Here is a 57671-nt window from a genome sequence, read left to right as displayed (position 1 = left end):
ACGGGAAGCGCACCGGAGCGCCGGGCCGCACCGCCACCCGTGCGCATCGCAGCAGCGCTCCGGGCCGCGGCGGTGGGCTCCAAGTCCTGGGCGGGCGGTGGCCAGGGCGGTGCGGGCGGGGAACCCGCCGCGGGTCGGGCCGCAGGCTTGGGCAGCGGCACGGACGGCTGCGGGTTCTTCGGTATTGAGGCCGGGCTCAGGCCAGGGTGGAGATGCAGAGTGGGTGGCCTGCGGGGTCCAGTAGGACGCGCCAGCGGTCGGGGGACGGTTGGAAGGCGGGCTTGGTGGCGCCCAGGGCGAGGAGGTGGGTCTCGGCGGCATCCAGGTCGTCGACGCCCAGTTCTATGTGGGCCTGCTTTTCCTGGGCGGGGGCCGGCCAGGTGGGGCGGCGGTAGTCGGGCAGGCGGTGGAAGCCCAGTCCGGCTCCGGCCTCTTGGCCGAGCAGGACGAAGTGGTCGGTGGAGAAGACGGTGGGCAGGTGGAGGATCTCGCCGTAGAAGTGGGCCAGTTCGGCGGGGTCCGGGCAGTCGAAGGTGACGGCCGCGTAGCGGAACGTGAGGGCGGTGGCAGCGGAGGTGTCTGTCGTGGTCATGGAGGTGACGCTAGGGCGGGACCAGGACAGGTCCGGTCCTGGTCGTGTGGAACACTCCGGATCGTGATCAGCGCATCCGCCCGCCTGCTGCGATTGGTCTCCTTGCTGGCCGCCCGGCCGTCGTGGACCTGCGGTGAACTGGCCGGGCGGATGGACGTGACCGAACGTACGGTCCGGCGCGACATCGCCAAGCTCCGGGAACTCGGCTACGCCATCGAGTCCGACCCCGGCCCATGGGGCGGCTATCGCCTCCGGGCCGGAGCCCGGGTTCCCCCGCTGATCCTCGATGACGAGGAAGGACTCGCCGTGGCCGTCGGGCTGCGCGAGGCCGCGCTCAGCGGTGCTCTCGGCGGCGACCAGGCCGCGCTGTCGGCACTGCTGAAACTGCGGCAGGTCCTGCCGCAGCGGATCGCGGTCCGGCTGGGCGAGATGGACGACGCCTTCGTCCACACGCCCAGAGCCGATGAGCCGCAGATCTCGGCCGGCCTGCTGCTGGAGCTGGCGGCCGCATGCCGTCGGGGTGAGCGGGCCCGGCTGTCGTACCGCGACTGGGAAGGAAGAGCCACGGTCCGGGACGTCGACCCGTACCGCCTCGTGCGCACCGAACGCCGGTGGTACTTCGTCGCCCGGGACGTCGCACGAGCCCAGTGGCGGACCTTCCGGGCCGACAGGGTCGAGCGGCTGCGAACCACCGGGCACCCGGTGGAACTCCTGGACCCGCCCGACCCGGCGCTGCTCGTCTCCCGCTCCCTCGCGACCGGCCCCTACCCGCTCCAGGCGACGATCCGCCTCCCGCTGCCCATGGACCAAGCCCTGCGGCTGATCCCGTCGTCGGTCGGTTCCCACCGTCCCGAAGGCCCCGACGCCACGCTCGTCGACATCGGCGGTCCCGACGCGGAAGGGCTCGCCACGTACCTTCTCGGCCTGGCCACACCCCTGACGGTCGTGTCGCCGGACGCGGTACGGGAAGCCTTGCTGCACCGTGTCCAGGAGCTCTTCGCGAGCAACGCGAACGGACGGGACGGGCAGGGGTGTTCCCCCCTCGTCCAGATTTGCTCGCCGGGCGATGTCGAGGCGATGTCGAAAGGCGCCGGGTGGCTCCGACTCTCTGGCGAGCCGCCACCGGGGCGGAAGCCGACGCAAGGAGCACGGATATGAAGTACCTCCTGATCATGCAGGTCAACCAGGAGATCCTGGATGCCCTCTCGGAGGAGGAGCGCAAGCTCGTCATAGAGGGCCATGGCGAGTTCATGAAGACCGTCAAGGACTCGGGGGAATTCGTCCTCACCCAGGCGCTCGCCGACCCGGCGAACTCGACCGTCGTCACCGGCACCGGAGGCACGCCTGCCGTCACCGACGGGCCGTTCATCGAGGCCAAGGAGTTCATGGGCGGCTTCTACCTGGTCGACTGCGAGAGCAAGGAGCGCGCGGTCGAGATCGCCAAGCTCATCCCGGACACCCGGATCAAGGGCCTGTCGATCGAGATCCGGCCGGTGATGTTCTCGTCCGGGGCCGATCTGTGAGCCCTCGTCCGTGAGCGGTGCGATCGAGGACCTGCTGCGCGGCCTGGCGCCGCGGGTCCTCGGCACGCTTGTCCGCAGGTACGGGCAGTTCGAGGCCTGCGAGGACGCGGTCCAGGAGGCGCTGCTCGCGGCGTCGGTGCAGTGGCCGGAACAGGGGGTGCCGAGCAGGCCCGCGAGCTGGCTGGTCACGGTTGCCACCCGCAGGCTGACCGACCACTGGCGCAGCGAGGCGGCCCGCCGGGAGCGCGAACTGGCCGTCAGCAGGGAGCCCCCGCCGGGCGACGACCCGTCCCGGCATGTCGACGACACGGTGCGCCTGCTGTTCCTGTGCTGCCACCCGAAGTTGTCGGCGCCCTCGCAGGTGGCGCTGACGCTGCGGGCGGTCGGCGGCCTCACCACGGCCCAGATCGCGCACGCGTTCCTGGTGCCGGAGGCCACCATGGCGCAGCGGATCAGCCGGGCGAAGCAGACGATCAAGGGTGCTGGTTTCCCGGACGGTCCCGAGCGGCTGCCGGCGGTGCTGCAGGTGCTGTATCTGATCTTCAACGAGGGCTACACCGCGTCCTCCGGGCCCGAGTTGCAACGGGTCGAGCTGGCCGCGGAGGCCATCCGGCTCGCCCGCGAAGTGCGCCGGATGCTGCCGGAGGACGGCGAGGTCGCCGGGCTGCTCGCGCTGATGCTGCTCACCGATGCCCGGCGCGGGACGCGCAGCGCGGACGGCGTGCTGGTGCCGCTCGCCGAGCAGGACCGCAGTCTGTGGGATCGCGCGCGGATCGAGGAGGGCGTCGCGCTGGTCTCCGGCACCCTGCCCAAGGGGCCTGCCGGGCCGTACCTGTTGCAGGCCACGATCGCCGCGATCCACGACGAGGCGCCGTCCACCGAGGAGACGGACTGGGCCGAGGTGCTGATCCTCTACAAGCTCCTGGACCGGACCGCGCCGAACCCGATGGTCACCCTGAACCGCGCGATCGCGACCGCGATGGTGCACGGTCCGGCCGAGGGGCTGGCCCTGCTCGCCACGCTCGACGGCGACAAGCGGGTCGCCGGGCACTACCGGCTGGACGCGGTGCGCGGGCACCTGCTCGACCTGGCCGGTGAGCACGATCGGGCCCGCGAGCACTACCGGCGGGCCGCGCGGCTGACGTTGAGCCTGCCGGAGCGGGAGTACTTGCTGCGCAGGGCGTCGCGGTGAGCGTGGTGAGCGTCGGGGCCGGCTGTGGCCGTTCCCCGCAGGGGCGGGAGGGCCTGTCCCCGGCAAGAACGAGAAGGCCCGCTACGGCGTGCCGTTGCTCAACGGCTTTGGTGGGGTCGCCTTCCCGCCCCCGGCACGTCCTCGCGATGGCCGCCGCGGTCCGGCACAATGGCGCGCCCAACTCTCGTAGCACCTAAAGGCGTCTCAAGGCGTCTATGACGGTCGGTCGTGCGGCCACAGGCGTAGCTGGAGCATGGCGGCGAAGCGGGCGTCGGTGTCGGTGAGGTCCAGGTCGCCGACCTCGGCGAGGCGGCGCAGGCGGTAGCGGAAGGTGTTGGGGTGGACGTGGACGGCGGCGGAGGCGGCGGCCACGTCGCCGAATGCGTCGAGCCAGGCCCGTAGCGTGGCGACCAGACTGGTGTGGTGTGCCGCGTCGTACGCGAGGAGGCGGGCGACGGGGCCTGATGGCGGGTCGCCGCGTTCGGCGATGACGTCGGCGAGTTCGATCAGCAGGGATTCGACGAGTACGTCGGTGATGCGGGCCACCGAGCGGGTCCCTTCGCCCGCGCGCAGGACCCGTAGTGCCCGGTCGGCGCCGGCGCGTGCCATGGGCAGGGCGGTGCTGTCGCGTGCGAGCGGGCCGACGCCGATGCGCAGTTGCCGACGCTCGCCGACGCGTTCCAGGAATTCCCGCGCGACGCGGGCCGCCCGCTCCTCGGCGTCCGGGCGGCCCGCGGGGACCGGGACGATGCCGTAGACGACGTCACCGACGAGCGCGGCGGCCGAGCGGGGGTGGGCGGCGGTGAGGTGCATCGCGAACGCGTCGGCCAGGCGCTGGCGTTCGCTGACGTACCGGGCGTGCCGGGCGGCGCACCGGTCGCCGTCGGGGCGGTCGGCGACGGCGAGGGCGAGCACCACGCCCGGTTGTGCGGCCAGGCCCAGGCGGGCGACGGCTTCTCCCGCGCCGGGCCCGCCCTCCAGGGCCGTGCCCACGAGGTCGGCGCGCAGCCTGCGTTCGACGTCCGCGCCCGCGCGCAGCCGCAGCAGGTGCAGCGCGACGAGTTTGGCCGCGTCGCGCAGCGCTCTCTCGCGTTCGGCGCTGAGCGGTTCGCGTACCGCGGCCCAGATGGAGCCGAGGATCTCGTCCCCCGCGCGGACGGCGAGCGCCACGCGCGGCAGTCCGGTCTCGTCGCCCTCGCCCGCCACGACAGGTTCGACGTAGACGGGCCGCTCGCTGCGGTACATCGCCTGGAAGACGCCGCGTTGTTCCAGTACGCGGGTGAAGCGTTCGGGCACCTGGCGGCCCAGGATGGTCTCCACGCGCGAGGAGTCGGCCTCGTCCTGGCGCCCGGAGAAGGCGAGCACCCGCCAGCTGCGGTCCTCGATGGTGACGGGTGCGTCCAGCAGTGCCCCGATGGCGTTGGCCAGGGCGAACAGGTCCCCGGAGGAGATGCCGCCGAGCGTTTCCCGCCCCGTCTCCCCCACGTCGCCCTCGGCGGTGAGCGAGCGCAGCATCGCGGCGAGCTGCGCCCAGGAGGCGCCGCGGGTCAGGCTGAGCAGCGCGACGCCGGATCGCCGTACCGCCGCGGTGACCTCCTGGTCCGCGGCGACGGGCCCGCGCACGACGAGCCCCGCGGCGCCTTGCTCTGCGAGGGTGTCCAACAGCCGGACGATCTGCGCCGGTTCGTACACGGCGACTCCGAGGACGAGCGCCCGGCGCGGCGGTACGGATTCGTCGTGCGGGTCGTGGATGACGACGCCGCCGATGTCCTCGGCGCGGTCCAGGTCACCGCTGACGAGGTCGAGGAGGGTGGGGCCGAGGTCCTCCAGGACGCGCCGGAGGCCGGCTCGGGAGTGGGTGGTCACCGGGATGAGCGCGCTTCCTGTCGCGGGGGGCGAGAATCGGTCTCTTATACGCCGTATGGGAGATGATCCTACGCGGTGTCCGGCGCGCGGAACAGTGCGGAATGCGGAGTGCGGAGTACCGAATGCGGAGTGCCGAGCGTGGGGGTGGGGCCGTGCCCCGCGCCCGGCACACAGCGGTGCCCGGCAGCCCCGGCAGCCCCGTCACGGCCGCTTCATGAGCTCCGGCACAGGTCATGACCCCCGTCACGGCCGCTTCACACCGGGATCCACTGCGTGGAGACGGTCACCCCGCCGAGTGCGTCCGCGAGCGGGTCCACGCCGATGCCGGGGCCGGTCGGCACCGGGAGATGGCCGTCCTGGAGGGTGAACGGCTCGGTGATGTCGGTGCGGTAGTAGCGGTCGGAGGCGGAGGTGTCGCCGGGCACGGTGAAGCCGGGGAGTGCCGCGAGGGCGAGGTTGGCGGCTCGGCCGAGGCCGGTTTCCAGCATGCCGCCGCACCACACGGGCACCCCGTGGGCCGCGCACACATCGTGGATGCGGCGGGCTTCGAGATAGCCGCCGACCCGGCCGGGCTTGATGTTGACGATGCTGGTGGCACCGAGGGCGATCGCGTCGGCGGCCGCGCGGGCCGAGGTGATGGACTCGTCCAGGCAGATCGGCGTACGCACCTGGCGGGCGAGGGCCGCGTGGCCGAGCAGGTCCTCCTCGGGCAGCGGCTGCTCGATCAAGAGCAGGTCGTACGGGTCGAGCCGCGCCAGGTGGCGGGCGTCGGCGCGGGTGTAGGCGGTGTTGGCGTCGACCTGGAGCAGCACGTCGTCGCCGAAGCGTTCGCGTACGGCGCGTACCGGTGCGATGTCCCAGCCCGGCTCGATCTTCAGCTTGATGCGTACGTAGCCGGTGTCGAGGTACGCGGCGACCGCCTCCAGCAGCTCCGGGACCGACCCCATGATCCCGACCGAGACTCCGCAGGGCACCAGCTCCCGTACGGCACCCAGCTCGCGGGCGAGCGGCATCCCGCGCTCGCGCAACTCGGCGTCCAGGACGGCCATTTCGAGCGCGGCCTTCGCCATCGCGTGTCCCTTGAAGGGGCTGAGCGCGGGCGCGACGGTGGCCGCGTCGAGCCTGTCGCGGCGGGCGGCGAGGGCAGGGACGAGGAAGCGGGTGAGTACGTCGGCGCAGGCGTCGACGTACTCGGAGGAGTACAGCGGGTCGCTCATCGCGACGCACTCGCCCCAGCCCTCGGCGTCGGCGGTGACGGCGCGCAGGATCAGCGCCTCGCGGACGGTCTGGGTGCCGAACGAGGTCCTGAACGGTGCCACCAGCGGCATCCGTATGCGGCGGATCTCCACTCCGGTGAGTTTCATGCGCTCCTCCCCCATGCGCTGTGCTTCCTCTTCATATGGCGTGCTTCCTCTTCATGCGATGTGCTCCCTTTCGACGAGGTAGCGGCCCGCCCGGTCGAAGCCGGTGATCCGCGCGCCGTCGGCGAGCAGTCCGCCGAGCACGTCGCGCAGCGCGGAGCGCCAGGCGGCGGCGCAGGCGGGGTCGGTGGCGCGCAGCCGCTCCACGTCGCCGGGGACGGCGACCAGGACGGCCGGGCCGTCGAGCGTGCCGGGCAGCGGGTGGCCGCACGGGGAGACGGCGAGGCCGGTGACGGCGCCTGCCGCGCTGCGGGCCGGGGGCCGGCCCGCGCAGGCCACGACGACTTCGGGGGCGTCCAGGCGCCAGGTGACCAGAAGGCGGTCGGTGTCATCGGCGCCGTTGATGCCGTCGTTCATCCGGCCGTAGAAATTGGGCAGGTACTCGGTGGGTACGGCGGCCAGCTTGCCAAGGTTGAAGTAGGCGTTACGGCGCACGAGCGGGTCGAACGTCCAGGATATTCGGGTGAGTTGGTGCCGCAGCGCCCAGGCGCGCTGGTGCAGTTTCAGCGCGTAGCCGACGTTGCGGCCGCGCAGCCCTGGCGCCACTCCGGCGATGTGACTGTGCAGGGCTCCGTCGGCGGGCGAGGAGAAGAACCCGACGCAGGCGCCGACGAGTGCGTCACCGTCGAAGGCACCGCCCACGTAGCTGCCCGCTTTGCTGAGCGCGCGCAGCAGTTCGGTCGTCATCGGCGGGGCCGCTCCGTCGGGCCGCCAGATGGTCTCGTAGAGCCGCCGTACGTCCTCCAGTTGGGCGAGGCCGGTGAGTTGGCGCACGTGAATACGCGCGGCGCGGGCCGCGGAGTCGGCCGCGGCTGCGGCCTCGGCGGCCAGGCCCCCTGGGACGGCGGGGCGACTCGTGTCGCTGGACAGATCAATCACGGGCGTCGTCTTCTTTCCCGCGGGAGTGGGGGTGCGAGTGGGAGTGGGAGTGGGAGGGGAAGTGGGCGTGGGAGCATCGAGTGGCGGGATCGAGCACGTCCCGCAGCAGCGCCGTCAACAGGGCGGTACGCCGGGGCAGTTCGGCCACCTCGACGTGCTCGTGGTCGGCGTGGGCTCCCCCGCCGACCGCGCCGAGCCCGTCCAGGGTCGGCGTACCGACCCCCGCGGTGAAGTTGCCGTCGGAAGCGCCACCGACGGCGAGCGCGGTCAGCGGCCCGACGCCCAGCTCGTCGGCGAGGCGGGCCGCGCGGGCGAACAGGTCGCGCGAGGCGGCGGCGGGCAGCGGCGGCCGGTTGGGCCCTCCTGTGACGGCGACGCCGGCGCCGTCGAGCACCGGCCGCAGCGCTCGTATCGCGGCGTCCACGCGATCCTGCTCGGCGGCGTGACTCGCCCGCACATCCACGGCGAACTTCCCTTGTGCGGCAACGGTGTTGGTGGTGGTTCCCGCGGCCAGCAGGGTCGGGGTGACGGTGGTCCCGGCGATGTCGTCCCCGAGCGCGGCGACGGCGAGGATCTGGTGCGCCGCCTCGATGCTCGCGTTCACCCCGCGGTGCGGTTCGAGTCCGGCGTGGGCCGCGCGGCCGCGCACCGCGACCTCGTACAGCGAGACGCCCTTGCGTTCCGTCTTCAGCGCCCCGCCGTCCCCCGAGGCCTCCAGGACCAGCGCCGCCTCGCAGCCGCGGGCCTCGGCCTCGATGAGCACCCGGGAGGTGGGCGAGCCGAGTTCCTCGTCACCGGTGATCAGTACGGTCACGCCGTCGGCACCGCCGAGGGGGCCGAGCGCGGCGACCGCGTGGAAGGCCATGGCCACACCGGCTTTCATCAGGTCTCCTTCGTGGGCACCCCCGGCTTTTAACCGGGGGAGGAACGAAGCTCCCGCGGGAGCGGGGCAGGGAGAGCCGATCCGCCGCCAGGGCGGATCGGTGCCTGCCCGAAACGGTGGCGAGGCAGCCCGCACAGGGCAGGGGATCTGGACTGTCGGACCTCCCGGGTAGGTTGATTGTCGTGACGACGGAATCGAAGGCTCGCGGGGAGATCGGGCATGCCCGGTTCACCTACCGACTTCGCTTGTCGTCGACCGCCCGCGCCGCACTCGAAGCGGAGTGGGACCGGTGCCGCTGGGTGTGGAACGAGTGCGTGGCCAAGTCCAGGCAGATCGGAGCGTGGAACAAGGCCCGGCCCGAAGGCGTGGACAAGCAAACCTGCGGGCCGGTGCAGCTCGCTGCGATGCTGACCGGGGCACGCGCCCGCACCCAGTGGCTGCGTGAGGGCGCCTGCGTACCCCAGCAGCAGCTGATACGCGACTTCGGCAAGTCCCGGGCCAAGGCCCTCAAGGACATCAAAGTCAAGGTGCCGATGCGGCAGCGGGCCGGGATGCCGAAATACAAGAAGAAGCGCGAGGCGCTGCCGACTCTCGAATACACCCGGCGTGGATTCCGGATCAAGGACGGGCGTCTGCACCTGGCGGGCGGCATCCCGGTGACCGTGGTGTGGTCGCGAAACCTGCCCGCGCCACCGTCCAGCGTACGGGTGTACCGCGACAGCCTCGGACACTGGTACGCGTCCTTCGTCGTCCCCGCAGTGACCGAGACCCTGCCCGCCACGGGCCGTGCGATCGGAATCGACTGGGGCGTCAAGGAGACCGCCACCACCACATCCGACGCCCACGACCTTCCCCACCCCCAGCACGGGCGTACCGCGGCAACCAAACTGGCCCGCTACCAACGGATGATGGCCCGCCGCAAGCCCCAGCGAGGGCAGCCCGCATCGAAGGGCTACCAGGCCGCGAAGAAACAGACGGCGAAGTGGCACAAGAAGGTGGCCCGGCAACGGCAGGACACCGCCCGCAAGTGGGCCAAGAAGGTTGTCCGCGACCACGACGCCCTGGCGGTCGAGGACTTCCGCCCGAGGTTCCTTGCCCAGTCCACCATGGCCCGCAAGGCCGCTGATGCGGCCATCGCCGCCACCAAGGCGGCCCTGGTCGAGATGGGCCGCAAGCACGGGCGGGATGTGCATCTGGTACACCCCGCGCACACCACGATGGACTGTGCGCAGTGCGCAGCGAGAACCAAGCACGCACTACCTCTCTCAGAACGAACGTATGCCTGCACTGCGTGCGGAGCCGTCTCGCCCAGGGACAAGAACTCCGCGCATGTGATGCTGGTCCGGGCTGGTCTTCAACCCGGCTAGCGCTGATCGTGTAAGACCTGCTGGTCCGCCGGACCGCAGGCGACGTGAGCTAGGAATCCCCCACGATCACGAGGGGGAGGAGTCAAGTCGAAACAGCCGGGCCCGCGCAGCTGTCCGTTCTCGACGCCGAAGGGGTGGGTGGCCAGCGATCCGATGGGCCACACCGTGTCGTGGTGCCCGACGACCAGGACGCGGCGCGGCCCGTCGCCGAGCCGCCAGCGCAGATGAGTGCATCCGTCCAGCACGATGCGCTCAGGGGCGGCGCCCAGATGGGCGGCCCCCACCTCGGCCACCACGTCGGCGCTGTGCGCCACGGCTGCCAGGTCGGCGGACGGTGACTCACAGCGCACCAGTTGTTCGATGTCGGCGAGCATCTTGGGCAGCGCTGCCTCGAAGTCGCTGACGAGTGGAGACAGTTGAGGTCGCGGTTGCGGTACGGCCATGCCGGTCAGCCTTCGGAGGTCGGGGACGGTGGTGATGGTCAGGCCGCGGGGCGTCAGGCCGCCGAGCGCCCAAGCTCGTCGCGGAAGAGGCGGAGGACGTTTCCGCCCAGCACCTGGGCGACGGCGTCGTCGGTCCAGCCGCGCCGCAGCAGGCCCTCGGTCACCAGGGGAAGTCCGGCGGGGCCTTCAAGGCCGGGCAGGTACTGGTCCGTGCGGACGCCTTCGATGACGGTGTGCGTGCAGCAGGGCGGCGTGGTGTCGGCCAGGACTTCCTGGACGAAGTCCGGCCCGAGTCCCACGTGTTGGATGCCCGCGACGTCCGCGAGGTGCTCGATGTGGTCGACGAGGCGGTCGACGGTGTGGTCGTGCTCGTGCAGGAACGGCGCGAAGAAGTTCACGCACACCACACCGCCGTTCACGGCGACCGCCTTGACCTGGTCGTCGGTGAGGTTGCGGTGGTGGTCGCGCAGCGCCCGCGCCGAGGAGTGTGTGGCGATGACCGGCCGGGTGGCCAGCTCCAGTACGTGCTCGACTCCGGCGGCACCGAGGTGGCTGATGTCGAAGATCATGCCGATCCGCTCCATCTCGGCGACGGCGGCCACGCCCGCCCGGGTGAGGCGGCTCCCGGTCGCGTCCTCACCGCTGCCGTCGGCCAGCGCCGTACGCCCGAAGTGCGCGAGGGAGGCGATCCGTACGCCGAGTCGGTGGAGCGTTTCCAGCAGTTCTACGTCCTCGCCGATGCCGGGCGCGCTCTCCAGCGCGAGTACCAGCGCGATCCTGTCCTCTTCCAGAGCGGCGTCCACCTCGGCGCCGTCGCCGCAGAGCCGTACCGCGTCGGCGTTGCCGGCGGCGAGCCGGTGTGCGGCCTCGATCATGCGCAGGGTCTGCCGCAGCGCTCCCTCGGGCCGGTAGGCGTCGTCGATGAACACCGGCAGCACCTGTATGTCCACGCCGCCGTCGCGCAGTTGGGGCAGCCACTGTTCGCGGAAGAACGCCGACCACCGGTCCGTGGGCCGGGCCGTGACCGCGCAGAGCAGGTCGTTGTGCGTGTCGGCGACGGTGCTGCGGTGGTGCAGTTCGGCGGCGTCGCGGGGTGCCGTGGCCATGCTGGGCTCCTTTCGGCTGGGCGGATTCAGCGAGTGTGGCGCCCGCCGTGGAGCCGATGATTCGTCGCAGCGCACAAGAAGTACGCGCCAACTGGTGCCGACGGACAGAACGGCCAGGCCCAGGGCATGGTGAGCGCGGGCCACGGCGGCGGCCTCAAGCACCAGCGCTGGAGCTGATTCCGGCCACCGGGCGCTGGGGCCAGGACTGGGGTCGGTCCTCCATCTGCCGAGCGGCGGGTGGAGGACCGACCGCTCCTCACGCCCGGGCGCTGTGTGAAGCGAGCAGGTGCGTGACCGGGTCGGTGCTGCCCGAGGTGCTCAGCTCCTGTACGAGTGCGCAGTTTGCGGCGATTCGGGTGGCGACCCATTCGCGCAGCCATGCGGACAGCTTTGGGAGTGGCAGGTCGGAGGGGGCCAGTCCGGCGAGGACGCAGCCGGTGGCCGCCGCGCCGCCGACGTTGACGACCACGTCCGGCAGCACGGTGTGGCCCGCCTCGCGCAACAGCCGGCGGGCCGGCCCGGTGCAGCTCATGTTGCCGCCCTCGACCACCGTCTTCGCGCGGACCGCGGGGACCGCGTCCTCGTCGACCGCGGCCGCGGAGGCCGCCAGCACCAGGACGTCGGCCTCGACGTGCAGCCAGGCCCGCGCGGACGCGTGCACCGTGGCCGCCGCGGGCAGCCGGGACCGGTCGATGGTGCCGTCGCTGCTGGTGAGCGCGGTGAGTTCGGCGACGGGCAGCCCGTGCTGGTCCTCGATCGTGCCCCGTACGTCGGCGACTGCCACCACCCGGTGGCCGCGGTCGGACAGATGGCGGGCCACCGCGCGCCCGACGGTGCCGAAGCCCTGGATGACGATGCGCTGCGGGCCGAGGGCACCGGAGGCGCGCAGGGCGCCGAGGACTGCGACGGCCACCCCGTACCCGGTGATGTCGGCCATGTGGTCCCACAGTTCGGCCCAGCCGACGGTGAGGCGGGTGGCCCCTGGCCGGTGGGCGACGTCGTACCCGGCGGCGTCGAAGGCCAGTTGGCGGTCGGCGTATGTGGTGCCCTGGTCGCAGCCCAGATAGACCCCGCCGTGCAGGAGCGGGGCCGCGGCGCGGCCGAACTCTCGCATCACTGTGTGCCGGTGGAGGGCGGCTCCCGGCCGGGGCGCGATTCCGGCCTTGGCTCCGCCGATGGGTAGGCCGACCAGTGCCAGCTTGTGGGTCATGGACCGGGCGAGGTCGGCCAGTTCCCTCTCGGTCACCGTCGACGTCATTCTGGTGCCGCCCATGGCCAGCCCGTCGACCATGGAGTCGACGACGACCCAGCCTTGCGCCTCGGAGTGCGGCATGGTCAGTGTGGTGGAGAGCAGGGGCTGCGCCGCGCGGGTCCCGTCGTGCTGGGCGAGTGCCGGGTTCACCGTGCACCGGTTTCCGCGGTGTTCTGCGGCCGCAGGCTCAGGGGGCGCATATCGGTCCATATGCGATCGATGTGCGCCAGACACTCGTCCTTCGCGCCGCGGACGCCGATGTCGCGCCAGCCGGCGGGCGACTCGCGGTCGGCGGACCAGATCGAGTACTGCTCCTCGTCGTTGACGACGACCTTCCACTGCTCGGGTGCTTCGCTGGTCACGCCATTACCTCCGGGTGTCGTTGGGGTGGGATCCGCCAGGGCGGCGGGCGGGCGGAGCCGGTTCGCGGCAGCGGTCGAAGGCGTCCAGCCAGTCCGGCGGGCTGTCGGCGCGCAGCAGGCCCGTGCCGATGAGCACTCCGGTGAAGCCCGCCTGGATCAACTTGGCTGCCTCGCTTGGGTGTTGGATTCCTCCGGCGCTCACCGGGCAGCGGGTGCCGCTGCGCAGCACCGCGGGCAGCAGCGACGTGCTGCGCCCGATGTCGCCCGTGCCGCGTTCGCGGGTGGCGATGTTCTTGTTGTTCACCGCGACCACGCAGTCCTCGGCGCGCGGTAGGCGGCGGATCTCCTCCTCGGTGGCCACCTCGACGAACGGGGTCAGGCCGAGCCGCACGGTGTGGTCGATCAGGTTGCCCAGGGTGGTCCGGGGCAGCAGGGCCGCGGTGAGCAGGACGGCGGCTGCGCCCAACTCCCGCGCCTGGGTCAGTTGGCTGCGGCGGACGATGAAGTCCTTCTGAAGGACCGGGAGTTGACTCGCCTGTGCGACGTCGCGCAGCAGGTCCTGGGTGCCGCCGAACCACCGGCCGGTCACCACGGACAGGCACGGCGCTCCGGCCTGCTCGTAGGCGGCGGCGATACGAGCGGCCGGGCGGCCGCCGAACAGGTCCCGGCCCGCGGCGTTCTGCCGCTTGAGCTCCATGATCACTGGCCGGCGGGCATCCCGTAACGCCTCGATGAACGCCGCCGTCACGTCGCCGCCTCGGTGCCGTCCGCTGCCCGCCAGCCTCGCCGTACGGCCGCGACCCGATCGGCCCGCAGCCCTCCGCCGGGTCCTCTGGCCGCTGTGTCCACGTCGACGCCCAGGAACAGGGGGTGTGCCGGCACGGCCTGGTAGTCCCTTCGGTTGGCGGCCGAGATTCCGCCGGCGAGCAGAAAGGGCCGCGTCATACGGTCCGCGATGTCGAGGACGGCGTTGCCGTCGAGCTGTTGCGCGGTGCTGCCGACGCGGCCGTCCGCGGCCACCGCGTCCAGCAGGAAGAGATCCGTGCCCGCCCGCTCGTACGACGGGATCAGGGGCCGCTCGACACACCCGTCCGCGCCGAGGTGCAGCACCTTGACGACGGTGAGATCGGCGCCGCTCTTCAGCGCGCGGACCGTGCCCGGCGGCTGGTAGCCGTGCAGTTGGACCCACCGCAGCCCGGCGGTGGCCATTGTTTCGTGCAGTACGCCGACGTCGTCGAGGAAGGTGACGAGGACCGGCTTGAGCCGTGCCGTGCGCTGTGCGGCCGCAGCCAGTGCGGACAGTGCACGCAACGGCAGGTCCGCGTGGCCGCCCGGAATGCCGTGCCAGAGGCCGACGAGATCGGCTCCGGCCGTATCGAGCAGTGCCACGTCCCCGGCCGAGGTGGCTCCGCATATCTTGACCAGCATCAGGTGTCACAGCCCCAGCATCGCCGCGATGCGATTGCGCTGGATCTCCGAGGTGCCGGAGTAGATCGGTCCTGCCACCGCGTCGCGCAGGTCCTTTTCCAGGCCGTGGTCGGTGAGGTATCCGCTGCCGCCGAAGATGTGCACGGCCGCCAGTGCGGAGGCGAGGTTGCTTTCGCTGGCGAGCAGTTTGCTGATGGCGATGTCGGTGGTGACGTTCTCGCCGTCGCTCAGCCGGGCTGCCGTGTCGTAGAGCCATTTCCGGGCGGTGTCGAGGCCGATCTTCATCTCCACGATCTTGTGGGAGATGGACTGGTACGAGCCGATCGGATGGCCGAACTGGGTGCGTTCCTTGGCGTATGCGACGCAGCGGTCGAGCCGGTACCGCATCTGTCCGGTGGTGATGATGAAGGAGCAGAGAATCTCCCACTTCATCACGTGGTCCAGGATCAGGAATCCGGAGCCGATCCGGCCGAGGACGGCGGATGCGGGGATGCGGCAGTCGTCGAAGTGCAGTTCGCTGACGGGTGAGGTTCTGAGCCCCATCTTGGCGACGGGTGCTCCGATGACGAGCCCTGGGGTGTCCGGCTCGACGACGAAGGCGGTGATGCCGAGGGGCCCGCCGTCGGGGTGCGTGCGGGCGTAGACCACGAATACGTCGGCTACCGGGCCGTTGCTGACAAAAGCCTTGCTGCCCCGCAGGACGAAATCCTCGCCGTCGCGGGTCGCCGTCGTCCGCATGGCCAGCGCGTCGGAGCCGCTGTCGGCCTCGCTGATCGCGTGGGCTCCGATCGTCTCTCCCGAGCAGATCCCCGGCAGATAGCGCTCTTTGAGTGCCTGGGACCCGAACCGTTGCAGGGGAATGCCGGAGCTGACCATGTGGGTGGCGACCGAGAAGTTCAGTCCGCCGTCGCGGCATCCCGTGCCGAGTTCCTCCAGCACGTACATGGTGGTGAGCAGGTCCTGGCCGAGTCCGCCCCACTGCTCCTCGAACGGCAGCCCCAGAATTCCTGACTCCTGGACGGCCTTCCACTGCTCCCGCGGAAAGACACCTTCGGCGTCCCGCTCGATATGGCCCGCGCTGAGCGCCTCGCACCAACGGCCGATCCCCTGGCGCAAAGCCTTCTGGTCGGCGTTCCAGCTGTTCACGTGTCGCGGTCCCTGTCAGTACTGGGAGAAGTCGGCCGAGTCCAGGCTGTGCCGTTCGCCGCCGCGCAATGCGGGCGAGAACACACACACCAGCCGGAGGTCTTCTTCTGGGCTCGCGATCAGAAAGTGGGCGTCGTGCTCATCGAGTGCGTAGAGCGTGCCGGGTTCGATCGGGTGTGAGGTGCCGTCGGAATCCACCACCTCTCCCCTGCCGTTGATGCAGTAGCAGGCTTCCAGGTGGCGCCGGTATTCCAGTCGGGACTTGGTGCCGGCGCGTACGGTGGTGTCGGTCATCGAGTAGCCCATGCCGTCGGATTCGAGAAGAAATCTGCGGCTGAGCCCGTTGCCCCAGTCCACGGTCGTCACTTCGTCAAGGCGTCGGACAATCATGGGGTGAACCTCCTACCCAGTGGGTGAATACGGTGAAAGGGAGCGCACGAAGGCGTGGAACTCCTCGACCACGTCGGCCTGTTGGGCCAGGGCGTGCTCGATACGGGCGACTCCGGCGCTGCCGACGACCGCGGCGTCGGCTCCGAGGCTGTGCAGCATGGCGATGTCGGCCTGTGAGCGGACCCCGAATCCCACGGCGATCGGCACGGTGGCCGACTTGCGCAACGCGGCCAGCGCCGTGGCCAGTTGTCGGCGGTCGGCGGTGAGTGTGCCGCCGCTGCGGCCGTAGTGGGCGACGAGATACAGGTACGCGGAGGCGGCCTCGGCGGCGTCGGCCCGCACCTCGGCTGCCGAAGTGGCGTAGCAGGTGGCCACCATCGGCAGCCCGTCCTGCAGTGCCGCTCGGCGGAAGTCGGCGCGTAATCGCGGTGGCAGGCCGTGGACCAGTAGCCCGTCAGCGCCCGAATCGGCGACCCGGCCGACAAAGCCCTCCGCGGAAAGGGGTTTGACCGTGTGGCTCCAGTCGGCCAGCAGTGCGATGCGCAGATGATTCAGCTGAGGCCGGATCCCGCCGAGGAAGTCGAGCACCTCGTCGAGCCCGATGCCGTGGGTCAGTGCCCGTTGTGCCGAGCGGCGGATGATGGCTCCGTCGGTGACCGAGTCCGGAAAGGGCACCGCCAATTCCAGGCAGTCCACCCGGCAGTCGTCCAGCATCCGCAGGAGATCGGCCAGTACGGGCAAGGGCGGATCTCCGGCGTTGAGAAACACGGCCAGCCCTGGCTGGTCCGGGGGCCGCCGCGCGAAGAACTCACTCACCGCGCCCCACCGCCTTGCGCGCCGGCTGTGTACGCATGCGGTGGACGAGGTCGAGTGCCGCGCCACCGCGCATGGCGTCGTCGGCGGCGCCGATCGCCTCGGTCCACTCGGTGCTGAGTCCGCTTGCGACGGCCAGTGCGGCGGCGTTCAAGAGGACGGTACGCGTCGCCATACCCGCGCCTTTGCCCGACACCACATCGAGAAAGTGACCCACCACGCTCTCGTTGCCGGACGCCGGGGCCAGCTCGGCCATCGCGCCGGACTCGGGTACGAGCACGCCCGCGCGCAGCCGGATTCCGCCGGTGCCGTCATGGGTGTGGATGACGTTGTCGACACAGCTGACCAGTTCGTCGATTCCCAGGTCATTGGCGCACAGCCAGATCTTCCGCTCGGGGACGGTGGCGGCAAGGTGCCGCAGCCCCGGCAGCAGCAAAGGGTCCGAGACGCCGACGAGTTGGGACGCGACCGGCATCGCGGCCAGGAACGGTCCGACCGCGTTGAGGAATCCGCCGAGCCTGCGCAGTTCCAGCGGCAGGACGCTCTTCGCCAGCAGCATCACCTCGCGTGGGTACACAAAGTGCCCCGGGAAGGCGATACCGAAGCGTTCCAGTTCGGCATGGGTCTGCTCGTAGGAGGCGGTCAGTCCGATGCCGAGCTGTTCGAGCAGGTCGAGGGAACCGCAGGTGCTGGAGTACGCGCGCGAGCCGGTCTTGACGATGCGGATGCCCATCGCGGCGGCGACGAAGGCCGAAGCGGTGGAGATATTGAACGTTCTCGGGCCGCCTCCGGTGCCGACGATATTGGCGGTGTTCTCCAGCCGCGCGGCGACGGTCGGCCGGCGCTCGTCCAGCGTACGGAGAAAGCCGCTCAGCGTTTCCCGGTCGGGCATGCGGGTGGTCAGCGAGGACAGCAAGGCCACCGTCTCGCCGCGCTGGAGGCCGCCGTTGTGCAGCTGGTCCCAGAAGGACCGCCACATCTCCTGATCGACGGGGCGCTCCCGGGTGAGCAGCGCAATGAGCGCATCGTGCATGGCTAGCGGGACTCCGGCCGGCCCTGGTGGGCGTGCTCGATGAAGGCGCTGATGGCATCGACGGAGCGGAAGCTGTCCGGGTCGAGGTCGAATTCATCGGCGCGCAGGTCGAATCGGTCCTCCAGCCATGCCATGGTCTTGAGCAGACCGAGGCTGTCGATGACCCCGCCTTCCACAAGATCATAGTCGGAGTCCAGTTCGGTTACGCTGACATCCGGCAGGAACTCCTCGATGATGAACTGCTTCACAACCGCGGTGTGTTTCACGTCAGCGTTCCTTTGTTTGGCTGGGACAGAAGTAGGCGCGTTCGACGAGCGCGCGGTCGGTCTTTCCGGTGGACGTTCTCGGCAGTGCGTCGTCCACGATCCGCAGGGCCGAGGGGATCGCGGTGCGGGGAAGCCGTTGGGCGCAGTGGTGGCGCAGTGCCAGGCTGTTCAGCCGGCTGGCCGGGGCGCGCCGGACGACGCCGTGCAGCAGGCGGCCGGCCACCGGATCGGGAACCGCCACCGCCGCTGCCTCGATCACATCAGGGTGCGCCAGCAACACCTGCTCGACTTCGTGGATGTTGACCCGCACACCCCGGACCTTCACCTGGTGATCGTTGCGTCCTGTCAGGGTGATGCGGCCGTCTGCGTCGCGGCGTACGAGATCGCCGCTGCGGAAGAAGCGCAGCTTCTCGTCTCCCTGGAGGTGGGTCGCGAACCGGTCCGCGTCCTGTTCCCCGCCGAGGTAGCCGTCGGTCTGGAACGGCGTCGCGACATGGAGTTCGCCGGTTCCGGGGCCGGTCAGGATCTCGCCGTCGGCATCGACGATCACGGCGTGAACTCCGGGCAGCGGGCGACCGATCGGGACGGGACCGCACTTTGGCTCGGTGCCGTCGATCTCGTGGAGGAAGCTGTCGTTGGTCTCGGTGCAGCCGTAGATGTTGTAGAGCCGCGCGGTGCCGAACAGCCGTGGCAGTGCGGCGAGGCAGCGGGCGGGCATGCTGTCGCCGGTGAAGATGGCGTGCTCGACCGTCTCCAGCCGCTGGCCGCGCTCGGTGGCCGCGTCGATGAGCAGCCGGTAGAACATCGGTACCGCTTGGACGAGTCGGACCTGGTGGCGGACCATGAGATCGAGCAGGTGGCCGCCCTGGGTGGCCCGTGCCGGGTCGACCAGGACGACGCGGCCGCCGTGCTGGAGCGTGGTCCAGATGTCCAGCAGGCACAGATCGAAGTTGAGCGGAGCGTAGTTGAGCACCGTCGTTCCCCGGCGGATCCGGAACTGTGCGCCGGCCCAGGTGGTGAAGCGGTCCACCGCGCCGGTGCTCAGTGGCACGATCTTCGGCTGTCCGGTGGAGCCGGAGGTGGTCAGCATGAAGGACACATCGGCGGGTTCGGTACGGTGTGGCTCGCCTATCTGTAACGGGAGCGACCGATCGCGAGGCGGCACCGGAGCGCTCTGCGGCGACAGTACGTACCGGCAGCCGGCCTGATCGAAGAGTGCGCGCAGCGTTTCCCGGGGCAGCGTCGGCGACGGCAGCAGGAACCGCCGCCCTTCCATCAGGCAGGCGAGCACCAGGGCGATCGCCGACGGTGACTTGGCGGTCAGGATGCCGAGCGGTTCCTCCGCGCGCGGTGCGAGTTCGGTGATCCGGGTGCGCTCCCGCATCGCCAGCTCGTTCAGTTCGCGGTAGGTCGTCTCTTCTCCGTGCCAGAGCAGCGCCGGGTCGTCGGGGTGACTGGTTGCGTGCGCGACAATTGAACGCACTAAGTTCTGGTGCAGCATGATGGATTCTCCGCGTTCACGCAACGGGCTCTCTTAAATCATTCAGCCCGCCTGACGACTCTGCACTAAAGGGCAACACCCGAGGGTCAAAAGGGCACCCCGACCAGCCCCCGACAACAAACGAATTGCCGCGCGACTACGCCGGGAAATCACCGCGTTGCGACCGGCTCAATACTGTCCGCACACGGCGATGGGGGCCTTCGAACTCCCCGGAATGGCTCCTGACCAGCATCGACGTGCCACCTTGCCCGCTCCGGGATAAGGGTGCCATAAACGCTGGCGAGGCGCGGACGCCGGGCTTCCGCCGTGGTGATGCTAACCACGAAACCCGGCCGAGTGCCACAAATATTTCTTGACGTTCCCATTTTCCTGCTTGATCTTGCCGAGCCCGACAGGCGTGATCTAGCATCCTCCGTACTGTTCGCGAAGCCGCGAATCAGCGGGGGCCTTTCTTTGTTACTGCAGAGTTTTCCATCACCGTGAAAGGTGAATCCCGCATGCCTGATTCTGATCGGCGCATGGATGCTCCGGCAATACTCTCCTTCGCACAGCAACGGCTGTGGTTCCTCGACCGGCTGCGGCCCGGGCGACCGGATCACAACGTCCCGGCCGCGGTCCGCCTGCGGGGCCGGCTCGACCAGGCGGCGCTGCTGCTGGCGCTGAGCGAAGTCGTGCGGCGGCACGAGGTGTTACGCAGCAGACTCGTCGTTGCCGACGATACTCCGTACCAAGTCACGGAGCCGGTCGAGACGTTCGTACCGGCGGTGTCCGACCTGGCGCACCTCCCGGCGGCGCAGGCCCGGGAGCGGGCGCGGGAGCTGGTGGCCGCCGACATGGCGGCCCCCTTCGACCTGGGCACCGCGCCGATGCTGCGGGCCCGGCTGATCCGCACCGCCGCCGACGACCACCTGTTGCTGCTGGTGATCCACCACATCGCCGCCGACGGCTGGTCGCTGTCGGTGCTGTGGCAGGAGTTCTCGGCCGCCTACCGGGCCGCCGTCGCGGGCCGTCCGGTCGCGCTGCCGGAACTGCCCGTCCAGTACGCGGACTTCGCCTGCTGGCAGCGGGAGCACCAGGCCGGAGCGGCGTTGCAGGATCAGCTCACCTACTGGCGCAAGCAGTTGGACGGTCACTGCCGTTCGGCATTCCCGACGGACCGTCCACGCCCCGCGCTGTGGTCGGGCCGGGGCGACCAGGTCGAGGTCGAGATCTCTGCGCACCTAACCGAGCGGATACGGGCGTTGGGCCGCACCCATGAGGTGACGCCGTTCATGACGCTGCTGGCCGCCTTCCAGGTCTTGCTCGCGCGGCACTCGGGACAGCCCGATGTGCTGGTGGGGACACCGATCGCCGGGCGCACCCGGATCGAGGTGGAGCCACTGATCGGCTTCTTCGTCAACACGCTCGTCCTGCGCGGCGACCTGTCCGGCGATCCCGCCTTCACCGAGGTGCTCGGCCGCGTACGCCAAGGCGCGGTGGACGCCTACGCCCACCAGGACGTGCCCTTCGAGCGGCTGGTGGAGGAGCTGCGGCCCGAGCGCGACCTGGGCCAGCACCCGCTGTTCACCGTCATGTTCCAGTTGGACGAGCCGCCCGCGCTCCCGGCCGACCTGCCGGGACTTGAGGTGAGCGACCATCAGGTCCCGCACACCATCGTGAAGTTCGACATCGAGATTTCGCTGACGGACCGCGGCGACCACTTCGCCGGCGCCATCCGCTACGCCACCGATCTGTTCTCCCGGGACACGGTGCACCAGCTCGCCCAGGACTACCTGTCCCTGCTCGACCACCTCCTCGGCAGCCCCGAGCGGCCGATCTCGGCGTGGGAGCCGCCTCAGGGACTGCGCGCGAGCGGATACGGCCCCGCCGCGCGGCCCGATAGCGAGCAGCCCGGACAGTCCGGCGCACCCACCGAGGCCGAGCAGCCCGACCCACCCACCCAGACCGAGCCGCCCGGCCCCACCGAGACCGAGCTGCTCGTCATGGAGATCTGGACCGAGGTGCTCGTTACCGCCCCGGTCGGCGTGCACGACGACTTCTTCGCGCTCGGCGGCCACTCCCTGCTCGCGTCCAAGGTCATGTCCCAGCTCAGCCGGACACTCGGCGTGGACCTTCCGGTCGCCCTGCTCTTCTACCACCCCACCGTCGCGGAGCTGGCCGACGGCATCGACGCGGCGCTGCTGGACGACCTCGGCACCGCCCCCTCCACCGCGGCACCGCTTCCCGCCGGAAAGGCCCAATACCCATGAAGGCGCAGCCCAGTCGTCCCCAGCCGGACGCACGGCCCGGCCCCGTACCGTCCACCACACGGGCCCTGCTCGACCAGCGCATCCGCGCGGCGCGAAAGAACACCGCAGCGGGCAGCACGGAATCGACGGTGCCGCCCCGCCCCGAGGGCGCGCAGGTGGCATCGTTCACCCAGGAACGCATGTGGCTGGTCGACCGCCTGCTCGACGACCCCGCGCTCTACAACGTCCATGAGGTCTTCCGGCTGCGCGGCCGGCTGGACGTGGCCGCCCTCGGTGACGGCTTCGCGGACCTGATCCGCCGGCACGAGGTCCTGCGTACCGTCTTCCCCGAGCGCGACGGACTGCCCAGCCCTTCCGTCTCACCGGCGCAGCCGTTCCAACTGGCCATGTCCGACCTGCGAGTTGGGCCAGTGGAGCACCGGGAGCAGCGCGCGCTCGACCTCGTCCACACCGAGATCCGGCGCCCCTTCGACCTGACCACCGCCCCGCTGCTGCGCGCATCGCTGCTGCGCATCGACGAGAACGACCACTTTCTGGTGGTGGTCGTCCACCACATCGCGGTCGACGGCTGGTCGATGCCGCTGCTGTGGGACGACCTGTCGGCCTTCTACCGCAACCGGACCGAGGGCCGGGAGCACGAGCTGCCGCCCCTGGCGATCCAGTACGCGGACTTCGCCCACTGGCAGCGGACCTGGCTCACCGGCGCCCGCCTTCAAGGCCAGCTGGACTACTGGAGCAGCCAGCTCTCCGGCGTTGCCCCGCTGGACCTGCCGACCGACCGCCCGCGCGGCCCGGTCCACTCGGGCCGGGGCGAGCGGACCACGTTCGAGATTCCTCCCGTACTGGTCGAGCGGCTGCGGCTGCTGGGTCAGCAGCACGGCAGCACGCTGTTCATGACGCTCCTCGCCGCCTTCCAGGCCCTGCTCTGCCGCTACAGCGGCCAGAGCGATGTGGCGGTCGGCACGCCGGTCGCGGGCCGTATTCGCCCGGAACTCGACCCGTTGGTGGGTTCGTTCATCAACACCCTGGTCATCCGGACCGATCTGTCGGGCGATCCCAGCTTCTCCGAGCTGCTCGCCCGGGTCCGCAAAACTTCCGTGGACGCCTACGCGCACCAGGACGTCCCCTTCGAACGCCTGGTGCAGGAACTGCGGCCGGAGCGTGGCCTCGACCGCAACCCGCTGTTCCAGGTGCTGTTCGCGAGCCTGTCCGACGCCGCCGCCACGCTGCGGCTGCCGGGCGTGGAGGCCGAGCAGATCGACGTCGACAACGGTACGGCCAAGGTCGATCTGAGCCTGGTGGTGGCCGACCGGCCCACCGGCACGACGGGCACCGTCGCCTTCGACACCGGCCTGTTCGACCGTGCGAGCGTGCAGCGGCTGGTCGGCCACTACCTGCGACTGCTGGAGAGCGCGTCGCAGGACCCCGAGTGCCCCGTCTCGCACCTGGACCTGCTCACCGACGCCGAGCGGGAGCGGCTGCTGGTGGACGCCAATGCCACCGAGGAGCCCTTCCCCGCGAACCTGTGTGTGCACGAACTGGTCGAGCGGCAAGCCCAGCTGACGCCCGGCGCGGTAGCGGTCCGCTGCGGCGAACAGCAGCTCACCTACCGCGAACTCGACGTCAGAGCCAATCAGTTGGCCCGCTGTCTGCGGGAGCGGGGCGCGGGCCCGGAGCGTCTGGTCGGCGTGTGTCTGCCGCGCTCGACGGACCTGGTCGTGGCACTGCTGGCCGTACTGAAGTCCGGCGCCGCCTACCTGCCGCTGGACCCGGACCTGCCCGCACAGCGGCTGGCGTTCATGCTCGACGACGCCGACGTACCGCTGCTGCTCACCCAGCGGTCGCTGGCCGGCCGGCTGCCCGAGAGCAGCGCCGCGGTCGTGTGGACGGACACCGAGGCGCAGCTGATCGCATCCCGGTCCGAGGACCGGCTGCCGCCGCTCGCGCGGCCGGCCCATCTCGCGTACGCGATCTACACCTCCGGTTCGACGGGCCGCCCCAAGGCCGTGTCGGTCCCGCACGAGGGCGTGGTCAACTACCTGGTGGTACGCGGCCGCCAGCTGGACCTGAGCGGGTCGGATGTCGTGGCCTCGGTGGCGTCGATCTCCTTCGACGTCATCGTTCCCCAGGTGCTCATGCCGCTGGCCTGGGGCGCGAGCGTGGTGATCGCCCCGTCGGAGGTGGCGGTCGACGGTCCACGGCTGGCTCGGATGATGCGCGCGTTCGGCGTCACCACGCTCATGGCCACACCCGCCACCTGGCATCTGCTGCTGGACAGCGGCTGGCAGGGCGGCCGCTTCCAGGCGATCTGCGTGGGCGAGCCGCTGCAGCCGCAGCTGGCCGAGCGTCTGCTCGGTGTGGTCTCCACGCTGTGGAACGGGTACGGCCCCACCGAGGCCTCCGTCGGCTGCGTCACGCGGCGGGTGGACGCCGAGCGGGATCTGCACCGCCCGGGCGGGTCCGTACCCATCGGCCGCCCGCTGGGCAACCTGCGGATCTATCTGCTGGACCGGGCCGGTTCCCCGGTGCCGGTGGGCGTACCGGGTGAGATCTACATCGGCGGCGTCGGCGTCACCCGGGGCTACGCCAACCGGCCGGGGCTGACCGCCGAACGGTTCGTACCCGACCCGTTCAGCAGGGGCAAGCGGCTGTACCGGACCGGTGACCTGGCGCGGTATCTGCCGGACGGCACCCTGGTCTTCCTCGGCCGGACCGATGAGCAGGTGAAGATCCGCGGGTATCGCATCGAGCTCGGCGAGATCGAGAGCGCGCTGTGTGCGCAGCCCGGTGTCGCCAGGGCGGCGGTGACGGTGCGGGGCAGCGGGAAGGACACCGAGCTGGCCGGTTACGTGGTGTGGCAGGACCGGCCCGGTGATCCGGCGGCCCTGCGGCGCTCGCTGGGCGAGACCCTGCCGGAGTACATGGTGCCCGCGACGCTCACCGCACTGGACCGGATCCCGCTGACCACGAACGGAAAGGTGGATCGCCAGGCCCTGCCCGCTCCCGCCCGGCGCGGCCGCGAGGTGTGCGTACTGCCGCCACGGGATCTGCTGGAGCTGCGGATGACCAGGATCTGGGCGCGGGTGATCGGCGCCCCGCAGGTCGGGGTGCGGGACAACTTCTTCGAGCTGGGCGGGCATTCGCTCAGCGCGGTCGAGCTGATGGAGGCGATCCGGCGGGAGCTGGGCGTCGCCGTACCTCTCAATACGGTGTTCCGTCATCCCACCGTCGAGGACCTGTGCGCGCAGTTGCCCAGCGCGTCGGCGGCGCTGCGGCAGCTCGTGGTTCCGCTGACGGAAGGCGACCGGCCGACCGAAGGCGACCGGCCGACCGAAGGCGACCGGCCTACGAGAGGCCAGCGGCACAAGGCGCCGCTGGTCCTGGTGCATCCGCAGAGCGGCGATGTGTGCTGCTACCTCCAGCTGGCCGGGCTCCTCCCCGCGGACCGGCCGGTCTACGGCCTGGAGGCCGTCGGCTACAACTCCGATGACCAGCCACTGGCCACCATCGAGGAGCAGGCGCAGCGCTACCTGAGGGAGCTGCGGGCGGCGCTGCCCGACGGCCCCGTTCTCCTGGCGGGCTGGTCCTTCGGCGGGCTGGTCGCCTTCGAGATGGCCCGTCTGCTGGAGGAGGCGGGGCAGCCGCCGGAGTTTCTCGGGATCGTCGACGTGGGCGCGCCCGGCTCCATGGACGGTTCCGGTGACCGCGCCGCGAGCGAGGCCGCCCGGTTCGCGATCGCCTCCGGGCTGCCGGCCCGCGCTGTCGAAGCCCTCGATGAGCGGGACGTCATCTCGCTGCTGCTGAACGACGCGCACACCAGGGAGCGGCTCCCCGCGCGAGTACGCGGCGAACAGGTGCAGCGCATGGTACGGGTCTTCACCGCCAACGGCGACGCCGTCCCGCGCTACCGCTCAACAGCACGTCTCCGTACGGCAGTTCATCTGTTCACGAGCCGCGAGACCCATCCCACGCTCGCCGGCCCGGCGGTGGTTCCCAAGCTGTGGCAGGAGCACACCCAGGAGCCGCTGAGCGTCATCGAGGTGCCCGGCAACCACCACGACATGCTCTCGCCGCCACACGTCGCGGCCTTCGCCGAAGCGCTGTCGGCCACGTTGGAGGAGCTCGGATGAGTGCCGCACACGAGGTGCCGCTGTCGTCGGCGCAGTCCGGGATCTGGTTCGCCCACCATCTGCGTCCCGGCAACTCCGCCTACAACACGGGTGAGTACCTGGACATCCCCGGCCGGATCGACGTGGAGCTGTTCGAGCGGGCGTTGCGCCGGGTGGCGGAGGAGACCGACTCGCTGCGCGTGCGCTTCACCGTGGGCGCCCACGGCCCTCGGCAGACCCTCACCCCGTCGCCCGACTGGACGGTGCACCACCTCGACCTCACCTCGGCGCCTGATCCGCTGCGAGCGGCCGGGGAGTGGATGCGCACCGACCTGTCCACACCCGTCGAGCTGACCCGCGGCCCGCTGTTCTGCCACGCCCTGTTCCAGATCACGCCGGACCGCTTCCTGTGGTACCAACGCGCCCACCACATCGTCGCCGACGGTTTCAGCATGTCGCTGATCGCCCGGCGGGTGGCCAAGACCTACACCCGGCTGGTCGAGGGCAGGCACAGCACGGGACCGGGCTTCGGACCGCTGAGCCTGCTGCTGGCACACGACGCCGACTACCAGACCTCCCAACAGCACGACCAGGACCGGGAGTTCTGGGCATCGCGGCTGGACGGCCGCCCTGATCCCGTCTGCCTCGCCGGCCGCTCGGCTCCGGCCTCGGACGGCTTCCTGCGGCGTACGAGCAGCCTGTCCGCGGCCACCGTGGCCGCGTTGCGGCGCAGCGCACAGCACGCCGGTGCGAGCTGGCCCACGGCCGTGATCGCGGTGGTCGCCGCGTATCTCCACCGCCTCAGCGGCGAGCGGGATGTCGTGCTGAGCATGCCGGTGACCGGGCGCACGGAGTCCTGCGCGCTCGCCATCCCCGGCATGGCGGCGAATGTGGTGCCGCTGCGGCTGCGGGTACGTCCCGAAATGCCCCTGTCCGCGCTCGTACGGCAGACGGCCGCGGAGATCGGCGCGCTGCGCGAGCACCAGCGCTACCGCAGCGAGGACCTGCACAGGGAGCTGGGCCAGGACCCCTCGGAGCGGGTGCTGTTCGGCCCCGTCGCCAACATCATGTCCTTCTACTACCACCTGGAGTTCGCCGGCCTGCGGGCCACCGCCCACAACCTGTCCAACGGGCCGGTCGAGGATCTCTCGTTCTCCGTCTACGACCGGTCCGACGGCACCCGTCCGCGCATCGACCTGGACGCGAACCCGGCGCTGTACTCCGAGGCCGAACTCGCCGCCCACCACCAGCGGTTCCTGCGCTTCCTGGACTCCGTCACGGCCGCCGGAGCCGATCTGCCGATCGGTGCTCCGGACATCCTCACCCCCGAGGAGCGGCACCGGACGATCGTGGCGGCCAACCGCACCACCCAGCCGCTGCCGTACACGACCGTGCCGCAGGCCTTCGCGGCCTGGGTCGCGCGCACTCCCGATGCGACCGCCGTGACCTTCGGTGACACCACCCTTTCGTACGCCGAGCTGAACGCCCGCGCCAACCAACTGGCCCACCGACTCGCCTCGTTGGGCATACGTGACGAGAGCACGGTGGCCGTTCTCATGGAGCGCTCCGTCGACGTCGTGGTGGCGGTTCTGGCGATCAGCAAGGCCGGCGGCGCCTACGTACCGCTGGACGCCCGCTCGCCGGTGGCCCGCCTGCGGCACGTCCTGCGCGAGACCCGCGCGGCGGCGCTGCTCACTCACCGGGCCACTCAGGACCATGAACTCGCCTGCGGCATACCGGTCGTTGTCGTCGACGCCGACCCCTCCCTCACCGAGGAGCCGGACACCGATCCCGCCGTTAAGCTGCGCCCGGACCACCTGGCGTGCGTCCTGTACACCTCGGGTTCCACCGGCACCCCGAAGGGCGTGGCCCTGAGCCACCGCAACGTCATCAGCCTTACCGCGCAACGGTGTTGGCAGGGCGAGGCGGGCGGCCCGCGGGTCCTCGCACATTCCCCGCACGCCTTCGACGCCTCGACCTACGAGTGGTGGGTGCCGCTGCTCAACGGGGGCCAGGTCGTCATGGCCCCGCCCGGCGAGCTGGATCTCGCGGCCTATCACCGGCTCCTCGTCGGTCACCGGGTCAGCGCGCTGTGGCTGACGGCCGGGCTGTTCCGGGTGTTCGCCGAGGAGTCCCCCGGCTCGCTGGCACAGGTCGCCCAGGTGTGGACCGGCGGGGACATCGTGCCGGCCGATGCGGTACGGCGGGTGCTCAAGGAGTGTCCGGACTCCGCGGTCATCGCCGGGTACGGCCCGACCGAGGCCGCCACGTTCACCACGCGCCGGGTACTGCGCCCCGGACGGGCCGTGCCCGACGTCGTGCCCCTGGGGCGGCCGGTGGACAACCGGCGGGTGTACGTGCTGGACCAGGCGCTGGCGCCGGTGCCGCCGGGGGTGGCCGGAGTGCTGTACGTCGCCGGTGTCGGGGTGGCGCGGGGGTACCTCGGCAATCCGCGGCTCACCGCGCAGCAGTTCCTGCCGTGCCCGTTCGGCGAGCCGGGCGAGCGGATGTACCGCACCGGCGATGTGGTGCGCTGGAGTCCCGAGGGCGAACTGGAGTTCCTCGGCCGGGCCGATGACCAGGTCAAACTTCATGGTTTCCGTATCGAGCTGGGCGAGATCGAGGCGGTGCTCGCCGGCCATCCCGGTGTCGCCCAGGCCACCGTGGTGGCCCGTACGGAGGCCTCGGGCACCAAGCGGCTGATCGGCTACATCGTGCCGAGCGGGGAGTCGGGTCCCGATATGGCGTCGCTGCGCGAGCACGCCACCGCGGTGCTGCCCGACTACATGGTGCCCTCGGTGTTCGTCCCGCTGGACAGCTTTCCCCTGACGCGACGCGGAAAGATCGACCGCGCCGCGCTGCCGACGCCGGACAGCGCACCCGCACCGTGCGGGCAGCGCCCGAGGACTCCGGTGGAGCAGGCCGTGTGCGCGCTGTTCGCCGAGGTGCTCCAGATACCTCAAGTGGCCGTCGACGACGGTTTCTTCACGCTGGGCGGCACGTCCCTGCTGGCCACCCGGCTGATCAACCGGGTGCGGGTGAGGTTCGGCCGTGAACTCACCCTGGGCGCCCTGTTCCAGGCACCGACGCCGGCCCGGCTGGCCGCGGCGCTCGACAGCGCCCCGGACGCCCAGGCCGTACCGGATCTCTCACGGCGCACCCCAGCTCGGACAGCGATCACAGGGAGCAGTTCGTAATGGTCCACACCGTCCCCGATTCCGAGGGCACTCCGGCGGCGGAAGCGCTGGCCGTGTCCCAGGTCCGCCGCTACTACCAGCTCGTCGACGCCGGAGATGTGCCCGGTCTGGTCGCGCTGTTCACCCCGGACGCGCACTACCACCGGCCCGGTTACCGGCCGATGGTCGGGCACGCCGAACTGGAGCGCTTCTACCGCGACCAGCGGGTGATCCGTACGGGCGAGCACACCCTGGCCACCGTGGTCGCGGCCGACGGCGCGATAGCGGTGCACGGCCACTTCCGCGGCGTACTGCACGACGGCGGCCGGGTAGAGCTGCGGTTCGCGGACTTCTTCCGGATGACGCCGCAGGGCCGCTTCTCCTCGCGGGACACCTTCTTCCATGTCCCCGCGGTCTGAGGCGGTGGCCGCGCCCGGTGGCGCCGCGCACCGCACCCTGCGTGTCGACCGCCGCTACAACGGCCCGCCGGACAGCGCCAACGGCGGTTACGTATCGGGGCTCGTCGCGGCGCGGGCGCGCGAACTGCTGGCGGCCGACGGCGATCTCGTGGTGCAGCTGCACGCCCCGCCGCCGCTGGGGGCCGACCTGCGGCTGTCCCGGACCAGCAAGCGCGTCCATGTCTGGCACGGCGGCGACCTCATCGCGACCGCGTCACCCCAACCATCGGTGGCCGCCCCGGTGACGTTCGTGCCGCCTGCCGTCGCGGAGCAGGCCATGCGCCATTACGCGGGCGCCCGGGCCCATCTCTTCCCCACCTGCTTCGTGTGCGGTCCCGATCACCGGGACGGACTGCGGCTGGCTCCGGGCCCGGCGCCCGGGCCGGCGGATCAGGTCGCGTGTGTCTGGACGCCGGACGCGGCCTGCGGCGACGGGACGGGAGCGGTTGCCGAGGAGCTGGTGTGGGCGGCGCTGGACTGCCCGGGCGGCTGGACCCTCGACCCGCTGCGCAGCCCGCTGCTGCTCGGCCGGATGACCGCCCGGGTCTCGGCCCTCCCGCGCGTCGGTGAGCCCGTCGTCGTGGTCGGCCGCGGCGTACCCGGCGACGGACGCGTCCTCACCTGCACCACCGCACTCTTCCGGCACGACGGGACCGTACTGGCCCGGGCCGCCGCGAGCTGGGTGCGTACGACCCCGACGGGGACAGATCAGGACAGGAAAGTGGGAAGCAGTTGACCAAGACGGCCTTTACCACCGATATTCCGGGGTTCACCGGCAGCGGCCGGCCGCCGTTGGAGGCACGGGCCATTGATGAGCTGGTCGCCGAGCAGGCGCGGCGGGCCCCGCACGCGCCCGCGGTCACCTGCGACGGGCAGACCCTGACGTACCAGCAGCTCTACGACCGCGCCCACCAGCTCGCCGCGCGGCTGCGGGCGGCCGGGATGGCGCAGGAGGATGTCGTCGGGGTGCTCGTACGGCGGTCGCCGGAGCTGATCGTGGCGCTGCTCGCCGTGCTCATCGCGGGCGGGGCGTACCTCGGGCTGGAACCGGACGACCCGCCGAACCGGCACGAGCTGCTGCTCCAGGACGCCGGTGTGCGCAGGGTGATCGTCGAAGAGGCGCTGCGGGACCGGGTACCCGACGGGATCCTCGCGGTACGGGAGGACGGCCCGTCCCCGCGGCAGGGCGCCGAGCCGGCGCCTGCGGCCTTCCCCTCCCACCCGGACCGGCTCGCGTACATCAGCTACACCTCGGGGTCCACCGGGGAGCCCAAGGGCGTCGCCGTGGCGGCCCGGGGGGGGGACCGCCTGGTGCGGGGCGCGGACTGGATGGAGATCCGCTCCGGCGACGTCTTCTTCCACATCGCGCCGGTCGCCTTCGACGCCTCCACGCTGGAGATCTGGGCACCGCTGGTCAACGGCTGCCGCCTGGTCGTCTTCCCGCCGGGTGCGCTCGTACTGGAGGAGGTGGCGCGCACGGTCCGCGCCGAGGGCGTGAGTGTGCTGCTGCTGACGACCGGGCTGTTCCATCAGATGGTGGGCTCGCACCTGGACGCGTTCGCCGCCGTACGGCACGTCCTCACCGGGGGTGATGTGGCCTCGCCGAGCCATGTCGAGCGGCTGCTGGCCACGTACCCGGGCCTGGTCTTCACCAACGGGTACGGGCCGACCGAGAACACCACGTACACGACGTGCTGGACGAGCAGCGCCCTCGCGCCGCGGCAGAGCGTGCCGATCGGCGGCCCGGTCAGCGGGACCCGGGTCGCGGTGCTCGACAGCGAGCTGCGGCCCGTACCGCCGGGCGAGTGCGGTGAGTTGTACGCGGCCGGGGCGGGGCTGGCGCGCGGCTATCTGGGCCGCCCCGGCGCCACCGCCGAGCGGTTCCTGCCCGATCCGTCCGGGGCGGAGCCGGGGGCCAGGATGTACAGGACCGGTGACCTGGTGCGCTGGACGGACGAGGGCACGCTGGAGTTCGTCGGGCGCGCGGACGAGCAGGTCAAGGTGCAGGGCTATCGGGCCGAACCACGGGCCGTGGAGGCCGAGTTGGAGCGGCTGGACCAGGTGCGGCACGCGGTCGTGCTGCCGCAGGCCGATCCGGCCGGCGGCACCCGGTTGCTGGGCTATGTGGTGCCCACCGATCCCGACGTGCACCGCTCGCTCCACCTCGGCCGGCAACTGCGCCAGGAACTGCGCGGCAGACTGCCCGGCTATCTGATCCCTTGGGCCATCCTCATCCGGCCCGAGCTGCCGCTGAACCGCAACGGCAAGATCGACCGCCGGGCGCTGCCCACCGCTACGCGCGTGCCGCGGAATGTGGCCAACGAGTTCGTCGCGCCCGATACCGCGGTGCAGCTGCGGCTGGCCGAGCTGTGGGGCGAACTGCTCGGTGTCGAGCCGATCGGGGTCGAGGACGACTTCTTCGACCTCGGCGGACACTCGCTGCTGGCCACCGACCTGCTGGTCGCCGTCCAGCGCGCATTCGACGTGGACATCCCCGCCCAGACCCTGTATCTGTCGCCGACCGTCGCGGAGTTGGCCACGGCGGTCGCCGCACAGATGCCGACGCCGGGTGCGGGCGAGCCTGCGGAGCCGGTGGCCGACGGACCGCGGGAGGGACACTCCTCATGACTCCTCCGGCCACGCGGTGCCCGGTCACCGCGGCGCAACAGGTCGATCTGATCGACCCCGGCCTCCACCAGGGGGACGGGGCCCACGCGGTGTGGCGTCAGCTGCGCCGCCATGCCCCGGTGAGCTGGCAGCCGGTCCGCGACATCGGCTACTGGTCGGTCGTCGGGTACGCCGAGGCCAACCGGGTGCTGCGCGACCACGCCACCTTCACCTCCGAACAGGGCACGCTGCTCAATCTCCTGGGCAAGGGCGACCCAGCGGGCGGCAGGCAGATGGCGGCGACCGATCCGCCGCAGCACACCCGGCTGCGCGGCCCGCTGCAACAGGCCCTGTCGATCAAGGCGGTGGACAACGACCGGGAGGAGATCCGCCGCGTCATCGTCGAGCTGCTCGCCCCGCTGGCCGACGGCGGCCCGTTCGACTTCGCCGTGGCCATGGCCGCGATGCCGATGGCGGTGATCGGCACGATGATGGCGCTGCCCGAGCAGGACTGGCCGCGGCTGGTCCGGCTCACCCACGCGTGCATCGCGGCCGACGACCCCGAGTTCCAGCTCGGCGCCGGAGCGCGGGCCACGCTGGTGACGGCCCATCGTGAACTCTTCGCCTACTTCCAGGACATCGTCACCGAGCGGCGGCGCTCACCGGGTGACGACCTGATCAGTGTGCTGCTGACGATGGAGCTGGACGGGCGGCGGCTGTCGCCGGGCGAGATCGTCTCCAACTGCTACAGCCTGCTGCTCGGCGCGACCGTCACGACCGCCCAGCCCCCGAGTGCGGCCATGGTGGAACTGGCCGGGACCCCGGTCCTCGACGACTGGGCGGCCCACCCGCAGCTGCTCACCAGCGGCGTGGAGGAGGCGCTGCGCTGGGCCTCGCCCACCCAGCACTTCATGCGCCACACCACCCGCGACGTGGAACTGCGGGGTGTGCCGATCCCGGCGGGCAGCGCGGTCGTCGTCTGGCTCGGCTCGGCCAACCGTGACGAGACCGTCTTCCCCGACCCGGACACCTTCGACATCCGGCGCAGGCCCAACAAGCACATCGCTTTCGGCGTCGGCGCGCACTACTGCATCGGCCACACCGTCGCACGCGTAGCGCTACGGATCCTGTTCACCGAACTCCTCGGCCGCTTCACCGACTTCCACCTCACCGGCACCCCGCGCCGCATGCGCTCCAACATCATCGCCGGCTACACCCATCTGCCCCTCACCGCCCGCGCCCGCTAGGAAGCGACCGCCGCCATACGCGAAAGGCCCCCCGTGAACGCCCCAGCTCCCCCTGCCCGCAACAAATGGTTCCTGCGCGAGCCCTCGCCCGTAGCGCCCGCGCGCCTGTTCTGCCTGCCCTATTCGGGGTGCGGCGCGAGCATGTACCGCCACTGGCCGGCGTCGATCGACGGCGTCGAGGTCTGCCCCGTACAGCTGCCCGGCCGCGAGAACCGGATGCGCGAGGCGGCGTACTCCACCTACGAGGCGATGGCCGACGACCTCGCCGAAGCGCTGCTGCCCTACCTGGACCGCCCCTACGGGCTGTTCGGCCACTGCGGCTCCGCACTCGCGGCGTACGAAACCGCCGTACGCCTCGTCCGAAAGGGCCTCCCCGCCCCCACCCGGCTCTTCGTCTCGGCCGAAGTGGCACCCCAGGACGGCCCGTACGGCCGCTTCCTCGACATGACCGACGACGAACTCGCCGCCGAGCTGTGCCACCTCGTCGCCGAACTCGGCGGCACCCTGGAGCCGAGTCTGCTCGCGCTCTACCTGGGCGTCCTGCGCCGTGACGTCGACATGAACAAGCGCTACCACGTACCCGAGCCCTTCTGCCTGCCCTCCCCCATCACCGCCATCGGCTGGACCGAGGACACCGGCATTCCCCCGTCCCTCATGACCGGCTGGTCGGCCTGCGGCCCGACGGCCTTCCACCAACTGGACGGAGGGCACTACCACTTCATCGACGCACCGAAGGAACTGCTGGCAATCCTGGCCGCGGATCTCCTACCTGCCCCCGCCCGATGAAGCGGCCTTCGCCTCCGAAGCCTTCGCCCCCGAAGCCTTCGCCTCCGAGGCCTTCTTCTTCTCGAAAAGGCCAGCGGCATGCTTATCCAGCAGCTTCTCGTACTTCACACGCAGCCCTTCTCCCAAGGTGGTGTGCCGAATAATCTCGATGCCGCTCTTCGGGTTCAGCATGTGGCTCTCGGAGAGGAGGACGCGTGCCTGCGTGAAGTTCTGCCGGTTCGCGACCCGCATCATCTCGTGGCGGCTCTTCTTTCCCTGCCCCTGGAAGTGCTCGGGATTCTTCTCGATGAGCTGCTGCTGACGCGCGAACTCGGGGTGACGCAGCTCGTCCGGCTGGTTCACATAGTGGTCCACATGCATGGAGGGGCTGTACTCGCCCGCCCGGAATCTGTCGAGCGTCCGATCGTGCAGCCCCTGAGCCTCCCGCTTCAGGAGCCCCTTTCTCCGGCGTTCCGCGTGCGCGTTCAGCCCGCTCTCCCGTGCGGACTCGACCTGCTCCTTCGTCACACCAGGGCCGGACGGGACGAGTCCACGGGGAGGGAGCGACAACGGATCCGCGACGTCACCGCCCTTCCAGACACTGCGGACATGGACGAGATTCCTGGCTCTCATGGACCAGGGCGGGCTCTTCGCTGAGCTCTACGAACTCGCTCAAGACCGGTAGACGCCGCCTGGTCCGCGCGGAAGAGGCGGATCACTCGTAGGAGACGCTGACGATCTCCGCGACGCAGACCGGCTTCGTCCCGCCCTCGCGTTCGACCGTCACCTCGGTCACCAATTGCAGACCACCGGTCTGCTCGGTGACCTCGGCGAGCCGCGCTTTGGCGCGCGGTCGCGAGCCGGCCGGGAAGGTGGCGGGGAAACGTACCTTGTTCAGGCCGTAGTTGATCCCCATACGGAGGGGTCAGGGTGTGGTGGTGAGGGCGGGCCACAGGGTGGTGGCGGTGAGGGGCTGGGCGAGGCGGGGTGCCCAATAGGCTTCGTCGCCGTCTTCGTCGCGCCAGGACCACAGGCGGGTGGTGGCGAGGTGGAGCGGGTTGAGCCGGGTGATGCCGATGGCGCCGTGCAGCTGGTGGGCGATGCGGGCGATCTCGGCGGCCGAGGCGGATGCCTGGGTCTTGGCGGCGGCTACGGCGAAGTGCGCGGCGGGGCCGCCGGTGTCCAGCGGGACGGCGGCGGCCTCAACCACGGCGCGGACCAAGGCGGCTTCCTCGATCAGCCGCGCTTCTTCCTGCTTGACGGCCTGGAAGCGGCTGAGCGGTCGGCCGAACTGGGTGCGGGCGGTGGTGTGGGCGACCGTCAGGCCGACGCAGCGTTCGGCGGCTCCGGCGATCAGGGCGGAGCGGGCCAGGGCCGCGCGGAGCCGGGCCTCGTCGAGCAGTTCGGCGGAGATCCGGCGGACGTGGGAGGCGGGGATCTCCAGGGCGGCGAGGTGCAGGTCGTCGCGGGGTTCCTCGGCGAGGTTGGCACCGGGGGTGAGGACGGCCTGGTCGGGGGTGAGGGTGAACAGGGCGGGGCCGAAGGGCGCGGCGGCCAGGACGACCACGGCGGTGGCGGCGCGGGCCCAGGGGACGCGGCGCAGGGTGCCGGTGACCAGCAGGGTGTTGTCGTCACCCAGGCAGCCGGCCGAGCCGACGGGCGAGGCGGCCGGGTGTGCGTAGCGGATCGTCAGCTCGGGGGCGATGGCGTAGCTGAGCGGGCCGTCGGGCACGGCGAGGCCGGCGCGGCGCAGCAGGGGGCGGGCGACCAGGGCGGTCTCGGCGAGCGGGGCGGGGACGGCGCGGCGTCCTGCTTCCTGGGCGGCGGCGAGGAGTTGGGCGGTGCAGGCGCCGCGGGACGGGAGGGCCACGGCGTCGGGGGCGGTGGTGTTGGTGACGGTGGAGACGGCGTCCGCATCGGCATAGAAGGCGGTGGTGTCGTAGGCGTCGGCGGAGATGACGGGGGCGCTGGTGTCGATCGTGTGGGTGTTCATCAGTGCTGCTCCAGACCACGGGTGATGATGCCGCGAAGAATTTCGTTGGTGCCGCCGCGCAGCGTGTAGCCGGGGCTGTGCAGCAGGGCGAAGGCGAGGAGTTCGGGGTGGGTGCCGGGGGTGGCATGTGGATCGGCCGGGGTCGGCAGGATGCTGCGGACGGTCTCGACCAGCGTGCCCTCCAGGCGGGTGCCCAGGTCCTTGACCAGGGCGGCCTGGGTGTCGGGCGAGGCTCCGGCGTCCAGGGCCGCGGCCACGCCGAGAGACAGCCGGCGGATGCTGTGCAGACGGGCCGTCAGGATGCCGACCTGGGTGAGCTGTTCGACCGTGGCCGAGCGCTGCTCCAGTTCGCGGAGCAAGGAGACCAGCAGGGGGAAGGTGGACAGGTAGCGCTCCGGGCCGCTGCGCTCGAAGGCGAGTTCGCCGGTGACCTGCTTCCAGCCGTCGCCCCGCTGTCCGAGCAGCATGCCGTCGGGGACGTGGACACCTTCGAAGTGGCAGGCGTTGAAGCGGTGTTCGCCGCTCATCAGCCGGATCGGCTCGACCCTGACGCCCGGAGCGCGCAGGTCGACGACGAACTGGCTGAGACCGGCGTGCTTGTCCTCGGCGTCGTCGGTGCGGGCCAGGACAATGGCGTAGTCGTTGACGTGGGCGCCGCCGGTCCACATCTTGGTGCCGGTCAGCCGCCAGCCGTCGGCGGTGCGTTCGGCGCGGGTGGCGACCGAGGCCAGATCGGAACCGCTGCCCTTCTCGCTCATGCCGATGGAGAAGAAGCACTGCCCGGCGGCGATCCTCGGCAGGAAGAAGCGGCGCTGCTCCTCGGTGCCGTGCTGGAGGATGGACGGGCCGGCTTGCCGGTCGGAGACCCAGTGGGCGCTGACCGGGGCGCCGGCCGCGAGCAGTTCCTCGATCACCACGTAGCGCTCCAGGAAGCCGCGGCCCGCGCCGCCGTACGCGATCGGCAGGGCCATGCCGACCCAGCCCCGCCCGGCCAGGCGGCGGCTGAAGTCGGAGTCCCAGCCGGCCAGCCAGGAGTCGGGGCGGCCGAGCACGGTGCCGCGGGCGCGCTCCTCGTCGAGAAACGCGCGGACCTCGGTGCGGAGCCGGCGGGCCGATTCGGGCAGGGCGACATCGGGGAATGCGATCGCTGAAAGCGTCGAAGGAGACATGGCTTATTCGCTTCCGGTTCGGTGTATCGGCGGTGGATATGCGTTCCTGGTACGGGAATTCGGTCAGTTCGCGGGGTACAGCAGGCAGGGGTCGAAGCCGACTTCGCCAAGGACCTCGTCGGTGTGCTGGCCTATGGCCGGGCAGGGGCGCAGCCGCGGCTCGGGGTCGGCCGAGTAGCGCACCGGGCTGCCGATGACCCGGTAGCGGCCCTCGGTGGGGTGCTCGGCCTCGTACAGCAGGCCGCCCTCCTGGGCGTAGGCGGTGGTGGCGGCGGAGGCCAGGTCGAGCACCGGGGCGGCGGCGATGCCCGCCCGGTCGCAGAACTCCTGCCAGTCGGCGCTGGTGTGCAGCGGCGTCAGCTCAGCGAGCAGCGGATAGAACTGGTCGGCGTTGCGGGCCCGGTCGGGGCCGGTGGCGAAGCGCGGATCGGCGGCCAGTTCGGGGCGGCCCACGAAGGCGGTGAAGTCCCGCCAGTTGCGGTCGCTGTGCGGCAGGATGCACATCCAGCCGTCGGCGGTACGCAGGGCACGGCGCTCGGGGCTGAGCGAGCGGGCCGAGCCGAACTCCCCGTCGGCCTCCAGGGCGGCCGCGCCCAGGTGCTCGACCAGGTTGAAGGCGAGCATGGTGTCGGCCATCGGGACCTCGATGTACTGGCCGGTGCCGCCGTGCTCCCGGTAGTGCAGCGCGGCCAGTACCGACTGGGCGATCTGCATGCCGCAGATCTTGTCGGCCAGCACCGTGGGAACGTAGTGCGGTTGGCCGCAGACCTGGTGGTTGAGCCAGACCAGGCCGCTGGCCGCCTGGATGATGTCGTCGTAGGCGGCGTGGGTGCCGTAGCGGCTGTCGCTGCGGAAGCCCTGGGCGCCCGCGTAGATCAGGCCGGGATTGACGGACGCGACGTCGTCGTAGCCGAGGCGGAGCCTGTCCAGGGCCTGCGGGCGCAGGTTGGTGATGAAGACGTCGGCGGTGCGCAGCAGGGCGAGCAGGGCATCGCGGCCGTGCGGGGCCTTGAGGTCGATGGCGGCACTGCGCTTGTTGCGGTTCAGGTTGAGTGCCGGGCCGCCCATGCCGGGGTGGCGACGCGGCGGGTAGTGGCGCGTCATGTCGCCCGTGGGCGGCTCGACCTTGATCACGTCCGCGCCGAGGTCGCCGAGTTGCTGGGCGGCGTACGGGGCCATGATCACGCTGGCGAGTTCGATGACGCGGACTCCGGCAAGGAGCCCGCGGCCGGACGGGCCGCCCGGTGTCTCGGAGATCGTCTCGGACATCTTGCGGTGCCTCCTGGGGTATCGGGCGGGGCGGGCGAACGGTAGTGCGGTACGGGGGGGGCGGACAGTTGGTGTCGTGCCGGGGCGGCTCACTGACCAGCGGACACTTGGTGCCGTGCCAGGGCGGCTCACCGACCAGCGGACATTGGGTGCCATGCCGGGGCGGCTCACTCACGAGGTGAAGATGACGGCGAGGTGGGGTCCGTCCAGGAAGGCGGTTGCGGTGACGGCGTTCGAGCGGCGGCGCTTGAGGCCTGCGTTCGGGCCGTTGCCCACCGCCACCGCCACCGCCGACGGCTCGCCGGCGGCCTGGAAGGTGCCGTGGCGGTGACCTAGGGCCTGTCGTCGAAGTCCCGTCGTTCGCCCGTCAGGCAGACGGGACTTCGACGACAGGCCCTAGCTGTATTGCCACTGGAGCGCAGCGGACCCGAGCGGGGAACGCCGGCCGGGCTGGGGGACCGTGCGCCCGCTGTACACGAAGGGTGTCGCCGGTTCGGTGAGCGGTCCGAAGTCGGTCCCGGTGGTCGACAGCGCGGCGAGCGGCGTACGCCCGGGCCGGGGCAAGTCGATGACGTCCTCCCGCGCGAGGAGTCCGAGTTCCCGCACCCAGTGGCACACCCCGGCCAGGGTCACGCGGATCCGCCAGGAGCCGCCCTCCGTCGCACGTCGGCGCAGGACCGTTGCCACGGCGGCGGCCCCGAGGTACGCGGCGAGGTAGTCATTGAGCAGGTACGTCGGCGGCAGGGACGGCCGGTCGGTCCACTCCTCGACGGCGAATCCGGTTGCCGAGCAGGCGAGTTGGTCGAACCCACCGCGTTCACCCCAGGGCCCTTCAGCTCCCCAGGCATGGTATTCGAGGGTGATCAGTCCGGGGCGGCGCCGGACGAGTTCCTCGGTCGACGCCCCGTGCCGGGCAAGTCCCCGGTAGGCGTGCGCGAAGACGTCCGCGTTCTGGAGCGCGTCGTAAAAGGCCGCGCGGTCGTGATCGTCGCGCAGGTCGCAGTAGGCGTTGCGCTTGCCGCCGCCGGTCATCGCGATCATCGGGATCGGGTCGGGGCGGTCGGGGCGCGACAGGTGCAGCACATCGGCGCCGAACTGGGCGAGGAGTCGCGTCGCGACGGGACCCGCGATGACATGGGTGAGATCGAGCACCCGTACGCCCGCGAGTGCTTCGTCGGCCTCGCCGATCGGTTCCAGAGGCCGGGCCGGTCCGTCTCCGACACGTTCGATCTCGACGACCGGGCGCTGCGCGACATACCGCCCGGCAGGGTGCGCGAGCCACTCGTCCCGGCTGCGCACCACGCAGGCGACGCCGCCGCGCGCGCAGATGGCCTCCTCCAGCGTGAAGGCGTCCCAGTCGGCCGCGGCCTGCGCGATCCCCACCTTGTCGAGCCCGCACCTGAGCACGGAGTGGACCGCGTCCCGCAGATGCGGATAGGTGGTGATGATGAAGATCCACCGGCCGTCGCGGACCCGGTAGAAGTCGTTGTTGCCGAGCAGCGTCGGATCGTCGAGGAGAGCGTCGAGCGGGCGCCCCGAGAGCGTCGTGTGATACGTCGCCATGAGCTGGTCGATCGCGGCCCCGGCCTGCACCTGAACCCTCTGGTGCGGGTGGCCGCGCTGTTCGCCGACCGCTGCCGTCTGCCGCCCGAAGACCCCGATCGCGGCCGACATGGCATCGGCGAGGCGGTGCACCGAGGGCACCAGGGGATCGGCCCCGACGACGGTGATGTCCTCGGCTCCCCGGGCCGGATCGGGGTCGCCGAGGGTGTGCAGCAGCCGGGAGACGATCTCGCCGGTGGGCGGCGTCGGCGTCGAATCGGTCGTGGTGGTGGGCGTGTTCGAAGTCATGCCGGGATGCTCGTTCCCGGCACTGCACGGGCGCCCGCATTCACGGATATCCGTGAATCGATGCGGACGTCACGTCCGCCTCTCCTGGATGTGCGCGAGGAGCCGGGCCGCCGCCCGGTCCAGACTCAGCCGCTCCGAGCGGCCGCGGCGCCGGTGCATGAGTACCAGGGCGCCCGTGACGACGGGTCCGTCGGTGACGGGGATCGCGAGCGCGCTGACCTCCGGGTCGGCCAGGCCCTCGCTGCGGCTGATCCGCGACGCGCGGATCGCCGGAAGAGCGCGGCGGAACTCGGCGACCGCCTCGGGGTCGTGGCGGGCGAGCTCGTCGAGCAGCCCGCGGCGCTCCGCCTCGTCGGTGAAGGCCAGCAGCAGACGGCCCGCGGCGGTACGCAGCAGCGGCCGGGCCATGTGCTCGTCGGCGAGCGGCACGAGGCGGGGAATCTCGTCCTCGCCGCCGCGCGCGAGGTGTACGGCGTCGAGGCCGACCCGCACCGTGAGCAGCACCGGGGTACCCGCGACGCGGCTCAGTTCATTGAGCTCGGCCTGGCTGATCCGCGGCACGATCCGGCCGGCGATGAGATTGAGGACGTGCGGGGCGGGCCCGAGCCGGAAGCGCCGGTGCTGTTCCAGCAGAAAACCGGTCGCGACCAGGCCGTTGACCAGATCCTGCACCGAACTCGCCGGCGCCTCGACCGCCCGCGCCAACTCGGCCACGGTCACCCCGCCCGGCGCCCGCGCGGCGGCCTCCAGGATCCACGCGACCCGGTCCACCGTACGGTGACGCCGTCGCCGGCCGTGCTCACTCATCCCGCCCCACCTCGTCCTTCTCGTGCGCCGCCGGCCGCACAGGCCGACACGTCTCGTCGATCCTTTCCCCCACCACCCCGACGATCAAGTCAGCCCCGGCCCCGGCCCGCCCCCCTGCTGACGCCACAAGGCCGGCAGCAGAAGGTGGTTCACGCGACGGCGGACCCCCGTACCGGTATCGAGCCCGCCTGTCTGCGCTATCTCTTCAGATACTGCGTCGAGGCCCGGTGCGAGTCGTCGGTGCCGCCCGAGACCTGGCGTGTCTCTTTGGACGACCGCCTCATCGGCCATGAGGCTTGCAAGTCAGCGAGGTCCCGCGCGGATACGCCCCTTTTATCGCGGACTAGCGGCAGGTCCTTCCGCCCCGATTTCCCTTACGGTGACTCTGGCTTACGCCGCGCCCGTCGGCGTAGCGCTGCGGAAGCGCGCGCGGTACGCGGACGGGGTCACCCCGAGGTGGCGCAGGAAGACGCGGCGCAGGGTTTCGTCGCTGCCCAGGCCGCTGTGCTGGGCGGCCTGGGTGACGGACTCGCCCGCGTCCAGGAGGGCCTGCGCGGCCTCCAGGCGTACCGATTCCACATAGCCGGCGGGGGTGTCGCCGATCTGGTCTCGGAAGAGGCGGGTGAGGTGGCGGGCGCTGAGCCCGGCGCGGCGGGCCAGCGCCGGTAGGGAGTGGTCCGCCGCCGGGTCCGCCACGATCGACTTCAGGAGGTCGGCGAGGGTGTCGTGGCGTGGGGCGGGGGTGCGGGCGGCGACGGAGAACTGTGACTGGCCGCCCGGTCGTTGCAGGAAGACCACCAGGTCACGGGCGACTTCGCGGGCCAGGTCCGGGCCCTCGTCGGCCTCCACCAGAGCCAGGGCCAGGTCGAGCCCGGCGCTGACGCCCGCCGAGGTGTGGATCCGGCCGTCGCGTACGAAGATCGCGTCCGGGGCGACGGTGACGGAGGGGTAGAGCCGGGTCAGTGCCGTGGTGTGGCGCCAGTGCGTGGTGGCGCGGCGGCCGTGGAGCAGGCCCACGGCCGCCAGCGCGAACGCGCCGGTGCAGACGGAGGCGGTACGCCAGGACTGGGCGTGCAGGGCGCGGACGGCGTCCAGGAGGGCGGGGGCGGGCGGGCTCTGCGGCAGGCCGGGTGAGCCGGGGACCACCAGTGTGTGGATGCGTTCGTGGTGGTCGCCGACGGGGTCGGTCAGCAGCCGGGTGCCCGCCGCGGTGGTCACCGGGCCGCCCTCGGGCGACAGCAGGGTGATGTCGTAACGGGCGCCCAGTGCGGCCGCGGTGGAGAACACCTCCAGCGGAGCCGTCACATCCAGCAGGCGCACGCCGTCGAAGGCGAGCACGACGATGCTGCGGGCCGGGGTGCGCGGGCTGCGGTTCGCGCTGGGGCGGCGGGGCGTACGCATACCTCCAGGTTAGCTCCGTACCGTGTCCGAATGTGTGGGATCGCTGGCCAGATGGACATGGCGGGGAGCGTGGCGCGGGCGGCACGCTGGCGGAGCCACAGCACCCGAACACCACGGCCGCGGCACCCGAACCCGACCGACCGAGCGTCCGAGCGAGCGCCCGACCGACCGCCCGAGCGCTCAGCCGCCCGCCCATCCGACCAAAGGAGGAGGACCGCCCGTGCCCACGCACATCGCCGGCGTCGCCATCCCCGACAGCGCACTCGCCCGGGAAGCGACCGAACTCGTCCGCGACACCGCGGGAGAGCTGCTGTACGACCACTCACGCCGCGTCTACCTCTTCGGCGCCCTGCGCGGCCGCCACCGCGGCCTGACCTTCGACCCCGAACTCCTCTACGTAGCGGCCCTCTTCCACGACCTCGGCCTCACCGAGCAGTACGCCGCCTCGCAGCAGCGCTTCGAACTCGACGGCGCGGACGCGGCCCGCGCCTTCCTGCTCCGGCACGGCCTGCCGCCCCACGGCGCACAGGTGGCCTGGACGGCGATCGCCCTGCACACCACCCCGCAGATCCCCGACCGTATGGACCCCGAGGTCGCGCTGACGACCGCGGGCGTCGAACTCGACGTCCTGGGCCTCGGTTTCGAGGAGATCACCGACGAGCAGCGGGAGGCGGTCGTGGCCGCGCACCCGCGCCCCGACTTCAAGCGCCGCATCCTCACGGCCTTTACCGAGGGCATTGCCCACCGCCCGCAGACCGCCTTCGGCAACGTCAAGGCCGATGTGCTGGCCCGCTTCTGCCCCGGCTTCACCCGTACCGACTTCGTCACTGTCATAGAGAATTCGAGGTGGCCCGAATGACCCGCCCGCCCCTGCCCCCGTTCGACGAGACCTCCGCCCGCGCCAAGGTGCAGGCCGCCGAGGACGCCTGGAACACCTGCGACCCGGACCGCGTCGCCCTCGCCTACACACCCGATTCGATCTGGCGCAACCGCGACACCTTCGTGACGGGCCGCGAGGAGATCCGCCGCTTCCTCACCCAGAAATGGCGCAGAGAACTCGACTACGCGTTGCGCAAGGAGCTGTGGTCCTTCACCGACGACCGGATCGCCGTTCGCTTCCAGTACGAATGGCGGGACGCGGCCGGCGCGCACTGGCGCTCGTACGGCAACGAGCTGTGGGAATTCGACGCCGACGGGCTGATGCGGCGACGTGAGGCGAGCATCAACGACACCCCCATCCGCGCGGACGAACGCCGCATCCTCGGGCCGCGCACTCCGGACGAACACGGAGCCCCGCTGCCGCTGGCCTGACCCCCGCCCGTACCGAAAGCCCGTACCGAAGACCCGCGCCGAAGGCCTGCACAGAAGGCCTGCACAGAATAAAAGACCGCGATGACCTGGCGACGGTTCGGGTAGGGTGATGATCTTCGGGCGGCGGAAGCTCCCGGAGTCCTTTAAGGCCCCGTCTCATGACCCACCCGGACCTCGCCCGCGCGCGATCCCGCCTTCACGCCGCGCTGGACAACGTGGCCGTCACCTTCCGCGGAATGACGGCCCACCCGGACGAATCCAACTGCGAATGCCACTGGGGCAGTGCGGAAGATCTCGCACAACTCAAGACGCCCGACACGGAATTGGATCCCGACCTTCTCGAGCGCACCTGGTCAGCCGTCGACTGGCGTGACCACGCATCCGTACTGCGCCGCATTCTCCCCCAGTTCACCACCGCCCTCACAAGCGGCCTGATAGAGCCGCTCTTCGGTTGGGAGATGGTCGGCCGTTGCTTCGCTCTCGGGCACTGGAAGCAGTGGAACACCCCTCAGGCCAAGGCAGTTGAGGAATTTCTCCACGCGTGGTGGGCGTGCGCGCTCGCCGATCCGTCCCCCGCCGTGCCCGTCCCCGATCTCCTCGTCCTGTGCACCGAAGCATCCGGCACGCCGACTCCCTGGCTCCGCTTCTGGCAGGAGCAGGCCGGCCACCTGGCCGATCAGCATCTGGCCGAGACCGTGGCGCAGTGGGAGTACGACCTGCTCGGGGACCAACTCCCCTGGTACCCCTGGGAGAACGAGGACGAGATCCGCGTCGAGTTCACCGCCTGGTTCGTCCGCCACGCCCCGGCCCGCCTCCGCGCCGTCGGCGCGTCCGAGGACCTGCTGCACTGCGTACGGCTGCTCGGGGTCAACGGCCGCCAGCGATACGAGGACCCGCACTGGCCCGGCCACCGCTACTGACCACTTGCCCCGGCCACCGCTACCGACCTTGACCGGGCACGGGCCGCACCATCACGCTCACCTCCGCCCCACGCGCCGACCCCACCCACACCCTGCTATCCCGTCCCGCGGGCACATGTCCGGAGCTGGCCCACGCCCCGCGGCCCGAGACCTCGATGCGCCATCCCCCGGTGCTCGGCGGCAGGGACAGCTCGGTGGCGAGACCGCGGCGCGAGGCCCGGTAGGCCAGGCGGTACGTCCCACTGCCCGGGTCGTGGGACTCCTCGCGCACGGTGCCCGCGATCGCGGGGGCGTACGGCGTGGCGGTGCGTTCCTTGTTCGTACGGAAGCGCCCCTTGTCGTCGAGGGCGCAGTATCCGCCTCCGTAACACCACACATACCCCGCCCAGCCCGAGGAGTAGCGGTTCAGCGAGGCGAGCGCGTCACCGTAGAAGCGGCGCATGTTCGGCAGGCCGCTGTTCAGCGGCCCCCACTCCCCGACCACCACGGGCATGCGCTGCTTGCGCGGATACGCGGTGACGGCGCTCTCGTACCTCTCGATCCAGCGGGCCGCCGGGTCGTAGTCGGCGCCCGCCTCCATGGCGGCGTTGTAGAAGTGCGGGGAGTAGACGACGCGCGGGTCGTCGATGCGGCCGAGGCCGGTGGGCACGCCCTCGCCGACGATCGGCGTCGGCTCGATGAACAGCGGGTTCGCGCGGTCCCGGGTGCGGATCGCGTCCGCGAGGCGGTTGTACATGGGGGTGAGGTGCTCGGACTCGATGCGGCGGGCGGCCGTGGGCAGGTCCTCGCCCTTGCGCAGCTCCCCCATCGGCTCGTTGATCAGGTCGTAGCCGAACACCGCCGGGTGCTTCCCGAAGCGGTCGGCCAGCAGGCGCCACATACGCGCCTGGGCGGCCCGCAGGTCGGCGTCCTCGTAGAGGTGGGTGAAGGCGCGCTGGACGGCGGGCTCGAAGTACTCGGCGAACCAGTCCTCGGGGTGCGGCTTGAAGGGAAGGCCGTCGGTGCGGGTGGCCCACTCCGGGATGCCGCGATGGCCGAACGCGGGCCCGAACACATCCTGATGGGCGTCGAGCACGACCTGGATCCGGTAGGTGTGCGCCCAGTCCAGGATGCGCCGGATCTTGCCCAGATAGCCCTCGCTGTAGTGGCCGTGCTTGGGCTCCAGGTCGTCCCAGAAGACCAACAGGCGGGCGAAGTTGAAGCCGCGGGCCCGCAAGTCGGCGAAGTGCCGTTCGGTGATCGCGCTGAGCGCGTCGGCACCGCGGTGCGTCTTGTCCTCGACGTTCCAGCCGCGCAGGGTGAGCGTACGCCCGCGGTCGTCGGTGAGGCGGGGCACCCCGTCCGCGGTGGCTTCGGCCGCGGTTCTGGTGGCGGAGGGCGGCCCGTCCGGTCGGGCCTGCGCGGCGGGCGCCAGGCCTCCCGCCAGTACGACGGCGGACAGAAGAGCGACCAGCGTGGTACGGCGCGTACGGCGCAAGCCCATGGGCGAACCTCCGGCACTCGACGGAAACCGCGCGCTCGCGTCGCACGGGTGTCGGACATCCAACAGCGTCACTGACGCATCGACAAGATCCTGTCCCTGTCGATGAGTTCACGGGCCCGCCAGCATCACCACCCCCTCACCGCCCCACCAGCCAGCCCCATTGCGTAAAATCCCCACCATGGGTGCCTCCTGAGCAGACGGACACGGTCCGCAGCCAATCGCCCGGCCGGCGCCGGGCTCCGCCAACGTGCCCGCACACTCAATCAGGAGACACCCATTCTCATGTCCTCCCCCTCTCCCTCTGCCTGCCCTGCCCTGGACGCCCGCATCACGCGGCTGCAGCAGCTCGCCGAGTCCGATCCCCGCCTGGAAGGCGTCCTGCTGTACGGCTCCTGGACGCTGGGCGAGGCCGATGCCCACTCCGACATCGAGGCGTATCTCTACATCCAGGACGAACACGTCGATCACTTCGACGGTCCCGCCTTCGTGGAACAACTCGCTCCGCTCCAGCTCGCGTACACCAACATGTACGACATCCTCGCCGTGGTCTTCGACGACCTGATGCGCGGCGAATTCCACATCTGCGCCGCCGGTCCCGGCATCGACGAAGTCCCTGCCTGGAAGGGGATGGTGCACCTTCCCTCCCCCGAGAAGGCCGTCCTGCTCGACCGGACCGGCCGACTCACCCAAGCCGCCCGCCAGCTCGCCCAGTTCAGCCCGCCCGAGCCAGCCCCCACCGCCCAGCAGCTCACCTACGAGCTGACCAACTGGACGCTCATGCTCGCCCACGTCCTGTCCCGCGGCGAAGTCGCCCGCGCCCACTCGCTGCTGCACACCGTCATCGCACCCCAGCAACTCCAGCTCTGCCGCCTCCTGCGCAACACCACCGCCCACTGGCTCACCCCCAGCCGGGCCCTGGAACAAGACCTCCCGAAGCCGGACCGCGACCGCTACACCGCCACCACCACAGCCGCACGGCTTCCCGGCCTACGCACAGCGGCGACGAACAGCTGGCACTGGACCAGGGACCTGGCCACCGAAGCATGCAACCGCTGGAACATCCGCCTCCCCCACGACCTGCACGAGCAGATCAGCCACCTGCTGAACAACAACCACTGACCACCCCCACCGCGGGCCGCCTCCCCCTGGCGGCCCCGGCACAACCCCACCTCCCCGCATTCCTAGGGGAGTTCACCCCTCGCTTGCTGTCCGCAGACTTTGGCCAGTACGTAGTGAGTACGCAGCGTCGATTTCGGTGTCTATTTCGGTTCGGCGTGGGCCGTGACTGGCGCTGAGGTAGAGCACCGACGGGTAGCGGCCTGGCGATGAGCGGGCGCCTGGGAGGTCTCGTCGGGCCTGGTCCGGTGCGAGTGCCTCGATGTCCGAGGGCGTCACCTGGCGCTTACCAGTGACGATGCAGGTGAAGACACCACCGCGGAGGTACCGGTAGTTGAGGGGCTCGTGAGCGTGACCTGCACCCAGCCTGACCTGCCCAATCCATTCCCGGCCAGTTCCCCACCACACGAGCGAACCACGCAACCTCAGCTACGCCTGGGATTCATCGGGGAGTTGATTTCCCCCCCCCCCCCCCCGCGACCCCATCGAGGCCGCTCCGCTCCAATGCCCTGGCCAGTCCAAACACCGAACCACCTGGAACCAGTCTCCGCCATGTGCAACTATTCGCTGCACATGGGGATGTGGGGTTCGTAGGGTCGGTGCCATGCGTGCCCCCACTCGACCCCTGATCGGCGCCGTGGCCCAGGCCGGCGCGCGCCTCTTCGACACCCCCGCGAACCTCGCCAAGGCTGAGGAGCTGATCCGTGAGGCCGCCGGACGCGGCGCCGAACTGGTCGTTCTGCCGGAGGCGTTCCTCGGCGGCTACCCCAAGGGCCTGGACTTCGGCGTAACGGTCGGCAGGCGCACTGCCGAGGGCCGCGAGCTGTTCCGACGCTACTTCGACGCCGCGATCGACCTTCCCGGCCCCGAAGTGCAGGGCCTTCACACACTTGCGCGCGAGGTGGGCGTGCACGTGGTGGTCGGCGCCGTCGAGCGGGCGGGTGCCACGCTGTACTGCGTGGCCCTGTACTTCGGCCCGCAGGGCTACCTCGGCAAACACCGCAAGCTGATGCCCACCGCGGCCGAGCGCCTGATCTGGGGCTGCGGCGACGGCTCCACCATGCCGGTCGTGCAGATGGGGTCGGTGGCCATCGGCGCCGCGATCTGCTGGGAGAACTACATGCCGCTATTTCGCACAGCGATGTACGGCAAGGGCGTCGACATCTGGTGCGCGCCCACCGTGGACGACCGCGACAGCTGGCAGGCCACGATGCGGCACATCGCCCTCGAAGGCCGCTGCTTCGTGCTCAGCGCCAATCAGTACCTGCTCCGCTCCGACCTGCCCGCCGATGTTCACCCGGTCCAAGGCGACACCCCGGACACGGTCCTCATCGGGGGAGGGAGCACGATCGTCTCCCCGCTCGGGGAAGTGCTCGCCGGCCCGCTGCGCGACAACGAGGGCATCCTCACCGCCGAACTCGATCCGGCCGAACTGACCCGCGCACGCTTCGACTTCGACGCAACCGGCCACTACGCTCGCCCCGACGTCTTCACCCTCAACGTCGACGAGACGTCACGTGCCGCCCACCCCTGAGCCCGCGGCACAACCGGTCCGGCACACGGCCCAGTCCACGTCGCAGTACCCGGCTGGCGCTCTCCAGGAGCACCATTCCCGGTGGGCCCCAAGCCCGTCCACCGAGACATCAGCACGAACGTGCACCCGGACGCCCGGCCGCGAACCCGGATCACCGTCCGAGGTTGGCTGACTGTCCATCAAACAGACTCACCGGATCCCAGTCCGATGAGGGCATCTGGTCGCTGCTACGCCGCGGCTGGCTCAGCAACATCGCTTTCGCTACCCCTGAACACCTCGTCCAGACCGTCCGGCGCAGGAAGCGCGCTCCGATACCGCAGTGCCCTCATTGGCGGCCGCCTCGCCGGAAGTCGGCCTCTCACTCACCCCGATGACTTCACGAGTCCAGGCTCAGTAAGAGCGGGTACTCTTCGTCAACTTGGCTTCTCGTCCCTACTGTTGAGTTCATGGGGCATCCGCCGGACGTCACCGCCCCCACCGCCCCCTCGGTGAGGAGTCTGCTGCACCAGCACCTGGGACGGCCATGCCGGTGGCCGGAGCCACACCTTTCGCATCAGTCGCGGGGAAGAGCAGACTGCGATCTGCCGCAGTGCACGACGCGACTTCTCACTGAGTAACGTATCCGGGCGCCATGCCCAGCTTGGCTCTCCCCTGCCACGAAAAGGCCGAGGCAGGGGAGAAGCGACTGGTGGTTCACATCGGGGTGCGCTCAAGCGTCTGTACGGTCACCACCGGCTTCGCTGGTACCGGCTTGCCCTTGTCGACGATGACCAGTTCGGCGGGCAAGGAGGTGTGAGCGTAGAGGCCGAAGAGACCGGTGTTCACTTCTGCCTTCGCATCGAACCCACCCGGCCCGGTGACGCGGACGATCACTCGGTACCGGGCGCGTTCACTGCCCGAGTTGGTGATTTTTACCGGCACAGTGAATCCGCCCTTGCGGGGGCGTGGGGCGAAGACGGCCACGTCGCCTTTTTCCACCGACACTGCGCCGAATGCCTCACTACCCTCGGCCGTGCCGGTGGGTTTGACCGGTGGCCTGGTGTCCGGCTCCCCCGCGTCGCGGCTGCTCGCTCCGGTGCCCGCATTGCCCCCTGCACTGCTACCGCCGGCGGAAGGCGATCCGGACGGGACGGGGTATCTGGACGGAGCAGCAGAAGCCGACGCGGAACCGTCGATAACCGTCGGCGTCGCGACCGGGGTTCGCTGCGCCCTGTGTTCACTGTCCTGGTCGGCGCAACCCGCCACCACAATGAGGGTGAGGGGCGCCAACAATGCGGCTGCGCCGCGTACCACGGTTGGTCGCATGTCAGTCACACATGATCGCGAACCGGCGATCGATGATCGCCGCTGACCCCTGGGTGTTCCGCATGATCGCGGTGACCTCCGCGCACATACCCTGAGCGCGCACGGGCCCTGCGTACTCGAAGAAGTACCCCTGGTCGACGTCGCAAGGGGCGCCAATCTTGTTCGGGCACAGTTGCAGTTTCATCCACTTCTTCGACGTCGAGTTGTTATCGAAGAGGGCACAGGCATCGAAGCCGCGTCCGGGCACCTTCTTCACGAGGGTGAAGAGCGCGCCGAAGCGACGAGCGTCGGGCAGTCGCTCCGCGTTGTCCAGGTAGGAGCCAGCGCCGCATTCACCGCTTGCGGCGAGTACGGCCTGCTGGTCCTCAGCAGCAATCTCCTGGATCCTCGTTCGTTCGTGCCGCGGCCCGGCTCCCTGGGCTGGTTCGAGATCGGCACCCGCGACCTCGAGGCAACCCGCGCCTTCTACGCCCAGGGCCTCGGCTGGCGCTACGAGCCGGACCCCAGCGTCCCCGGCGAGACCTACGACGGAATCTTCACCGGCACCCCCGAGCCGAGCGGCAGTCTGCGCGAACTCGGCCAGCACGCCGGCGAGATGGACCACACCATGCCCGTCTTCCTGACCACCGACGTGCCCACCACCACCGACAAGGCCGTCTCCCTCGGCGCGACCGTCGGCCACGCCCCCGCCGTCACCACCCACGGCCTGAACTTCGCCCGCCTGACGGACCCGTGCGGCAACCGCTTCGGCCTCTTCTCCCCGCCGCAGGGCTGACCGCACGATGGGCCCGGCCCCAACGACCGGGCCCATCAGCGGCTACGGCACCAGGCCGTCCTGTCACCGATCGCTCAGGCGCTCGCCACGGCCGTTGGCAAGCCCCTGAGCGCCCGGCCGAGCCACCCGGCCAGAATTCGGACCGCTGGTGTACGGATGCATTGACCCGTGGCAGGCGGCGCGCTTTCATCGCGTGAGTCCTCGTGAGTCCTCGTGAGTCCTCTGCGCAGAGCCGAGGGCACGGGGCGCAGGGGCGACTGCGGCCGTCCCCGGCCGAAGGGGAGACCCACCCGATGAGACCTTCCTTACGCATCTCCATGACCGCCGTCCTGGCGGCCGCCCTCGCCTGTCTCGCCGGACCTGCCGGGGCGGCGAGCGGCGACCACGTCCCCCGCACCGAACGCATCAGCGTGGCTCCCGACGGCACCGGCGGGAACAACCACTCGGGGGATCCGGTGGTCAGCGGGGACGGACGCGTCGTGGCCTTCATGTCTGCGGCGACCAACCTGGTGCCCGGCACGGAAACCGGCACCAGCGTCTTCTATCGAACGGCTCCCGGCGCGCCGCTGCAGCGGGTGGTGGTGCCGGGCGAGTCGACGTCGGAACCTCAGCTGTCCCAGTCGGGTCGCCACTTGACCTTCAACTCATGGTCGGCCACGTCCCATAAGTACTCCGTACACGTGATGGACCTGAGCACCGGGCGCACCGAACGCCTGGCGCCCGCACTGGACGCGGACTACCGCGTATCGTTCGGGACCGCCCCGATCAGCGCGAACGGCAGGTACGTCGCCTTCGCTGCCCGGTCCAGCGCCAACGAGCCCGGCTTGTACGCCTGCCGGCTCATGCTCCTGGACCGCTGGACACAGCAGGTGCAGCGCGTCGGCCGGCCCTCCGACGGCGCGAAGGACCTCTACCAGTGCGAGCAGGTCTCGATGAGTTCCGACGGCCGCAAGGTCGCCTATCTGCAGGGCTCTTCGGGGCCGGGCGACGACGATCGGGGCGACATCCTGGTGTACGACCGGGTGACCGGACAGGCCGTGCAGGCCGATACCACCCATGACGGTGCACCGGCCGACAGGTCGGCGCTCTCTCCAGTGCTGAGCGCCGACGGCTCCAAGGTCGGCTTCAACTCGGTGGCCACCAACCTGGTCCCCGGCGGCGACCCCAACGGCAACACCAGCACGTCCTGGAACGCCTTCGTCCGCGACCTGCGCACCGGCACCCTCCAGCGCTACGACGGCCACTCCCCCACCGACCTCACCCTGGTGTCGGACCTGTCGGTGGACGGCTCGAAGCTGCTGCTCAACACGGCCGACGCGGACCGCAGGTCACTGGGCCTGATCCTGCGCGATCTGCGCACCGGCCACGAGGAGTTGCTCGCACCGGGCCAGGACGGCAAGCCCGTCACCGTAGGCAGAGCGGCACTGAGCGCAGACGAGTCAACGGCCGTCTTCGACTCCTACCACCCCGGCCTGGTCCCCGACGACACAAACCTGATCGGCGACGTATTCGTCCGCACCTTGCGCTGAGCCGGGAAGCGCGTGGCGGGCGGATCGAATCTCAGCCCTTGACGGCCTCTGCGATCTGCAGGGCGGCCTGGGCGGGGGTGAGGTGCGTGGTGTCGACGACCTCGGCCTCGCTGTGCAGCCACGTGCGGGCGGCCTCGGCGTAGGGCTCGAGGTATTTGAAACGGAACGGGGAGGGGCCGAGAACGGTGTCTCCCTCGATGCGCCTGCGGAGGGTGTCCTGGTCGGCGTGGAGGACGAAGTGCCGTACAGGAATGGCGTGTTGGGCGAGGCCCGCACTGATCTCGCGCCAGTACTGCTCGACCAGGACGGTCATGGGCATCACCAAAGTGCCGCCGGTGTAGTCGAGTACGCGGCGGGCGGTCTCGACGACGAGCGGCCGCCACGGCGGCCAGTGCTGGAAGTTGTCCGTCTCCGGCAGCCCGGGCGTGATGTCCATGAGCGTCTCGCCGACCTTCTCGGCGTCGAACACCCGTGACTCCGGGAGGAGTTGCTGCACGAGTGCACTGGTCGTCGTCTTGCCCGCGCCGTGGGTACCGTTGAGCCATACGATCATGGGTCCGACGCTAACGGTGTGCGGGTCGTGGGCCGGTGCCGATCACGTCACAGAACGGGCACAGCAGAAGACCGGTACGGCTTCGGCCTCTCATCGGCACCGGCGACCGGGTGGCCTCAGTTGTCGCCCCTCGCTGCCGGGGCGATGACCGGGGATGCGCGACCCGAGACCCGCAGGCCCGCAGCCCGCAGCCCGCAGCCGGCAGCCGGCAGCCGGCAGCCGGCAGCCCGCCACCATCCCGACCACGCGGCGTCAGCCCGCCACCGCGAAAGCGCGCATCGGTGAGATGACCGATGTGCGGAGAGCGGGGGCGCGGCCATAGTCCTCGGGAGATCGTTTGCGGGCGGCCGTGGCGCGCCCGGCTTTTGAAAGGACCCTGCTGTGGATACGTATGCGGATCTGGTGTTTGTCGGTGGCCAGGTGGTCACGGTCGATGCGGAGTTCTCCGTCGCCTCGGCCCTGGCGGTGACCGGCGGGGTCATCACTGCCGTCGGCGGGCGGGAGGACGTCGCGCCGTTCGTCGGGCCCGACACCCGCGTCGTCGACCTGCGGGGAGCGACCCTGCTTCCCGGAATCAACGATTCCCATCTGCACGGATGCGCCTTCGGCATGTCGACGCCGCCGCTCTCCCTCGACCTCAGCCATCCCGCCGTGGCTTCCCTCGCGGACGTGGCCGAGGCGGTACGAGAGGCCGTCGGGCGTACTCCGGACGGGCAGTGGATCACGGGGCACGGCTGGGACACCGGGTACCTCGACGAGTGCGTATCCGACCCGTCGCGGGTGCCCTCGCGGCACGATCTCGACGCCGTGAGCCCGGACCACCCGGTCGTCCTGTACTCCTTCTCCGGGCACGCCACCTGGGTCAACTCCAAGGCGCTGGAGCTCATCGGGATCGACCGGCACACTCTCGCGCCGCCCGGCGGGGCCATCGTCGCCGACGACGCCGGGGAGCCGACCGGGCTGCTCCACGAGGGGGCTCAGGCCCTCATCCAGAACGCGCTGCCGCCGCTCAGCCGGCAGGAGCGGACCGACGCGATCAGGTCGGCCCTCGCCACCCTCGCCCGCCTCGGCATCACCAGCTACACCGAGCCCGGACTCGGCCCCGGCGGCGACGGCATCATGCGCGGCGCGCTCGGCGCCGAGACCCTCGACGTCTACCGCCAGCTGCTGGCCGACGGCGAACTGACCGCCCGCCTGGGCGTCCTGGTCCTGCCCACCGGAATGGCGAGCACCGCCGAGGAGTTCGCCCGTACCCTCGCCGCCCTCGGCGAATTGGGCGACGCCGATCCGCGGCGCCTCGCGATCCACGGGGTCAAGATCTTCGCCGACGGCATCGTCCCCAACAAGACGTCCTGGATGCACGAGCCGTACGTCGGCGGCGGCTGCGGCTCGCTGTGCGTCGGCGGCGAGACCGACGCCGAGCGGATCGCCGAGATCGACGCCATCGTCCGGCATGCCCACGCGGCCGGGCACCAACTGGGCGTCCATGTCACCGGCGACCGGGCCTGCGACACCGTCGCGGACGCCTTCGCCGCGGCCATGGCCAAGCACCCGCGGCCCGACGCCCGCCACTACATCATCCACGGCGACTTCCTCACCGCGCACAGCATGAAGGTACTGGCCGCGCACGGCTTCGGCGCCAACATGAACCCCACCATCAAGTGGACCGTCGCCGACATGGAGGAGGACTTCGTCGGCGCCGAGCGGGCCGCGTACGCATGGCCCTACCGCGATGCCATCGACGCCGGCGTACGGGTCGCCAGCGGGTCCGACGCCCCCGTCACGCACCCGGACTGGCGCCAGGGCGTCGCCACCATGGTGCTGCGCGAGTCGAAGGCCGCCGGCCGCATCAGCGGCCCCGAGCAGCGCATCTGCCTGGCCGAGGCGATCCGTACGTACACGATCGACGCAGCCTGGCAGGACTTCGCCGACGACTGGAAGGGCTCCCTGGAGCCAGGCAAGGTCGCCGATCTCTGCGTGCTCGACGGGGACCTGCTCACCGCCGATCCCCACGACATCCCCACGATGCCCGTCGTCCTCACCGTCGTGGACGGGCAGGTCGTGCACGACGCCCTGCGCGATTGACGTACTCCGGCCGCATGATCATCCTTGGAGGATGGCAGCGGAGCGGAGTACGGCGGACATCCTGGACGCGGCCGTCCACGTCCGTGAGGCCGCCAGGAACGCCACGAGCGGCGCGACCGGCCTTGGCCCGGTCCTGACGGCGCTGTCGGAGGTGATGGAGTACGACCACGCCTCGCTGACCCGGTGGGATCCGGTACGCCGACGCCACACCACCCTGGCCGGGAGCTACCCGGACGACGCCACGGCCTATATCGAGACCCGCCTCCACGACGACCCGGTGTTCCCCGTGCTCCACAGCCCGGCCCGGGGCGGTCTCTGGCTCACGGACGCCCCCCGGCAGCTCCTGGCAGAGTCCCCGGGCTTCCAGGACGTACTGTCACCCCTCGGCATCGAGGGCGGCGTGGCCCAGTGCCTGTTCGCCGCCGACGGCCGGTACGTCGGCATGCTGAACGTCAGTACCCGCCGGCCGCGGCGCGCGCCCGATCCGGCGCGCGCCGTGGTCACCCTGCTCACGGAGTCCCTCGCCGCGGCCGTCGACCACCGGGCAGGCCCACCGCCCGAGAAGACCGCCGCGGCCGAACCCGTCTCGGACGCGCGGCACCTGGACTCGCTGTACCCGGACACTCGGCACCTGGACTCGCGGCATCCGGACGCGCGGCGGCCCGGCGGACTCTCACCACGGGAGCTCCAGGTGCTGGCCGAACTGACCACGGGCAGCACCAACCGGGAGATCGCCGCGCGGCTCTACATCACACCGCGCACCGTAGGCACGCACATCGAGCACATCCTCGCCAAGCTCGACCTCCCCAACCGCGCGGCCGCCGCCGCCCGAGCCGCCGCCTGGGGAATCGGACCCTCCCGCTGACGCGCCCCCGGCAGCGCACCACGCTCGGCCCGCGGACGCGCCCCCACTCCAGGGGCTGGGGAGACATCCACCCCCGTGCCACACCCTTGCCACGATGCCCTTCATAACCAAAATGTCCGCATGTCACGCCACGAAGCTGGCCTGGATCGTCGCCCTCGGTGGAGCCGCCTCGGTCTTCGTGGGGGGGGATCCCCTGTGACGTTGGGCGGCCGCTCTCGGACCGGGCGCCGGCGTCGCCTTCGGCGCGTTCTGCGGCAACGGCATTCTCTGCTGGGCTCTGGCCTCGGCCGCGCTGCAACGGCGGCAGTGGGTTCGCTGCATCGGCGTGGCAATTCCCGGCTGCGCGGCGTTCCCCACTCTGGCCTGCCTGATCCCTGACCCCTGACCGCAACGGCCGCCTCTTTCGGCTCCATCGGCATACCGAGCGACCAACGCATGCGGGGGGGGAGGAGAACCCAGCTGTGTGGGCGGCCATCGGGATCGGCTTCGCTCTCGGCGCGCTGGCCATCTGGTACCTCGCGCCCCGCCACGCCACGGGACGACGACGGCGCCCCGCCTCCGTCAAGCAATAGCCGACGGGGCTCGCATACAGGCGGGAAAGCCCTCCTCTCGACGGCCCCGATTCCCCACTCACCGCCGGTCAGCGGGGAGACAACTGGCCGCGAAAGCCACCATGGGCGAAGGTGGGACGTGAGGCGGCGCGGAGAGTCGGGCGCCCCCACCGCAGGGCGAGGAATTCCCCGCAGAGCATCAGGGCTGGGTACTGGCGCCGTAGGGCATAGACGTCCGCCCGGCAGCCCTCGGCCGAAGGCGCGCCCCCGTCCAGCTCGTCACCGCCTCCCCCGACGCCGTCGAGCGCTTCGACTTGATAGGCAAGTAAACACTTGCCTATTCTGTGGCCGTGGCCGATGACCTTTTCAAAGCCTTGGCCGACCCCACCCGCCGGACCATCCTCGACGAGCTCACCGAGAAGTCCGGGCAGACACTGTTCGAGATCTGTTCGCGGCTGAGCATGAAGCATCAGCTCGGCATCTCGCGCCAGGGGGTCTCCCAGCACCTCGCCGTGCTGGAGGCCGCCGGGCTCGTCGAAACCAGGCGGGAGGGCCGCCACAAGTTCCACGACCTGAACACTGCCCCGCTGCGGCAGATAGCCGAGCGATGGCCAGTTCCCGACAGATCCGGACAGGAGAAGAGCACCCCATGAAGATCCATCTGACCAGCGTCTTCGTCGACGACCAGGCCACGGCCGAGCACTTCTACACCGAGATTCTCGGCTTCGTGAAGAAGCACGACGTCCCGGTGGGCGAGACGGACCGGTGGCTGACCGTCGTCTCCCCCGAGGCGCCCGACGGCACCGAACTCCTGCTGGAACCCGCCGCCCACCCGGCCGCCAAGACCTACCGCGACGCGCTCGTCGAGGACGGCATCCCGCTCGCCCAATTCGCCGTCGATGACGTGGAGGCGGAGTACGAGCGCCTGCGCGGCCTCGGTGTCCGCTTCACCCAGGAGCCCGTGGAGATGGGCCCCGTCACCACCGCCGTCCTCGACGACACCTGCGGCAACCTGATCCAGATCGCGACGCAGCCGCAGTAGACGGTCAACCTCGCGCGAGGGGGGGGGGGGGGGGGGGG

At 70.9% G+C, this 57671-nt stretch carries 50 protein-coding genes and 3 pseudogenes; 24 read left to right on the top strand and 29 right to left on the bottom strand.

Going from position 1 to position 57671, the window contains the following annotated elements; translation table 11 throughout:
- Positions 1-196: 196 nt before the first annotated feature.
- A complete protein-coding gene (locus AC4IJH_RS13490; RefSeq protein ID WP_490851887.1) occupies positions 197-592 on the bottom strand; it encodes a VOC family protein in 396 nt (131 codons plus the stop codon).
- 63 nt (positions 593-655) lie between these two features.
- Between AC4IJH_RS13490 and AC4IJH_RS13485 the strand changes: the two genes are divergently transcribed.
- Genes AC4IJH_RS13485 through AC4IJH_RS13475 form a run of 3 tightly spaced genes read left to right on the top strand, consistent with a single transcriptional unit; the run spans position 656 to position 3307 of the window.
- Positions 656-1750, top strand: coding sequence for a helix-turn-helix transcriptional regulator (locus AC4IJH_RS13485; protein ID WP_490851886.1), 1095 nt, complete (start codon positions 656-658; stop codon positions 1748-1750).
- Entirely contained in the window at positions 1747-2115 is a 369-nt protein-coding gene (locus tag AC4IJH_RS13480) for a YciI family protein (RefSeq protein ID WP_490851885.1), read from the top strand. The genes AC4IJH_RS13485 and AC4IJH_RS13480 overlap by 4 nt, the downstream gene beginning before the upstream one ends.
- A gap of 10 nt (positions 2116-2125) precedes the next feature.
- The gene (locus AC4IJH_RS13475) at positions 2126-3307 is read left to right on the top strand and encodes an RNA polymerase sigma factor (RefSeq protein ID WP_490851884.1); all 1182 of its coding nucleotides are present in this window, start codon (positions 2126-2128) and stop codon (positions 3305-3307) included.
- 213 nt (positions 3308-3520) lie between these two features.
- Here AC4IJH_RS13475 and AC4IJH_RS13470 read toward each other — a convergent pair whose 3' ends face one another.
- From AC4IJH_RS13470 to AC4IJH_RS13455, 4 genes are all read right to left on the bottom strand, one after another.
- Positions 3521-5173, bottom strand: coding sequence for a helix-turn-helix domain-containing protein (locus AC4IJH_RS13470; protein WP_490851883.1), 1653 nt, complete (start codon positions 5171-5173; stop codon positions 3521-3523).
- Between the two features lie 254 nt (positions 5174-5427).
- Positions 5428-6537, bottom strand: a complete 1110-nt coding sequence (gene menC / locus AC4IJH_RS13465) for an o-succinylbenzoate synthase (protein ID WP_490851882.1) — start codon at positions 6535-6537, stop codon at positions 5428-5430.
- Positions 6538-6588: 51 nt separating this feature from the next.
- A complete protein-coding gene (locus tag AC4IJH_RS13460; protein WP_490851881.1) occupies positions 6589-7473 on the bottom strand; it encodes a GNAT family N-acetyltransferase in 885 nt (294 codons plus the stop codon).
- Positions 7466-8356 carry a M20/M25/M40 family metallo-hydrolase gene (locus tag AC4IJH_RS13455; protein WP_490851880.1) on the bottom strand — a complete coding sequence of 297 codons (891 nt, stop codon included), beginning with the start codon at positions 8354-8356 and terminating at the stop codon, positions 7466-7468. The genes AC4IJH_RS13460 and AC4IJH_RS13455 overlap by 8 nt, the downstream gene beginning before the upstream one ends.
- A gap of 182 nt (positions 8357-8538) precedes the next feature.
- Between AC4IJH_RS13455 and AC4IJH_RS13450 the strand changes: the two are divergent.
- Positions 8539-9754 (top strand): annotated as a pseudogene (locus tag AC4IJH_RS13450) (RNA-guided endonuclease InsQ/TnpB family protein); the annotation flags it as partial.
- Here AC4IJH_RS13450 and AC4IJH_RS13445 read toward each other — a convergent pair.
- From AC4IJH_RS13445 to AC4IJH_RS13390, 12 genes are all read right to left on the bottom strand, one after another.
- Positions 9720-10166, bottom strand: coding sequence for a hypothetical protein (locus tag AC4IJH_RS13445; RefSeq protein ID WP_490851933.1), 447 nt, complete (start codon positions 10164-10166; stop codon positions 9720-9722). The pseudogene AC4IJH_RS13450 and the gene AC4IJH_RS13445 overlap by 35 nt on opposite strands.
- A gap of 53 nt (positions 10167-10219) precedes the next feature.
- Entirely contained in the window at positions 10220-11272 is a 1053-nt protein-coding gene (locus AC4IJH_RS13440; protein WP_490851879.1) for a dipeptidase, read from the bottom strand.
- 256 nt (positions 11273-11528) lie between these two features.
- Entirely contained in the window at positions 11529-12674 is a 1146-nt protein-coding gene (locus AC4IJH_RS13435) for a Glu/Leu/Phe/Val dehydrogenase dimerization domain-containing protein (protein WP_490851878.1), read from the bottom strand.
- Positions 12671-12886 (bottom strand): MbtH family protein, encoded by a 216-nt coding sequence (locus tag AC4IJH_RS13430; RefSeq protein ID WP_490851877.1) that lies wholly within the window; start codon positions 12884-12886, stop codon positions 12671-12673. The genes AC4IJH_RS13435 and AC4IJH_RS13430 overlap by 4 nt, the downstream gene beginning before the upstream one ends.
- Positions 12887-12890: 4 nt before the next feature.
- Positions 12891-13634, bottom strand: a complete 744-nt coding sequence (locus AC4IJH_RS13425; RefSeq protein WP_490851876.1) for a beta/alpha barrel domain-containing protein — start codon at positions 13632-13634, stop codon at positions 12891-12893.
- Positions 13631-14314: a phosphoribosylanthranilate isomerase gene (gene trpF, locus AC4IJH_RS13420; protein ID WP_490851875.1), complete on the bottom strand. Its 684-nt coding sequence runs from the start codon at positions 14312-14314 to the stop codon at positions 13631-13633. The genes AC4IJH_RS13425 and trpF overlap by 4 nt, the downstream gene beginning before the upstream one ends.
- 6 nt (positions 14315-14320) lie before the next feature.
- Complete coding sequence (locus tag AC4IJH_RS13415) at positions 14321-15460, bottom strand: acyl-CoA dehydrogenase family protein (protein WP_490851874.1); 1140 nt, start codon at positions 15458-15460, stop codon at positions 14321-14323.
- A 15-nt stretch (positions 15461-15475) separates the two neighbouring features.
- Positions 15476-15850 carry an ectoine synthase gene (locus tag AC4IJH_RS13410; RefSeq protein WP_490851873.1) on the bottom strand — a complete coding sequence of 125 codons (375 nt, stop codon included), beginning with the start codon at positions 15848-15850 and terminating at the stop codon, positions 15476-15478.
- 12 nt (positions 15851-15862) lie between these two features.
- A complete protein-coding gene (trpA, locus tag AC4IJH_RS13405; RefSeq protein ID WP_490851872.1) occupies positions 15863-16666 on the bottom strand; it encodes a tryptophan synthase subunit alpha in 804 nt (267 codons plus the stop codon).
- Positions 16659-17696 carry an anthranilate phosphoribosyltransferase gene (locus AC4IJH_RS13400; RefSeq protein ID WP_490851871.1) on the bottom strand — a complete coding sequence of 346 codons (1038 nt, stop codon included), beginning with the start codon at positions 17694-17696 and terminating at the stop codon, positions 16659-16661. Before AC4IJH_RS13400 ends, trpA begins: the two co-directional genes overlap by 8 nt.
- A gap of 2 nt (positions 17697-17698) precedes the next feature.
- Positions 17699-17962 (bottom strand): acyl carrier protein, encoded by a 264-nt coding sequence (locus tag AC4IJH_RS13395; RefSeq protein ID WP_490851870.1) that lies wholly within the window; start codon positions 17960-17962, stop codon positions 17699-17701.
- 1 nt (position 17963) lies between these two features.
- The gene (locus AC4IJH_RS13390; RefSeq protein WP_490851869.1) at positions 17964-19463 is read right to left on the bottom strand and encodes an AMP-binding protein; all 1500 of its coding nucleotides are present in this window, start codon (positions 19461-19463) and stop codon (positions 17964-17966) included.
- Positions 19464-19981: 518 nt separating this feature from the next.
- On the opposite strand from AC4IJH_RS13390, the gene AC4IJH_RS13385 reads away from it, so the two are divergent.
- Genes AC4IJH_RS13385 through AC4IJH_RS13350 form a run of 8 tightly spaced genes read left to right on the top strand, consistent with a single transcriptional unit; the run spans position 19982 to position 34095 of the window.
- The gene (locus tag AC4IJH_RS13385; RefSeq protein WP_490851868.1) at positions 19982-21712 is read left to right on the top strand and encodes a condensation domain-containing protein; all 1731 of its coding nucleotides are present in this window, start codon (positions 19982-19984) and stop codon (positions 21710-21712) included.
- Positions 21709-25842, top strand: a complete 4134-nt coding sequence (locus AC4IJH_RS13380; protein ID WP_490851867.1) for a non-ribosomal peptide synthetase — start codon at positions 21709-21711, stop codon at positions 25840-25842. Before AC4IJH_RS13385 ends, AC4IJH_RS13380 begins: the two co-directional genes overlap by 4 nt.
- Positions 25839-29018, top strand: coding sequence for an amino acid adenylation domain-containing protein (locus AC4IJH_RS13375; protein ID WP_490851866.1), 3180 nt, complete (start codon positions 25839-25841; stop codon positions 29016-29018). Before AC4IJH_RS13380 ends, AC4IJH_RS13375 begins: the two co-directional genes overlap by 4 nt.
- Positions 29018-29416: a nuclear transport factor 2 family protein gene (locus AC4IJH_RS13370; RefSeq protein ID WP_490851865.1), complete on the top strand. Its 399-nt coding sequence runs from the start codon at positions 29018-29020 to the stop codon at positions 29414-29416. The genes AC4IJH_RS13375 and AC4IJH_RS13370 overlap by 1 nt, the downstream gene beginning before the upstream one ends.
- Positions 29400-30191 (top strand): hypothetical protein, encoded by a 792-nt coding sequence (locus AC4IJH_RS13365; protein WP_490851864.1) that lies wholly within the window; start codon positions 29400-29402, stop codon positions 30189-30191. Before AC4IJH_RS13370 ends, AC4IJH_RS13365 begins: the two co-directional genes overlap by 17 nt.
- Entirely contained in the window at positions 30188-32083 is a 1896-nt protein-coding gene (locus AC4IJH_RS13360; protein ID WP_490851863.1) for an amino acid adenylation domain-containing protein, read from the top strand. The genes AC4IJH_RS13365 and AC4IJH_RS13360 overlap by 4 nt, the downstream gene beginning before the upstream one ends.
- Entirely contained in the window at positions 32080-33309 is a 1230-nt protein-coding gene (locus AC4IJH_RS13355) for a cytochrome P450 (protein WP_490851862.1), read from the top strand. Before AC4IJH_RS13360 ends, AC4IJH_RS13355 begins: the two co-directional genes overlap by 4 nt.
- A 33-nt stretch (positions 33310-33342) precedes the next feature.
- A complete protein-coding gene (locus AC4IJH_RS13350; protein ID WP_490851861.1) occupies positions 33343-34095 on the top strand; it encodes a thioesterase II family protein in 753 nt (250 codons plus the stop codon).
- Here the strand turns inward: AC4IJH_RS13350 and AC4IJH_RS13345 are convergent.
- The 7 genes and pseudogenes from AC4IJH_RS13345 to AC4IJH_RS13315 form a co-directional block, all read right to left on the bottom strand.
- The gene (locus AC4IJH_RS13345) at positions 34075-34602 is read right to left on the bottom strand and encodes a hypothetical protein (protein ID WP_490851860.1); all 528 of its coding nucleotides are present in this window, start codon (positions 34600-34602) and stop codon (positions 34075-34077) included. The genes AC4IJH_RS13350 and AC4IJH_RS13345 overlap by 21 nt on opposite strands.
- Before the next feature lie 187 nt (positions 34603-34789).
- A pseudogene (locus tag AC4IJH_RS13340) lies at positions 34790-34996 on the bottom strand (hotdog family protein); the annotation flags it as partial.
- Positions 34997-34999: 3 nt separating this feature from the next.
- On the bottom strand, positions 35000-36067 hold the full coding sequence (locus AC4IJH_RS13335) for an acyl-CoA dehydrogenase family protein (protein WP_490851859.1): 1068 nt from the start codon (positions 36065-36067) through the stop codon (positions 35000-35002).
- A complete protein-coding gene (locus AC4IJH_RS13330) occupies positions 36067-37236 on the bottom strand; it encodes an acyl-CoA dehydrogenase family protein (RefSeq protein WP_490851858.1) in 1170 nt (389 codons plus the stop codon). The genes AC4IJH_RS13335 and AC4IJH_RS13330 overlap by 1 nt, the downstream gene beginning before the upstream one ends.
- 63 nt (positions 37237-37299) lie before the next feature.
- A complete protein-coding gene (locus tag AC4IJH_RS13325) occupies positions 37300-38505 on the bottom strand; it encodes a CaiB/BaiF CoA transferase family protein (RefSeq protein WP_490851857.1) in 1206 nt (401 codons plus the stop codon).
- A 396-nt stretch (positions 38506-38901) separates the two neighbouring features.
- Positions 38902-40356 carry a CoA transferase gene (locus AC4IJH_RS13320; RefSeq protein WP_490851856.1) on the bottom strand — a complete coding sequence of 485 codons (1455 nt, stop codon included), beginning with the start codon at positions 40354-40356 and terminating at the stop codon, positions 38902-38904.
- A 69-nt stretch (positions 40357-40425) separates the two neighbouring features.
- Positions 40426-41163 (bottom strand): helix-turn-helix domain-containing protein, encoded by a 738-nt coding sequence (locus AC4IJH_RS13315; protein ID WP_490851855.1) that lies wholly within the window; start codon positions 41161-41163, stop codon positions 40426-40428.
- Positions 41164-41307: 144 nt separating this feature from the next.
- Here AC4IJH_RS13315 and AC4IJH_RS13310 point away from each other — a divergent pair.
- Positions 41308-41457 (top strand): annotated as a pseudogene (locus AC4IJH_RS13310) (YxiG-like protein); the annotation flags it as partial.
- 96 nt (positions 41458-41553) lie between these two features.
- On the opposite strand, the gene AC4IJH_RS13305 reads toward AC4IJH_RS13310, so the two are convergent.
- Entirely contained in the window at positions 41554-42564 is a 1011-nt protein-coding gene (locus AC4IJH_RS13305) for a GlxA family transcriptional regulator (RefSeq protein WP_490851854.1), read from the bottom strand.
- 220 nt (positions 42565-42784) lie between these two features.
- Between AC4IJH_RS13305 and AC4IJH_RS13300 the strand changes: the two genes are divergently transcribed.
- From AC4IJH_RS13300 to AC4IJH_RS13290, 3 genes are all read left to right on the top strand, one after another.
- Positions 42785-43423: an HD domain-containing protein gene (locus AC4IJH_RS13300; protein WP_490851853.1), complete on the top strand. Its 639-nt coding sequence runs from the start codon at positions 42785-42787 to the stop codon at positions 43421-43423.
- A complete protein-coding gene (locus AC4IJH_RS13295) occupies positions 43420-43875 on the top strand; it encodes a DUF1348 family protein (protein WP_490851852.1) in 456 nt (151 codons plus the stop codon). Before AC4IJH_RS13300 ends, AC4IJH_RS13295 begins: the two co-directional genes overlap by 4 nt.
- Positions 43876-44033: 158 nt before the next feature.
- On the top strand, positions 44034-44795 hold the full coding sequence (locus AC4IJH_RS13290) for a hypothetical protein (protein ID WP_490851851.1): 762 nt from the start codon (positions 44034-44036) through the stop codon (positions 44793-44795).
- 19 nt (positions 44796-44814) lie between these two features.
- On the opposite strand, the gene AC4IJH_RS13285 is transcribed toward AC4IJH_RS13290, so the two are convergent.
- A complete protein-coding gene (locus AC4IJH_RS13285) occupies positions 44815-46278 on the bottom strand; it encodes a cellulase family glycosylhydrolase (RefSeq protein WP_490851850.1) in 1464 nt (487 codons plus the stop codon).
- A gap of 282 nt (positions 46279-46560) precedes the next feature.
- Here AC4IJH_RS13285 and AC4IJH_RS13280 point away from each other — a divergent pair, with 282 nt between their 5' ends.
- Both AC4IJH_RS13280 and AC4IJH_RS13275 read left to right on the top strand, forming a co-directional pair.
- Positions 46561-47397 carry a nucleotidyltransferase domain-containing protein gene (locus tag AC4IJH_RS13280; protein ID WP_490851849.1) on the top strand — a complete coding sequence of 279 codons (837 nt, stop codon included), beginning with the start codon at positions 46561-46563 and terminating at the stop codon, positions 47395-47397.
- Positions 47398-47998: 601 nt separating this feature from the next.
- Positions 47999-48928, top strand: a complete 930-nt coding sequence (locus tag AC4IJH_RS13275) for a nitrilase-related carbon-nitrogen hydrolase (RefSeq protein ID WP_490851848.1) — start codon at positions 47999-48001, stop codon at positions 48926-48928.
- Positions 48929-49621: 693 nt separating this feature from the next.
- Here AC4IJH_RS13275 and AC4IJH_RS13270 read toward each other — a convergent pair.
- A complete protein-coding gene (locus AC4IJH_RS13270) occupies positions 49622-49891 on the bottom strand; it encodes a hypothetical protein (protein ID WP_490851847.1) in 270 nt (89 codons plus the stop codon).
- A gap of 343 nt (positions 49892-50234) precedes the next feature.
- Positions 50235-50489 (bottom strand): hypothetical protein, encoded by a 255-nt coding sequence (locus AC4IJH_RS13265; RefSeq protein ID WP_490851846.1) that lies wholly within the window; start codon positions 50487-50489, stop codon positions 50235-50237.
- 141 nt (positions 50490-50630) lie between these two features.
- Between AC4IJH_RS13265 and AC4IJH_RS13260 the strand changes: the two genes are divergently transcribed.
- Positions 50631-51008, top strand: coding sequence for a VOC family protein (locus AC4IJH_RS13260; protein ID WP_490851845.1), 378 nt, complete (start codon positions 50631-50633; stop codon positions 51006-51008).
- 293 nt (positions 51009-51301) lie between these two features.
- The gene (locus tag AC4IJH_RS13255; RefSeq protein ID WP_490851844.1) at positions 51302-52537 is read left to right on the top strand and encodes a hypothetical protein; all 1236 of its coding nucleotides are present in this window, start codon (positions 51302-51304) and stop codon (positions 52535-52537) included.
- Between the two features lie 31 nt (positions 52538-52568).
- On the opposite strand, the gene AC4IJH_RS13250 is transcribed toward AC4IJH_RS13255, so the two are convergent.
- Positions 52569-53090 carry an AAA family ATPase gene (locus AC4IJH_RS13250; protein ID WP_490851843.1) on the bottom strand — a complete coding sequence of 174 codons (522 nt, stop codon included), beginning with the start codon at positions 53088-53090 and terminating at the stop codon, positions 52569-52571.
- Between the two features lie 381 nt (positions 53091-53471).
- Between AC4IJH_RS13250 and AC4IJH_RS13245 the strand changes: the two genes are divergently transcribed.
- From AC4IJH_RS13245 to AC4IJH_RS13230, 4 genes are all read left to right on the top strand, one after another.
- A complete protein-coding gene (locus tag AC4IJH_RS13245; RefSeq protein WP_490851842.1) occupies positions 53472-55175 on the top strand; it encodes an amidohydrolase in 1704 nt (567 codons plus the stop codon).
- 31 nt (positions 55176-55206) lie between these two features.
- Entirely contained in the window at positions 55207-56040 is an 834-nt protein-coding gene (locus tag AC4IJH_RS13240) for a helix-turn-helix transcriptional regulator (RefSeq protein WP_490851841.1), read from the top strand.
- A 901-nt stretch (positions 56041-56941) separates the two neighbouring features.
- Positions 56942-57244: an ArsR/SmtB family transcription factor gene (locus AC4IJH_RS13235; protein WP_490851840.1), complete on the top strand. Its 303-nt coding sequence runs from the start codon at positions 56942-56944 to the stop codon at positions 57242-57244.
- Positions 57241-57633 (top strand): VOC family protein, encoded by a 393-nt coding sequence (locus tag AC4IJH_RS13230; protein ID WP_490851839.1) that lies wholly within the window; start codon positions 57241-57243, stop codon positions 57631-57633. The genes AC4IJH_RS13235 and AC4IJH_RS13230 overlap by 4 nt, the downstream gene beginning before the upstream one ends.
- Positions 57634-57671: the final 38 nt, after the last annotated feature.

The sequence above is a fragment of the Streptomyces sp. UF-297 genome (assembly GCF_058245575.1).
Note: the sequence above shows the minus strand (reverse complement) of the source record. Positions and strands in the feature narration are given on the sequence as shown.

What these genes read in the sequence shown, in the direction of transcription:
- AC4IJH_RS13365 (WP_490851864.1), top strand. Translation starts at nt 29,400, where the DNA reads ATGTCCCCGCGGTCTGAGGCGGTGGCCGCGCCCGGTGGCGCCGCGCAC.
- trpF (WP_490851875.1), bottom strand. Translation starts at nt 14,314, where the DNA reads ATGCTGGTCAAGATATGCGGAGCCACCTCGGCCGGGGACGTGGCACTG.
- AC4IJH_RS13390 (WP_490851869.1), bottom strand. Translation starts at nt 19,463, where the DNA reads ATGCTGCACCAGAACTTAGTGCGTTCAATTGTCGCGCACGCAACCAGT.
- AC4IJH_RS13380 (WP_490851867.1), top strand. Translation starts at nt 21,709, where the DNA reads ATGAAGGCGCAGCCCAGTCGTCCCCAGCCGGACGCACGGCCCGGCCCC.
- AC4IJH_RS13285 (WP_490851850.1), bottom strand. Translation starts at nt 46,278, where the DNA reads ATGGGCTTGCGCCGTACGCGCCGTACCACGCTGGTCGCTCTTCTGTCC.
- AC4IJH_RS13370 (WP_490851865.1), top strand. Translation starts at nt 29,018, where the DNA reads ATGGTCCACACCGTCCCCGATTCCGAGGGCACTCCGGCGGCGGAAGCG.
- AC4IJH_RS13355 (WP_490851862.1), top strand. Translation starts at nt 32,080, where the DNA reads ATGACTCCTCCGGCCACGCGGTGCCCGGTCACCGCGGCGCAACAGGTC.
- AC4IJH_RS13315 (WP_490851855.1), bottom strand. Translation starts at nt 41,163, where the DNA reads ATGAGTGAGCACGGCCGGCGACGGCGTCACCGTACGGTGGACCGGGTC.
- AC4IJH_RS13275 (WP_490851848.1), top strand. Translation starts at nt 47,999, where the DNA reads ATGCGTGCCCCCACTCGACCCCTGATCGGCGCCGTGGCCCAGGCCGGC.
- AC4IJH_RS13335 (WP_490851859.1), bottom strand. Translation starts at nt 36,067, where the DNA reads ATGAACACCCACACGATCGACACCAGCGCCCCCGTCATCTCCGCCGAC.
- AC4IJH_RS13325 (WP_490851857.1), bottom strand. Translation starts at nt 38,505, where the DNA reads ATGTCCGAGACGATCTCCGAGACACCGGGCGGCCCGTCCGGCCGCGGG.
- menC (WP_490851882.1), bottom strand. Translation starts at nt 6,537, where the DNA reads ATGAAACTCACCGGAGTGGAGATCCGCCGCATACGGATGCCGCTGGTG.
- AC4IJH_RS13455 (WP_490851880.1), bottom strand. Translation starts at nt 8,356, where the DNA reads ATGAAAGCCGGTGTGGCCATGGCCTTCCACGCGGTCGCCGCGCTCGGC.
- AC4IJH_RS13445 (WP_490851933.1), bottom strand. Translation starts at nt 10,166, where the DNA reads ATGGCCGTACCGCAACCGCGACCTCAACTGTCTCCACTCGTCAGCGAC.
- AC4IJH_RS13230 (WP_490851839.1), top strand. Translation starts at nt 57,241, where the DNA reads ATGAAGATCCATCTGACCAGCGTCTTCGTCGACGACCAGGCCACGGCC.
- AC4IJH_RS13330 (WP_490851858.1), bottom strand. Translation starts at nt 37,236, where the DNA reads ATGTCTCCTTCGACGCTTTCAGCGATCGCATTCCCCGATGTCGCCCTG.
- AC4IJH_RS13240 (WP_490851841.1), top strand. Translation starts at nt 55,207, where the DNA reads ATGGCAGCGGAGCGGAGTACGGCGGACATCCTGGACGCGGCCGTCCAC.
- AC4IJH_RS13400 (WP_490851871.1), bottom strand. Translation starts at nt 17,696, where the DNA reads ATGCACGATGCGCTCATTGCGCTGCTCACCCGGGAGCGCCCCGTCGAT.
- AC4IJH_RS13385 (WP_490851868.1), top strand. Translation starts at nt 19,982, where the DNA reads ATGGATGCTCCGGCAATACTCTCCTTCGCACAGCAACGGCTGTGGTTC.
- AC4IJH_RS13305 (WP_490851854.1), bottom strand. Translation starts at nt 42,564, where the DNA reads ATGCGTACGCCCCGCCGCCCCAGCGCGAACCGCAGCCCGCGCACCCCG.
- AC4IJH_RS13440 (WP_490851879.1), bottom strand. Translation starts at nt 11,272, where the DNA reads ATGGCCACGGCACCCCGCGACGCCGCCGAACTGCACCACCGCAGCACC.
- AC4IJH_RS13250 (WP_490851843.1), bottom strand. Translation starts at nt 53,090, where the DNA reads ATGATCGTATGGCTCAACGGTACCCACGGCGCGGGCAAGACGACGACC.
- AC4IJH_RS13375 (WP_490851866.1), top strand. Translation starts at nt 25,839, where the DNA reads ATGAGTGCCGCACACGAGGTGCCGCTGTCGTCGGCGCAGTCCGGGATC.
- AC4IJH_RS13295 (WP_490851852.1), top strand. Translation starts at nt 43,420, where the DNA reads ATGACCCGCCCGCCCCTGCCCCCGTTCGACGAGACCTCCGCCCGCGCC.
- AC4IJH_RS13490 (WP_490851887.1), bottom strand. Translation starts at nt 592, where the DNA reads ATGACCACGACAGACACCTCCGCTGCCACCGCCCTCACGTTCCGCTAC.
- AC4IJH_RS13290 (WP_490851851.1), top strand. Translation starts at nt 44,034, where the DNA reads ATGACCCACCCGGACCTCGCCCGCGCGCGATCCCGCCTTCACGCCGCG.
- AC4IJH_RS13280 (WP_490851849.1), top strand. Translation starts at nt 46,561, where the DNA reads ATGTCCTCCCCCTCTCCCTCTGCCTGCCCTGCCCTGGACGCCCGCATC.
- AC4IJH_RS13320 (WP_490851856.1), bottom strand. Translation starts at nt 40,356, where the DNA reads ATGACTTCGAACACGCCCACCACCACGACCGATTCGACGCCGACGCCG.
- AC4IJH_RS13480 (WP_490851885.1), top strand. Translation starts at nt 1,747, where the DNA reads ATGAAGTACCTCCTGATCATGCAGGTCAACCAGGAGATCCTGGATGCC.
- AC4IJH_RS13255 (WP_490851844.1), top strand. Translation starts at nt 51,302, where the DNA reads ATGAGACCTTCCTTACGCATCTCCATGACCGCCGTCCTGGCGGCCGCC.
- AC4IJH_RS13410 (WP_490851873.1), bottom strand. Translation starts at nt 15,850, where the DNA reads ATGATTGTCCGACGCCTTGACGAAGTGACGACCGTGGACTGGGGCAAC.